The organism is Sphingomonas sp. AOB5 (genome assembly GCF_029433115.1).
In the GTDB taxonomy this organism is placed as follows: Bacteria; Pseudomonadota; Alphaproteobacteria; order Sphingomonadales; family Sphingomonadaceae; genus Sphingomonas.
Window position 1 is genome coordinate 1 of the sequence record NZ_JARNTV010000008.1, and the last position, 55000, is coordinate 55000.

The window sequence follows — 55000 nt, forward strand, 5'->3', positions numbered from 1 at the left end:
GGCACCCGCACGCCGATCCCGCGCGAAGGCCCGCGCGAGGTCCGCGAACTCGCCGGCGCGCTGGACGCGATGCAGAGCCGCATCCTCGAACAGGCCGAAGGGCGCACCACGATGCTGGCCGCCATTGCGCACGACATGGGCACGCCGATCACCCGCCTCGCCTTCTGGGTCGAGCAATTGCCCGACGCCGCGCGCGACCGCGCCAATGCCGATATCGACGAGATCCGCGCGATGCTCGCCACCGTGCTGCGCTTCGCCCGCGACGAGCGCGCCGACGCCCGCGACCGGATCGAGCTGGGCAGCCTGATCGAAAGCCTGGTCGACGACATGACCGCCGCCGGCACGCCGGTCGACATGGAGTCCGGCCCCCGCGTCGTGCTGCGCGGGGATTCGCAGTCGCTTCGCCGGCTGTTCGCGAACCTGATCGAGAATGCGGTGCGCTACGGGAAAGTGGCGAACATCGCCTACAGCGCAGCCGATCCGGGATGGGTAGAGGTGTCGGTCTCGGATCGCGGCCCCGGATTCCCGGCGAACCCCGAATCCCTGTTCACCCCGTTCGTACGCGGCGAATCCTCGCGCAACCGCGCGACCGGCGGCACCGGCCTGGGCCTCGCCATCGTCCGATCGATCGCGGAGGCGCATGGCGGCACCGTCAGCCTCGAGAACCGCACCGAGGGCGGCGGATGCGTGCGGGTGCGCTTGCCGGTGGAGCCTGCAAACAACTGAAATTTTTGTGCGATGCCGCGAAATTCGCGGATGCATTTGCGCGTGCAGTTCGGTGCCACACCACGAGGCACACCGAATGCACGATCTGCACGATCACGATCTGGGACTGGCGCACGACCTGAAGGCGCTGGCTGCGCTGACCAGCCGCCGCCGGGCGCTGCGCTGGTTCGCAGGCGCCGGCACCGCCGCGATGCTGACCAGCTGCGACAGCGGCGGCACGACGACCGGCACGAGCGGTACCACCGCGACGCCGACCCCGACCCCGACCCCGACCCCGACTCCCACCACCACGCCGACACCTACGCCAACGCCGACCACCACCGGCTGCATCGCCGATCCGTCCGAGACCGGCGGCCCCTATCCGGCCGACGGGACCAACACGTCGAGCGGCACCACCTCGAACGTGCTGACCGCCGCGAACGTCGTGCGCAGCGATATCCGCTCGAGCTTCGTCGGATCGTCCACCGCCACCGCGGCGGGCGTGCAGCTGACCATCACGCTGACGGTGGTGAACGTGAACGCCGCCTGCGCGCCGCTGGCGGGCTATGCCATTTATCTGTGGCACTGCACCCGCGACGGGAAATACTCGCTCTACGACCTGCCCGCCGAAAGCTATCTGCGCGGCGTGCTGGTGACCGATGCCAATGGGCAGGTGACCTTCACCACCATCTTCCCCGGCTGCTATTCCGGGCGCTGGCCGCACATGCACTTCGAGGTGTTCTCGAGCCTCGCGACCGCGACCGGCGGCCGCTATGCGGTGCTCACCTCGCAGCTCGCCATGCCCAGCGCGACCTGCACCCAGGTTTACAATAACGCCACCGGCTATTCGGCCAGCATCAGCGCCTTCGCGGGCGTCACGCTCAACGGCGACAATGTGTTCGGCGACAATAGTTCGGCACAGATCGCCCAGCAGACCCCGACGATGAGCGGATCGGTCGCGGCCGGCTACACCGCCAGCGCGGTGATCGGAATCGCACGGTGATGCCGTGCGGGTGGCGGCCCTTCCGCTTTCCGGCCTTGCAGCACGGGAGGGCCGCCGCCGCTGAATGAACTCGACTAGCCTCTCCTGCCGTTGCGCAGAGAGGAGCGTGATCGCGGCCCGTTCTCCCCTGTAGGGGCCGCGCCACGCTGGAGGGAGCCTTTCTCGCCCTTCTGTGCCCCCTGGGCGAAGAAAGGCTTCCTCCCTGAATTGTCGCTCCGGGGGGAGCGACGGCGCCCTGCTCGCGGGACCCGGCAGCCTCCTGACGGGCTATCCGGCGGGCGGGGCGCTGATATAGGTGGCGCGATGGCGCCCACACCGGACAATCCCAGCCCCGAATTCCGCTTCGTCTGCGCCGCCTGCCGCTGGCCGCGCGCGGCACGCGACGGGGCGGTGTGCGAAGCCGCCGCGGTGCCAGGGATCGACTGGAGCCGGGTGGCGCAGATCACCAAGCGCCATCGCGTCTGGGGCCTGGTCGCCGATGCGGTCCGCGCGTCGAAGATCCCCGTCCCGCTCGAACTCGACAAGGCGCTGTCCGAACAGGCCGGGCGGATCGCGCGGCAGAATCTGGGTGCGGCGGCAGAGACCAAGCGGCTCGGCGCGATGCTCGATGCGGCGGGGATCGACTGGATCACCTTCAAGGGGCTGCCCGTCGCGATCCAGGGCTATGGCAATCTGTCGGTGAAGACCGCGAACGATATCGATATCCTGATCCCCGTCGCGGGCGCCGAACGCACCGCAGCGCTGTTCCGCGAGGCCGGCTATGTCCGCTTCTCGCCCGGCCCGGAGATCGCCGACGATCAGGTCGCGGCTTGGATGCAGGTCTCGAAGGAAACCGGCTGGCGGCATCCGGGCAACGGTTTGATCGTAGAACTGCACAGCCGCTTGCTGCAGAACCCCGCGCTGCTGCCACAGGCCGCGCTGGACGCCCCGCGCAAGCGCATCGCGATCGCGCCCGGCCTCGACGTGCCGACCATGGGCGATGCCCTGCTCTTCCCCTATCTCTTCGCGCACGGCGCCCATCATGGCTGGTTCCGCCTGAAATGGCTGGCCGACGTCAACGCGCTGCTCGCGGCCGATCCGCTCGGGCCCGAGACACGCTATCGTGAAGCAAAGGCGATGGGCGTCGGGCGTTGCGCGGCGCAGGGGCTGTTGCTGTTGCACGAGATGCTCGGCCTCGACCTGTCGCCGGCCTTCGCGAAGGAACTGCGCGCCGATGCGGCGCATCGAAGGCTGGTGCGCATCGCCAAGGCGTGTCTCGGCGGCGAATTCGAAGCGAAGGACCATGCCAGCCCGATGGCGCGATCGATGCTGCCGGTGCTTGCCGCCGGCCTGCTGCTGCGTCCCGGCATCGGCTACAAGCTGAGCGAACTGGGCGCGTTGGCGGCCAACCCTGCGGACCGGGCCACGGGGCGTCTGCCCAAATCCCTGTCTTTCCTCTATCCCGTGCTGGGCGGCGTGCGATGGACGCGCCGGATGCTGGGGAGGAAGCCATGAGCGAAGCGAAGCGGATCAAGTCGATCCTCGGCGGTTCGGCGGGCAATCTGGTCGAATGGTATGACTGGTATGCCTATGCGGCCTTCACCGCCTATCTCGCCCCGCATTATTTCCCCAAGGGCGATCCGGTCGCGACCCAGCTCAACGCCTGGGCGATCTTCGCGGTAGGCTTCTTCATGCGCCCGATCGGCGGCTGGCTGATGGGCGTCTATGGCGACCGGCATGGGCGCAAGGCGGGGCTGACGCTGTCGGTGACGCTGATGTGCCTCGGCTCGCTGATGATCGCGATCACGCCGGGGTACGAGACCATCGGCGCATGGGCGACGATCTCGCTGGTCGTGGCACGCCTGATCCAGGGCCTGTCGCTGGGCGGCGAGTATGGCGCCAGCGCCACCTATCTCTCCGAAATGGCGGGCAAGCAGCGCCGCGGTTTCTTCTCCAGCTTCCAATATGTCACGCTGATCTCGGGTCAGCTGATCGCGCTGTGCGTGCTGATCCTGCTCCAGAGCGTGATGGCGAAGGAGGATCTGTCCGACTGGGGCTGGCGCATTCCCTTCCTGGTCGGCGCGATGCTGGCGGTGATCGTCTTCTGGCTGCGCCGCAAGCTGCCCGAGACCGAGAGCTTCGCGAAGCGCGAGGCGGGTCAGCAATCGGGCATGTTCGCGCTGATCAAGCATCATCCGCGCGAGGCGATGGTGGTCGTCCTGCTCACCGCGGGCGGCACGCTCGCCTTCTATGCCTATTCGATCTACCTGCTGACGTTCCTGAGCAATACCAGCGGCTTCAGCAAGGAAGTCTCGACCCAGATCAACGCCGCGGCCCTGTTCGTCTTCATGTGCCTGCAGCCACTGGCGGGCGCACTGTCCGACCGGATCGGGCGCAAGCCGCTGATGATCGGCTTCGGCGTGCTGGGCGTGATCTTCACCTGGCCGATCTTCACCACGCTGGAGACGGTCAGCACCCCCGTCGGCGCCTTCCTGCTGATGACCGCCGCGCTGGTGATCGTCACCGGCTACACCTCGATCAACGCGGTGGTGAAAGCCGAACTGTTTCCCGCGCATATCCGCACGCTGGGCGTCGCCCTGCCCTATGCGCTGGCGAACGCGATCTTCGGCGGGACCGCACCTGCGATGGCGCTGAAGTTCAAGGAATGGGGCTGGGAACGCGGCTTCTATCTCTACGTCACCGCGATGATAGCCATCTCGCTGGTGACCTACCTGACGATGCGCGACACGCAGAAGCATTCGAAGATATTGGAGGATTAAATCCTCCCCGGAGGGGGAGGTGGCAGCGTAGCTGACGGAGGGGGCGCCGCGGGCGATATCGCTTGGGGCAAGCCCCCTCCACCGCTTCGCGGTCCCCCTCCCCCTCCCCCTCCGGGGGAGGATTTCTCGGCCTTGAAATGTTGGATTTCGCCTGCTTTGGCTCAGCGCGCTCCGCCGGCCGGGGCCGCTCTTTGAAACCGCCAGACCCCATTGCCGCAGATATGCGCGATAGGGCCGGACCAGTATGAAGCTAGTGTGAAGTTCCGCGCGGCCAGAACGTCAGAGGATCATGCCGCCGCCGCCGCGGATCGCCAGCACGCGGCCGATCGAATCAAACAGCGCGTCCATCGCCACCGGCTTGAACAGCACATCGTCCGCGCCCGCATCCAGGCAGCGCTCGCGCAGGTCGGCACCGGTGTCAGCCGTGACCACGATAACCGGCAGGTTCGCCTTCTCGTCGGTGCGTGCGCGGATGTGACGAATCGCTTCGATGCCGTCCATGCCGGGCATGCGCAGGTCCATCAGCACGACATCGAATTCCTCATATTCGATGCGCGCAAGACCTTCCTCGGCGAGACCGGCTTCCGCCATGGTCGCACCTGCCACGTCGAGCATGTCTTTCACGACCCGACGGTTCATCGGATCGTCCTCGATGAAGAGGATATTCATTCGTTGCAGCCTCTTGCGGGCCAGTGAAATTGAGCGACCGTTTTCATTCCGTGTCCCGCTATCGTCTCAAGCCGCGCGCGAAACAAGCGGCCCGGAGCCAGGAGTGCCCGAATTTTCTTCCGTCTGCGGAATCAGCGCCTCGATCAAAGCGGCTCCGGCAACAGGTTTTTCAATGACTTGGCCCACGCCACTGCCTTTCAGAGAGGTCATGACCGCTTCGTCGGGTTTCATCCACAAAATTGCACTAGCTGCCCCGATTTCGCCCGCCGCGGCCGCCAGCCCCGCCAGAACCCCGAACGGATCGTCGCCCGCCGCCTTCAGCGTGGCTTCGTCGACCAGCAATTGCGTGACACCCCCGGCCTTCAGCGCTTCCAGCGCTTCGTCGGGCGTCGCCAGGAACTTCAGCGCACCCACCCGCGGCTCGAACAACGTCTTCAACATCGAACGCGCGATCGGATTGCGGTCCAGAATCAGCATCATGCCGCTCGCGCCGCTGGGTGCCTCCACTTCCGGAGCTTCGGCGGGGACCAAGGGCAGATCGACGGTGAACTTCGATCCGCTGCCCTCGGCGCCGTCCACCGCGATGTCGCCACCCATGGCGCGGGCAAGGTTGCGGCAGATGGTCAGGCCCAGGCCGGTGCCGCCGAACTTACGCGTGGTGCCCGAATCGGCCTGCTTGAACGATTCGAATATCTCGTCGCGCTTCTCCGCCGGGATGCCGATGCCGGTATCGGTGATCTCCAGCTTCAGGCGGCGCGCATCGCCTTCGCCCTCGGCCGTGGCGCGGACGCTGACGCCGCCCGCCTCGGTGAACTTGATCGCGTTGGACAGCAGGTTGAACACGATCTGGCGCAGGCGGCCGGCATCGCTGACGATCCAGTGCGGCGCGTGGCTCAGGTGCAGGTTGAACGCCAGCCCCTTGGCCCGCGCCTGTTCTTCCCAGATCCGCGTTACTTCCTTCAGCGTGGCGCACAGGTCCATCGGCGCGGCGTCGACGGTCAGATTGCCTGTCTCCATCTTCGCCACGTCGAGGATATCGTCGACCAGGCTGCGCATGGTCATCCCCGCGCCATGGACGATGCCGATCCGGTCGCGGATCGACGGGTCGAGCCGCTGGTCGTGCAGCATCACCTGCGTCATGCCCAAGATGCCGTTCAGCGGCGTGCGGATCTCGTGGCTGGTGGTCGCCAGGAACTCGGTCTTGGCCTTCAGCGCCTTTTCCAGCGCGACATTGGTCTCACCCAGCACGATGTTGGCGTCGCGCACCTTGTTGCGGCTGCGGCGGATGCTGATCAGGCCCCATGCCAGCGCCGCCATCACGATAAGGCTGGCAGCGCCGAGGCTGAGGAACAGATTGCGCTGATATTCGGCGGTGCGGCGCTCAGTCTCGGCCTTCATCTCGGCGATGCGAGCCTTCTGACCCTCGTCGTTGAACTCGGCCGAGCTCAGCGCGGTGCTGAAGGTCGTGGCGACCTTCGCGGCCTCGTCCGTCAGTCGGCGCACCGCCTCGAGATGCTGGAGCGCCAGGCTGGTCTCGCCGGTCTTCTGGAAAATCTCATAGGCAAAGCGATGCGCGTCGAGAAAATTCGAGCTGGTCGTGGCCAGATCGACACCCTCGAAGGCCTGAACGATCAGGCCGCGCGCCCGCGCATAATCGCCGCGGCCCATCGCGACGCGCGCGGCAGTCGCGAGCAATTGCTGGCGAAAATTGCGGCTGTTTTCGCCTTTGGCGAGTGCGAAGCCACGCGCGAGGGTCGCTTCGGCTTCGTCGAGCCGCCCGTCTTCGACCTGAGCCCGGGCGATATTGCCGAGGATTCGCGCTTCGAGCAGCGGCTTTTCCATCTCGCGCGCGATCTTCAGCGCCTTGTTATACTCCGCTTCGGCCTCGCGATATTTGTTCAGCTCGAGCAGCATGTTGCCGCGGCTGTTGTACAGCGTCAGCGAAAGCGACGGATCCTTGTCATAGGCCTCGGCCGCCTGACGATAATAATCCTCGGCGCGGTCATAGCCGTTGGCGGCGGAATAGAGGCTGCCGAGATAATGGAAGGCCAGCGCCTGGCTGCGCGCCTCGCCCAGCTGCTTGAAGATCTTGTACGCTTCCTGATAGCTGCCGAGCGCAAGCGCGGCCTTGCCGTCGTCCATCTGCAGCGATCCGAGCGACAGCAAAAGGTCGCCACGCAGCTTGATCGTCATGCCGCGCGTATCGGCCAGCGTCTGGGCGATGATCGGGCGCGCCTTGTCGACCTGGTTCAGCCGCAGATAGGCTTCGCTGGTCAGCCAGCGGGCCGTGGCAATGGCAACGGTGCGTTCCTGCCCCGGCGGCAGGCGGCTGGCGAGTTGCTCCGCGACCCCGGCGAGCCGCAGCCCTTCCTCGGGATCGGCGACCATCGTGGTGCGGGCGCGTTCCAGTGCGGCGTCGACCGGCGACTTGCCCTGCGGCGCAGGCGCAGCGGCGGTCTGCGCGACCGCTTGTGCCGCCGGGAGGCAGCACAGCAGCGCGAGACACGCGGTCAGAAGGCGAATGGATGCACGCATTTCAGCGTCAGTCTTGCATACAGGGAATTAAGGCACCCCTAAAGCGCGGCTAGGGATCAGGCGCGCTTCCAGAAACTTTCGGGGCGGATGAACGAATTCGCGCCGCCGGCGCCCGAGAAATAGCTGTCGTCGGCAAGGAACTGCCGGAACGCGTCGAAACCGAGCGGGCGCGAGATCAGATAACCCTGCACCATGTCGCATCCCATCACGCTGAGCAGCGCCAGCGCCGACGGCGTCTCGACGCCTTCCGCGACGACTTCCATCTCCAGCGCATGCGCCAGATCTATGGTCGAACGGACGATCAGCGGATCGCGATTGCTGCTGGTGAGCTGCATCACGAACATCTTGTCGATCTTCAGTTCCTTGGCCGGAAGCTGCTTGAGATAGGCCAGCGACGAAAGGCCCGCGCCATAATCGTCGATCGCCAGCGTCACGCCGATCTCGGCAAAGCGGTTGAGGTGGCGGATCGCGCTTTCGGGATCGCGGATCACCGCGGTCTCGGTGATCTCGAAACCGATCTTGGCATCGGTGCTGCTCACGATCTCGCAGGCTTCCTCGACGAACGCCTTGTCCGCCAGCAGCACGCCGGAGATGTTGATGAACAGCGTCAGGTCCTGCCCGTCGCTCACCAGCGTCTGCTGGTCCTGGATCACCTGACGCAGCGTCCACAAGGTCAGCGCCGAAATCTCGCCCGCCTGTTCGGCCACCGAAATAAAGTCGCTCGGCAGGATCAGCCCGCGCACCGGATGTTCCCAGCGCACCAGCGCCTCGGCCGAGCTGATCTCCTGCCGGCGGACATGCACCTTGGGCTGATATTGCAGGAACATCTCGCCCGCGGCCATCGCCCGGGGCAGTTCGCGCATCAGGGTCAGCTTGTCGAACGCCAGATCGGCGCGCGACAGATCGAGCATCACCACCCGATTCTCGGCATGAGCCTGCTCCAGCGCCGATTCGGCAGCCTCGGCCAGCCGGACCTCGTCGCTTTCGGTCGACGGGGCGGCGGCGATACCGAACTGCAGGTTCAGCTGATAGCCTTCGCCGTCCAGGTCGATCGGGCGCTGGAACGCCTGACGGACGCGATCGATATCGGCAGCGGCCGCTTCGCAGCTGTCACGCTCGAACGCGATCTCGACGATCGCGCGGCCGGCGATGCTGATTCGCACATCGTGACACAGCTCGGCGATGCGATCCGAAACGTCATGGACCAGCGCATCGGCGCGCGGGCGGCCCAGATGGCGGCGCAGCGTGGTGAAATTGTCGATCTGGCAAAGCACCAGAATCCGCCAGAAACGGCCCTCCGGACGGCGGTCGCCGCGGCCGGATCGCGCGGTCGTCGGACGGCGCGGGATATGGTGCATGAAGCGGGCTTCGGTCCTGCGCGGCGAGCCGTCGCCGGTGGATACGGTGCTGCGTTCCCCGCTCACGCCGGGACCCGCCGTGGCGGGGAGAGGCACGCCCTTATCTGGCGCGGGAGGCTCTATCCTTGCCGACATCTGTACCGTGACTAGCCCTTCACCCTTGAAAGAAGGGTTAAGCGAACGCTGTCCTTGACCCGCCCAAATCCCTGACAACGCGCTCAATCCGCAGAAACCCGTATTGATTCATCGTTAAATTCCCATTAACCACCGAATCGCGCACTAGTGCGTACCGATGGGAGACTGAAATGACTTTGTTCGCGCTTCTTTTCCGCGACGGCGTTGGCGGCGACGAAATTCGCCCCTTGTAAGCTGATCGCTACTTCCGGACCGGCGGTGGAGTGTCTTTCTGACTAAGACATGCTGACCGGTCCGGACGGTTTCAAAAGCCGCGGGGTTCCCCTGCGGCTTTTTTGATTCATGCTCGATTCGAATGCTTTGATCGTTACTTTTACGACATAATCGCCTCACGATGGTGCAGGTGACCGCTGTCATTCGAACGCCATGATCTTGCCCTAGCCGACAGGGGCGCTAAGGCGTTTCCAAACCAATCAAAACGTCAGGGGATTTGCATTGCGTATCGCGATGATCGGCACCGGCTACGTTGGACTCGTCTCCGGGGCGTGTTTTTCGGATTTTGGCCATGACGTGGTTTGCGTCGACAAGGACGCTCGCAAGATCGAGCTGCTGCATCAGAATGTGATGCCGATCTACGAGCCGGGCCTTGCCGAGCTGGTCGCCAGCAACGTGAAGGCGGGCCGCCTGTCGTTCACCACCGATCTGGCCGAGGGCATCAAGGATGCCGACGCGATCTTCATCGGCGTGGGCACGCCCAGCCGCCGCGGCGATGGCCATGCCGATCTGACCTATGTCTTCGCGGCCGCGCAGGAGATCGCGGAGAACCTGACGAAGGATTCGGTGATCGTCACCAAATCGACCGTCCCGGTCGGTACCGGCGACGAGGTCGAGCGGATCATGAACGAATTCGCACCGGGCAAGGGCGCGATGGTCGTCTCCAACCCCGAATTCCTGCGCGAAGGCGCGGCGATCGAGGACTTCAAGCGCCCTGACCGCGTCGTGATCGGCACCGAGGACGAGAAGGCCCGCGACGTGATGCGCGCCATATATCGCCCGCTTTCGCTCAACCAGAACGCCCCGCTGCTGTTCGTCGGCCGCCGCACCTCGGAGCTGATCAAATACGCCGCCAACGCGTTCCTGGCGGTCAAGATCACCTTCATCAACGAGATTGCGGACCTGTGCGAACAGGTCGGCGCGAACGTGCAGGAAGTGTCGCGCGGCATCGGCATGGACAACCGCATCGGCGCCAAGTTCCTCCATGCCGGCCCCGGCTATGGCGGATCGTGCTTCCCCAAGGACACGCTGGCGCTGATGAAGACCGCCGACGACAACGATACGCCGCTGCGCATCGTCGAGGCGACCGTGCAGGTGAACGACGCCCGCAAGCGCGCGATGGGCCGCAAGGTCATCAAGGCGATGGGCGGCGACGTGCGCGGCAAGTCCGTCGCGATCCTGGGCCTCACCTTCAAGCCCAACACCGACGATATGCGCGATGCGCCGTCGATCGCGGTGATCCAGGCGCTGCAGGACGCCGGCGCCACGGTGAAGGCCTATGACCCCGAGGGTGTCGAGCAGGCCAGCAAGATGCTGACCGATGTCGAATTCTCCGAAAGCCCCTATGCCGCGGCCGACGGCGCCGACGCGCTGGTGATCGTGACCGAATGGGACGAATTCCGCGCGCTCGACCTGGGCCGGATGAAGGGGCTGCTGAAGACCCCCCTGCTGGTCGACCTGCGCAACATCTATCCGCCCGAGGAAGCCGCGAAGGCCGGCTTCACGCTGGTGGGCGTTGGCCGCGGCGCGTAGTAGGATCGCCCTCGATCAACCTGGTTTGGAACGAGGGTCGCGCTGAAACCCGTCTATGTCCTCGGCACGGGGCTGTCGCATGACGGCTCGGCCGTCCTGCTGAAGGACGGCCGTGTCTGCGTTGCCATCGAAAAGGAACGCGTCACCCGCCGCAAGCATGACGGCGGAAACGATACAGCGGCCATCCGCTATTGCCTCGACGCGGAGGGCATTGCGCTGTCCGACGTCGATCTGGTCGTCCAGTGCGCGAATTTCGAAATTCCCCGACGCGACGGCTTCATGGGCCAGCGGATCTTCGCCGGCAGCGACCACCCGCCCATCGTCAGCATCTCGCATCACCTCGCCCATGCCTGGAGCGCCGCCGGCACGACCCCGTTCGAGGATGGCGCCATCCTCATCATCGATGGTTGCGGCAGCCCGTTCGGACAATGCACCGATCTAGATCCCGCGATCCCCGCGCCATCCGAACCCGGTTATGCCGGTGAATGGTACGAGAAGGACAGCTTCTATCACTTCGACGGGCGCGACGTGGTGCCGCTGCTGAAGGATTTCAGCCCGTGCCTGCAACGCACCACGGGACATGAGCGGCAGCCGCGAAGGGGGACCACGCGCCACTCGATCGGCGGCTTCTATGCCGATGTCAGCAACTATGTGTTCGGCAATCTCGACGATGTCGGCAAGCTGATGGGCCTGGCGCCCTATGGCCGGCCGGGCGCCGTACCGCACGCCGCCTTTGTGGTGCGCGACGGCAGGCTGTTCGTGCAGGACGAATGGGCAGCGGCGCTGGACCGTCCCGCTTCGGACTACGACGCGTTTCGTGCCGATTTCCAATATTATGCCGACATCGCGTGCTGGGCGCAGAGCGAAGTCGAAGGTGCGATCGCCGCGCTATTCCGCGAAAGGCTGGCGCGTTTCCCGGCCGATCGCGTCGCCTATGCCGGCGGCGTGGCGCTGAACGCCGTGGCGAATGCCCGCCTGCTCGACGAGAAGCTGGTCCAGCAACTCTATATCGAACCGGCGGCAGCCGATAACGGCCTCGCGCTGGGCTGTGCGTTTCACGGCTGGATGAAGGTGCTTGGCCGCGACCGGGTGCCGCATGACGGCAATACCTGTTTCGGCCGCAGCTACGCCTCTGCCGAAGTCCGGCAGGCGCTGGCAGACGCCCCGGCCGATTGGCGCATCGCCGATCTTGCTGCGCCGGAACTGACCGCGAGGGTCGCCGCGCTGCTGGCCGAAGGGAAGACCGTGGGCTGGTTCCGCGACGGCAGCGAGTTCGGCCCCCGCGCGCTGGGGCATCGCAGCATCCTCGCCCATCCTGGCTGGCCGGGCATGGGCGACCATATCAATGCCAACATCAAGTTCCGTGAGGATTTCCGCCCCTTTGCCCCGGCGGTGCTGCCCGATCACGCGGCCGCCTGTTTCGAGTCCGGGCGTGACAGCCCGTACATGATCCTGGTCGATCGCACGAAGCCCGGCCTTGCCGATGCGCTGGCCAACGTCACCCATGTCAACGGCACTGCGAGGGTCCAGACAGTCGACCGCGGGTGGAACGCCGCCTTCCATGATCTGATCGAAGCCTTCCACGGCATCACGGGCATTCCGGTGCTGCTCAACACCAGCTTCAACCGCCGCGGCATGCCGATCGTCGAGACGCCATCCGAAGCGGTATCGCTGTTCGCCGAGACTGCGCTCGACGTGCTGGTGCTTCAGGATACGCTGATCCTGAAAGCCTAGAGTCGTTTTCAGCGATGCTGAAACGGCACCAGCCCGCTCCCCCACCCGGCCTCCCACAGAATATGCTGGATGGGAGGCCGGGTGGGGGAGCGGGCTGGTGCCGTCTAATTGAAAACGACTCTAGCGAACCCCCAGCCGCTCGCCCGAATAGGCGCCGGCGCGGATCGCCTGCCACCAGTCGCAGTTGGCCAGATACCAGTCGACCGTCGCGGCCAGACCGGTCTCGAACGTCTCGTCGGGCGACCAGCCCAGTTCGGTTGCGGTCTTGCTTGGGTCGATCGCGTAGCGGCGATCGTGGCCGGGGCGGTCGGTGACGAACGCGATCAGGTCGCGATGGCCGCCCTCGCCCGTCCGTGCGTCGATCAGATCGCAAATCGCTTCGACCACCTGCAAATTGGTCCGCTCGGCGCGACCGCCGATCAGGTAGGTTTCTCCGGTCTTCCCGGCTTCCAGCACCCTCGACAGCGCGCGTGCATGATCCTCGACGTGCAGCCAGTCCCGGACATTCGCGCCGCGGCCATAGACCGGCAGCGGGCGCCCCTCGAGCGCGTTGAGGATCGTCAGCGGGATCAGCTTTTCCGGGAATTGCCACGGCCCGTAATTGTTCGAGCAGTTCGAAAGCAACACCGGCAAGCCATAGGTATGCCCCCAGGCGCGGACGAAATGGTCGCTCGCGGCTTTGGACGCCGAATAGGGCGAGGACGGGTCGTAGGCGGTGTCCTCAGTGAAGACGCCATGATCGAACGGCAGGTCACCGAACACCTCGTCGGTCGAGATATGGTGGAAGCGGAAGCCGTCGCCGGTCTCGCGCCAATAGTCGAGCGCCGCATCGAGCAGGCGGACGGTGCCGACCACATTGGTCTCGACGAACGCGGCGGGGCTGTCGATCGATCGGTCGACATGGGTTTCGGCCGCCAGATGCATGATCGCGCCGATCCGCTCCTCGCGCAGCAGCTCGCCGACCAGTGCCGTGTCGCCTATATCGCCATGAACGAAGCGATAGTGCGGCGATCCTTCCAGCATCGCCACCGCCGCGGGATTACCGGCATAGGTCAGGCTGTCGAGATTGACGACGCGCCGCCCCTGCCCGGCCAGCAGCCGGCACACCGCCGAGCCGATGAAGCCGGCGCCTCCGGTGACGAGGACGCTACTCAATGATGCGCTTCGACGCAGCGGCGGAGGTAGCGGGCATAATCGGTCTTCCCCAGCATATCCGCGCGCCGCAGCAGCGCGGGCGCGTCGAGATAGCCGAGATCATAGGCGATTTCCTCGGGACAGGCGATCTTGATCCCCTGTCGATGCTCGATGGTGCGCACGAAGCTGCCCGCATCGTGCAGGCTGTCATGCGTGCCGGTATCGAGCCAGGCATAGCCGCGGCCGAGGCGGTTCACCTGCAAATCGCCCTTCTTCAGATACGCCCCGATCACGTCGGTGATCTCCAGTTCGCCGCGCGGCGATGGCTTCAGCTTGCGGGCGATGTCGGTCACACCCTTGTCGAAGAAATACAGGCCGGTCACTGCCCAACTCGACTTGGGCTTCTTCGGCTTCTCGACGATGGACTTGGCGATACCGTCCTCGTCGAAGCTCACCACGCCGTAGCGCTCGGGATCCTCGACCTGATAGGCGAACACGGTCGCGCCACCCTCCACCGCCGCTTCGGCCGCCGCCCGGCCCTTCGCGCCGATGCCGTCGCCATGGAAGATATTGTCGCCAAGGATCAGCGCCGCGGGTCCGCCGTCGAGGAACTCCTCGCCGATCAGGAAGGCCTGGGCGAGGCCATCAGGGCTCGGCTGTTCGGCATAGCTGAGATTGATCCCGAACTCCGATCCGTCGCCCAGCAGTGCGCGGAAGGCAGGCAGGTCGCGCGGGGACGAGATGATCAATATGTCGCGGATGCCCGACAGCATCAGCACCGACAGTGGGTAATAGATCATCGGCTTGTCGAACACCGGCAGCAGCTGCTTCGAGATCGACAGCGTCGCGGGATACAGGCGCGTGCCCGATCCCCCGGCGAGGATGATCCCCTTCACGCCATGGGCGGGGGCTGGACTGGCTTTTGCGAGCATGGCGCCACCTTGCCCGCACAATGGTTCAGAAACCCTTTTCGGGGCCGCCACCACTCGATTCTGCGGCCGCGATTCCAGCCGACCCACTAGCCGTTGATTCGCCGCGACTCGTGGAGTCACCACGAGTCGCGGATAGACGGATTCTTCCGAACATGGTAAACAGGTCGTTCGGGAGTGGGGTTTTTGGGCTTCGACTTGTGGTTCCTGCTGGCGGTCGGATTCAGCTTTTCCGGCTATGCTGTCTACCTGATGGGCCTGCGCCGGCAGACCGTCCGGCCGAACCGTGCGTCTTGGCTGATCTGGGCCGCTTCGACCGGGCTTGAGGCGCTCACCTATGCCGCGGTGAACCCCGGCGCGCCGCAGGGTTGGGTGTTCGCGGTCTCCTCGGTCGCCTGTCTCGCCGTCACCCTCGGCATCTGGCGCCGCTCGTCCTGGGCGCCGCCCAGCAACACCGAAACCTTCTGTATCGCCGCCTGCATGACATCGCTGGTCGTATGGCTGGTGTTCCGCGAAACCTTCTGGGCGCACATGCTGGTGGTCGCCGCGGTGCCGGTCAGCTTCTGGCCGACCTGGGTCAGCGCGATGCAGGACCGCAGCCGCGAACGCTCGCCCGCATGGGGCCTGTGGACCTTCGGCGATCTCGCCACCCTGCTGGTCGCGGTCCGCGCGGGCCAACCGGGCGTGGCGGAACTCAGCTATGTGCTGATCGAGTTCCTGTGCCACGCCAGCGTCTGGTTCATGATCGGCCTCGCCACGATCAACCCGCTCCGCTCGTTCGGCGTGCGCCGTGGCGGGCTGTTCTTCCTCGACCGGTTCAAGCCGCAATCGGGCATGTTCCGGGTCGACGAGACCCATCTGGGCAAGGCCGTATTCGCCGCCGCCAACTTCAACGAAGGCGATACGCTGATCGAATTCACCGGCCGCCGCTTCCGCGCCGATCAGGTGCCCAGCCTGATGAGCGGCGAAGGCGACCGTTTCGTCCAGGTCACGCCCGATCACTATATGGGGCCCAGCGGCCGGATCGACGATCTGGTCAACCATAGCTGCGCGCCCAATGCCGGGCTGCGCTTCACCGACGAGGGCGTGTTCCTGGTCGCGATCCGCGCGATTCTGAAGGGCGAGGAGATCGCCTGGGACTATTCGACGACGCTGCGGGAATCGAACTGGCACATGATCTGCCAGTGCCGCTCGCCCGAATGCCGCCGCGTCATCGGCAATTTCGATTCACTCGATCCCGCCGCGCAGGAATTCTTCCGCGCCCGCAATCTGGTCGCCCCCTATCTGCGGCGGACCGACGATGTGGTGCGCAAACGCCGCGCGAGCTAGACGGCCCGTTCCATATAGGCGGCGTCCGCGCCGTAGCCTGTCAGCTTCGTCCGCAAGGCATTGGTCGTCGCATCGACGAAACCCAGCCGCGCCCAATAGCTCGCCGCCCCGCCGACCGCGACCAGCGCGAGCAAGGCGATCCCCCTGCCCTTCGCCAGCACGGCCACCGCGTCGACTGCCTGCGCCACCGCGCCCGCGCCGCGGAAGTTTTCGTCCACCGCGACATCGTGGAGATACCAGCAATCGTGATCGTCCGGGATCGCGCCGAGCAAGATGTTGAGCGCCGGCGGGCTGGCCCGCCGCCACGGATGGCTGACCAGATAGCCGCCAATCTTCGATCCGTCGGCCAGCGTCCGGCACCCCTCCCCGCACAGCGCCAGCCGCTCCGAGAACACGAAGTCATCCTCGGCATAGGGACCGAGCAACCGGCGCGAGAGCGCGCCGATCGCCGGGATGTCTTCGGGTGCCATCGCTCTCCAGATCATGCCCGGTCCCTAGCATGGTTGCAGGCCCTTGCGACCGCGCCTAAAGCCGCCCCGCAAGCCGAGGGGAAGTCATGAAGAATTTCGCGTTGATCGGGGCCGCCGGCTATATCGCGCCGCGCCACATGTCCGCCGTGCGCGATACGGGCAACCGCATCACCGTTGCCTATGACGTCAACGACAGCGTCGGCATCATCGACAGCTATTTCCCGGATGCCGACTTCTTCACCGAGTTCGAGCGGTTCGACCGGCACATCTACAACCTGACCCGCGGCACGCACGAGAACGCGATCGACTATATGGCGATCTGTTCGCCCAATTATCTCCACGACGCGCATTGCCGCTTCGCCATGCGCAGCGGCGCGGATGCGATCTGCGAGAAGCCGATCGTGCTCAATCCGTGGAATCTCGACGGCCTGCTCGAGATGGAGCAGGCGACCGGCCGCCACGTCCACACTATCCTCCAGCTCCGCCTCCACCCCGCCATCGTCGCGCTGCGCGAGAAGGTGCAGGGCGAGGCGCGCAACACCAAGCATGAGGTCGATCTGACCTACATCACCTCGCGCGGCCATTGGTACATGCAGTCGTGGAAGGCCGATGTGCCCAAGTCGGGCGGCATCGCCACCAATATCGGCGTCCATTTCTTCGACATGCTGCATTACATTTTCGGCGCGTTGCAGGCGAACGAGGTGCACTGGCACGACGACCGCCACGCCGCCGGCTATCTCGAATATGAGCATGCCCGCGTCCGCTGGTTCATGTCGATCGACATCGACGACGTGCCCGCCGAAGCGCGCGCCAAGGGCCAGCGCACCTGGCGTTCGATCACCGTCGATGGCGAGGAGATCGAGTTCTCGGGCGGGTTCACCGACCTGCACACGCGGTCTTACGAGGAGATCCTCGCCGGTCGCAGCTTCGGGCTGGAGACGAACCGAACCGCGGTGGAAGCGGTCTCGCATATCCGCAGCGCGGCGGTGACGCCGGGTTCGTCGATGGAGCATCCGTTCGTGGCGCGGCTGCGCTGAGATTCTGAAGGCGGGGCCAACCTTGCCGGGGCAAGAATAGGTTCGGACCTAATTCCTCCCCCGGAGGGGGAGGGGGACCGCGAAGCGGTGGAGGGGTAGTCTCCACAGGCACTATCGCTCGCGGATAGTACCCCTCCGTCAGCCTCCGGCTACCACCTCCCCCTCCGGGGGAGGATTTTGAATGGCCTAGGCCGCCTTCTCCACCGGCACTACCTGCGCCGCCTTCAGCGTGATCACCGCGCGGGCGCCGTGGCCCTTGCCTTCGCTCTTCAGCTCCAGCGTGCCTTCCATCGCCAGCATCGAATTGGCGCACCAGTGCAACCCCAGCCCGCCCGACTTGTGCTCGCGGGTCGAGAAGCCGCGCTGGAACAGGGTCGGCGTCTTTTCGGGATCGAAGCCCTCGCCATCGTCGCGGATCACGATCTCGACGCGGTCGCCGCGATCATGGATCGAAACCGCGATGCTGCCGCTGTTGCGGCCGGTCGCGGCAATCGCCTCGGCCGAGTTGGAGAAGAGATTGCCGACCACCTGGCTCAGGATCACGCGGTTCGCCATCACCAGATGCGGCTTGGACGGGAAGCTGAACGCGATCGAGCTGCCGCCCGAGTAGCGCGCGATGGTCGCGTTCTGGGCGACGATGTCTGACATGTCGCACGCGGCAAGCTGGGGCCGCTCATGCGCAGCTTCCTGCTGCTGGCCGATGATCTCGAGCACATGGTGCAGCGCCTCGCGGCCGATCTGGATCTGCTGCTTGCGGTTCTCGCGCTCTTCCTCGACCGCGTGGACCGCCGCCGCGAGGAACGCGACCAGCTTCTGCCGCCGCGCCTCGGGAATGTCGCCGCGCACCAGTTCGCCCAGCGCACGATCGAGAATGTCCTTGTCGATCGGCTGCTGCCGCGATGCGCCCTGGCTCAATACGGTGCTGATCGGGTTCAGCGCGTTGCGCACATTGTGCATCACCGCCACGGCGCTTTCGCTGCGGCCAAGGGTGAAGCTCTGTACCTCGAGCTGTTCGCGCAGGTCCTTGAGCTGCTTCAGCATCGCGTTGAAGCTGGTGATCAGGCTGCCGATCTCGTCGCCGCGCGGCTCCTCGATCAGCAGGCCGAGCGAGCCGGATTCCTGCACCACGCCCATATGCTGCTCGACCCGGTTGAGCGGGCGCAGCACCATGCGGACGATCATCCGCCGCAGCACCCACAGCACCACCGCCAACAGCACGCTCGATCCCACCACCGCCAGCAACAGCATGCGCTGGCCCAGCGTGGAGAGGTCGCGCGGCACGTCATAGGCGGCGGTTGCCACCGCGCGGCCATCCGCGCCGGGGATCGGCACGGCGATGTTGATGCTGCCGTCATGCGGCGTGACGATGACGTCGTTGGCGGTGCGGCCCAGATCGAGCCGGGCAGTGAGCTGAAGCAAGGTACTGAGCTGTGCCGAGCCGAGCGTACGCGCCATCATCACATAGCCGCGCGGTTCGCCCGAACCGTCCGACTTGCGCACGCGGGCGATGCCCACCGCGGCCAGCCGGTCGCCGAATTTCAGGAAGAAGCTGGCCGAACTCTTGCCCTTCAGCGCCTTTTCGGGATCGATCGCGGCGACGGTGCGGGTCAGCACCGCGCGCATCGCGGGCACGTCCTGCTCGGTCTTGGGATCGAGCCAGCGCGCGATCACGATTTGGCGGTCGTTGCCGATATAGGCCATGCCGTCTACGCCGAGATTGACCATCGCCAGCGGCGAGAAGCTGTCGCGTTCGAACGCCTCGTTGCGCTCGCCCATGTAATTATAGCTGTCGGTCCAGTCGCCATAGTCCTTGACCGTATTCTCCACCTTGGAGGCGAATTCGGTCAGCGTCGCGCGGGTGCGCTGGACATGGCCGTCCACTGCCCCATCCTCAAGCTGGTTGAAGCTGGGGGTGATGACGGTGGCGAGCAGCAGGGTCAGCGCGACCGCGCCGAGAAGCCCGACGCCGGTCAGGATGAGCACCAATTTGGCGCCGAGCGATGCCGGGACGGCGAAGCGCCTGCCCCCTCGCTCGACCGAGCGAGCAGACATCAGCCGTGGGTCCCGTTACCTGCCTGGATTTCCGGTTCGATCGCTTCTTCCACGTCCTCCTCGACGGCCATGAAGCGTTGCGTGGCGAGCCACAGCGCGTCTTCCTCGGGCATCGGGCGGGCGAGGTAATAGCCCTGCAGATGGCTGCACCCCGCGACGCGCAGCGCCTGGAGCTGGGCTTCGGTCTCGACGCCCTCGGCCACGACTTCCAGCCCCAGCGCGCGGCCGAGATGGATGATCGAATGGACGATCGCGGCGCTTTCGCGCTCACGGCCCATGCCGTCGATGAAGCTGCGGTCGATCTTCAGGCAATCCAGCGCGAACTTGCGGATATTGTAGAGCGACGAATAGCCGGTGCCGAAATCGTCCAGCGCGATGCGGAAGCCCATCTGGCGCAGGCGGAACAGCGTCTCCGACGCGCGCTCTACATCGTCGAAGATCGCGGTTTCGGTGATCTCGATCTGGAAGCGCATCGGGCTGACGCCGCGATGCTGTACCCGTTCGATGATGTGCCCGACAAAGTTCGGACGGCGGAACTGGCGGGGCGAGAAGTTCACCGACACATACTGACCCGGCCATTGCTGAAGCACGCGGACCGACTCGTCGATCACCCAGTCGCCCAGCTCGTGGATCAGGTTCGATTCCTCGGCGATGGGAATGAACATGCCCGGCGAGATCATGCCATATTCGGGGCTGCACCAACGCAGCAAAGCTTCGAAGCCGACGACTTCGAGGCCCTTGCCGCCGACGATCGGCTGGAACACCAGCTTCAGCTCGCCATTGGCGATGGCGCCGGACAGGCCGGCCTCGATCAGGCGGCGGAAGCGGATCGATTCGTCCATGCTCTCGTCGAACACGCGGACGATGCCGCGGCCGCCGCGCTTGGCTTCGTTCAGCGCCAGATCGGCGCGGCGCATCACGTCGATCGGATCATTGTCCTCGCCGGCATTGGCGATCACCAGACCGATCGAGCAACCGCCCTGCACCGAATGGCCGAACACCTTGAAGCTGGTCGAGCAGGCCTTGATCAGCTGTTCGCTGGTCATCACCGCCTCGTCCTCGCTGCCGCACTTCTTGAGCAGCGCGAATTCGTCACCACCCAGGCGCGCGACGAAGCCGTCCTCACCGATATTCTCCTGAAGGATGGCATAGACCATGCGGATCAGCTCATCGCCGGCCAGATGGCCGAACGTGTCGTTGACCAGCTTGAACCGGTCGAGATCCATCATCGCCATGGCGAAGCATTCGCGCTCGCGGACATAGTCGGTCAGCACGCGCAGGAAGGCGAGCCGGTTCGGCGCGTCGGTCAGCGAATCGTGATTGGCCATGTGGGTGGCCTTGGATTCGTTCGCGGCCAGTTCGAGCTTCTGCTCTTCCAGCACGACGACCTGCTCGGCCAGCGCGGTGCGGGCGGCCTTCAGCTCCAGATCGACCTGCCAGCGGCTGCCCAGCGCGGTCGCGGTCTGGATCACTTCCTCGGCCTGGAACGGCTTGGCGATGTAGAAGATCTTGTCGGCGGGACCGGCGGCTCGGCTGATGTCGAGCGGAGAGAAATCCGAATAGCCGGTGACGATGACCAGGTTGATGTCGGGATCGAGCGCGCGGATGCGGCGTGCGGTTTCCTTGCCGTCGATGCCCGGGGGCATGCGCACGTCGATGAACGCCACCGAGAAGCGGTCGCCGCTGGCGATCGCCTGCTCCACGGCTTCCACCGCGTCGAGACCCTGCATGAAATGCGCGCAGTCGAATTCGGCATCGTTTGCCGCGACCGGCGCCGCTGCCGTGTCGTCATCGTCGCCGAACAGTTCGGCGGCCATCGCCGACAGTGCGGACGAGTCCGCGCCGCCCCCGGCCTTGCTGCCGAAGCATTGGCGATACGACTCGTGCATCGCCGGTTCGTCATCCACGATCAGAATGCGCACCTGTGTCACCCCCATAGAGTATTTCCACGGAGTAACCGTGCAGCGTTAATCGGGAGTAAAGGGCGTAGCGAGCCGTTCGCCTCCCGGGCGGTTTGCGCGTGAGCGTGATCGTCGCTTCTCCCCGCCCGGAGGAGTGGCGCTACGGGAGCAAGCCGGAGCCGCAACCGATCCCTGCGGCTCCGGTTTGACCCCGCCGAAAATCCATCCGGAATGAAATTGATTCGGCTTTGGCCGTGACTATCGTCCGGCCTGCGGCGGCGTTTCTCGCCTGTTCTTCATGAAATCACCGGCCCTTTGCCATCGCCTGCGCGCGAGCGCGTCGGTGCCGGACCGCAATATCCTTGGGGGGAGAAACTACATGGTCGATCGCAAGAACTGGATGTCGGCGATTCCGGATACGCAATCCGTCGGCAGGATCGCGCTTCCGGGAACGCACGATGCTGCGACGCATACCGCATGGGCGAGCAACTGGAACTATGCCGCGCTGGGCTGGGGCATCGCGCGGGTGCGGCTCTACAAGAAGTTCGTCCAGTGCCAGGCGATCGACGTCGCCGCACAACTCGATCACGGCGTGCGCTTCCTCGACCTGCGGGTGAAGCATGAGAATGGCGAATTGCCGCTCTATCATGGCAGCGCCTATCTCGACTGGAAGCTGCCCGAGGCGCTCGACATGGTCGAGAAGTTCCTGAAGGCAAATCCGACCGAGACCGTGCTGGTCAGCATCAAGGACGAGGACGGCGGAGACCGCAGCGGCACATCGGACGCGATCAAGAAGCTGCTGGAGGCCCGCGCCAAGGCATCGCCGAAGACGCCCGCTCCCTACACCAAATCCATCGTTCCCGTCCTGAAGGACGTGCGCGGCAAATGGGTCCTGATCAATCGCACCTATGAGACCAAGGGCTTCGGCATCTTCGCCAACCTGAAGGACAATGCGGTCTATAATGAAGAGCAGGTGCAGGGCGACGGCACCAAGGTCCGCTTTGCGATCCAGGACGTGTATGCGCCGCTGACGATCGAGGGGAACTGGGCCGGCAAGGCGTGGGATGTCTTCACCAATGTGTTCAAATCGAGCCTGAGCCGGAAGATCGAGGCGATCCGCAAGGGCTATGCCGAGACGGCCACGGATCAGGACGATCTGCGCATCGCGTTCATTTCCGCGAACGACTGGCCCTCGCGCACGCCGGGCGAGTTCGCCGACGATCTCAACCCGCAGGTCCGCAAGTTCCTGCGCGAATGGGCGGGCGGCAAGCCATGGATCACCGTGCTCGATTATGCCGGGCATTTCGGCAAGGATTCGGAGGATCCCGTCGCGGCGATCATCGCCAGCAACAGCTTCGTCGACGCCTCCGGCACAAAGCATCGCGACAGCCTGGGCACCGAAGAGGAACTCAAGCCGGGCGAGCGGCTGGTCTCGCAGAACAACGCGTTCGAAGCGGTGATGCAGAAGGACGGCAATTTCGTCGTCTATCGCGATGTCGATCGCTGCCCGATGGCGTCGACTTCCACCCATGGGGAGGCGTCCACCCGCGCCGTGCTCCAATATGATGGAAACTTCGTCATCTATGCCGGCACGAAGCCGCTGTCGCACACCGATACGGCCAATAACCGGGCGAAGCGGCTGACCCTGCAGGGCGACGGCAATCTCGTCCTCTACGATGGCGCCGGCAAGGCGGTCTGGTCGATCCTCAGCAATTCCTTCGTGCGGCGCTGACCGCATGCTGGCCGCGCCGCCTTGTCCGCGGCGCGGCCAGCGCCTAATCCGCTATCGTCCATTCGCGGAAGGTCAGGCCGATGTTTCTCCCGCTGCTGCTCGCCATATCCGCGCCCGCGGCGCCGACAGTCTGCGAGGCCGTCTGGCATGACAGCCAGCGCAACCGCGACATCCCCGTCCGCATCCGCATGCCCGGCGGCAATCAGCCCAAGGCGCCGGTGATCCTGTTCAGCCACGGCCTTGGCGGATCGATCGAGGCGGGCAAGGCATGGGGCATCGCCTGGGCCGAGGCCGGCTTCATGGTGATCCATATCCAGCACCCCGGTAGCGACGGCCCCGCGGTGCGCGCCAACGGCCCACAGGCGGCGATGGCGCCGCAACAGCTGATCGCGCGCGCAGGCGATGTCCGCTTCGTGATCGACGAGATCGGCAAACATCCCAAGGCCGGCGCCTGCGATCTGGCCAAGGCCGACACCGCGCATATCGGCATGTCCGGCCACAGCTTCGGCGCGCATACGACACAGGCGGTGGCGGGCCAGCGCTTCGCGCGCGGCTCCACCGTCGCCGATACCCGTATCGCCTCGGCCATCGCTTTCAGCCCCGCCCCGCCGATGCGCGGGCCGGGCACCGACGAGGATGCGTTCGGCGCGATCACCATCCCCTTCTTCTCGATCACCGGCAGCGAGGACGAAGTGCCGATCACCCCGGTCAAGGCCGCCGATCGCCAGCGCCCCTATCGCGCGATGCCCGCGGGTGGGAAATATCTGCTGGTGTTCGAGGGCGCGAACCATGCCGCGTTCGGCGGGCAGGATTTCAGCAGCCACGGCTCGGCGCCGGACGGCCATGTCCGCCCGATCCTGATCCGGCTGACCACCCTGTTCTGGCGCTGGACGCTGATGCAGGACGACCGGGCAAAAGCCGTACTGGACCAGGGCGATTCCGCGCTCGGCCCGAAGGACAAGTTCGAGCGCCACTAGGGCGTTGATTCACCGCGATAAAGGGCTAGGTTCGCCGCGAATGGAGTCCCCCTCGCCCCCGATCGAGACGCTGCCGACAGGCGAGGATGAGTTCCGCCTGATCGCCGATAGCGCGCCCGTGGCGGTGTGGGTCACCCGGCTCAATCGCCAGCGCAGCTTCGTCAACCGCGCCTATGTCGAGTTTCTGGGCGTGCCCTATGACGAGGCCTTGGTGTTCGACTGGCGCCAGATCATCCATCCCGGCGACGCGATGCGGCTGTTGCAGGAATCGATCGCGGGCGAGGCCAGCCTGCAGACCTTCGCGCTGGAAGGCCGCTATCGCCGCCATGACGGCGCGTGGCGCTGGCTCAACTCCACCTCGTCCCCGCGCTGGGATGCCGAGGGGCGGCATATCGGCTTTATCGGCGTCGCCCACGACATCACCGAAGCCAAGGAAGCCGAACTCGCCCTGCGCGACCGCGAGGCGCAGCTTTCGGCCTATATCAGCCAGTCGACCGCGGGCTTCGCGCAGGTCGATCTGGAGGGCTGCTTCACGCTGATCAACGACCGTTTCTGCGAGATCGCCGGGTGGAGCCGCGACGAACTGATGGGGCAGACGATGCTGTCGATCACTCATCCCGACGATCTGAAGCGCAATGTCGGCCTGTTCGAACGCGCGGTCGCAGTGGGCGAACCCTATACCCATGAGAAGCGCTATATCCGCAAGGATGGCGGGATCGTGTGGGTCAACAATTCGGTCTCGGTGATCCGCCGCCCCGATGGCGAGCCGTTCGGCGTGCTCGCGGTGACGCTCGATGTGACGCAGCGACGCGAGGACGAGGCGGCGCTGCGCAAGGGCGAAGAGACGCTGCGCCTCGCCATCGAGGGCGCCGGGATGGCGACCTGGGAGCTGGACCTGCCGACGATGGAAGGCGCCTGGTCGCCCAATCGCTTCGACCTGCTCGGCCTGCCCCGCACGCCCGATATGCGCGGCACGGTCGAGGACTGGCTGGGCCGCGTGGTCGCCGAGGATCGCGACGTCGCTCGCGCGGCATTCCAGCGCTGCATCGACAAGGGAGAATCCTACCGGATCGAATATCGTATCCGCCGCGCCGACAATGGCGAGGAACGCTGGCTGCAAAGCCATGGCAGCCGGGTGATCTATGGTGACGAGCGCGCCACCCGCTTCGTCGGCGTCTCGTTCGACGTGACCGAACGCAAGCATGCCGAAGAGGAATTGCGCGAGAGCGAGATCCGCTATCGCACCATGTTCGAACAGGCCAACGACTTCATCATCACTTTGTCGCTCGATCAGACCATCACCTCGGTGAACCCCGCGGTGCTGGCGACATTGGGCTATGCCGAGGACGAGGTGATCGGCCGCTCGATCGCCGATTTCATGGATCCCGATCAGGTCGAACTCAGCCTTGCCGCGCTCAATCGCAAGCTGAGCGAAGGCGGCACCACCCGCCTGACGATCAAGGTCCGCGCGAAGGACGGGCGCGAGCTGATCTGGGAAACCAATTCGCGGCTGAGCACCGACGATCAGGGCCGCCCGGTCTCACTGCAGGCGATCGGCCGCGACATGACCGAGGCCAAGCGTGCCGAGGCGCACCAGAAGCTGCTGATCGACGAGCTGAACCACCGGGTGAAGAACACGCTCGCCATCGTTCAGGGCATCGCCCAGCAGACCTTCAAAAGCGGCACCGATCCGGTCGCGGCGCGGCATGCATTCGAGGGGCGGCTGGCCGCGCTGTCCGAAGCGCATAATTTGCTGACCCGCGAATATTGGGGGCCGGTTTCGATGATGCGGATCATCGAAGCGGTCGCCGCCCCGCATGGCGGCGACAATGGCCGGTTCGATCTCGACGGGCCGGACATCGCCATCGCGCCCAAGACCGCGATCAGTCTGGCGTTGGCGATCCACGAGCTTGCGACCAATGCGGTGAAGCATGGCGCGTTGTCGCAGCCCGAAGGCCGCGTCGCGATCCGCTGGGACCGTTCGGGTGGCGCCAAACAGCGCCTCAAGCTGGTCTGGACCGAAAGCGGCGGCCCCCCGGTGGTGGCGCCCACACGCCGCGGCTTCGGCACCCGGATGATCGAACGCGGTCTCGCCGCCGAGCTGGGCGGCACGGTGAAGATCGATTTCGCCGCGTCGGGCCTGGTCTGCACCGTCGACGCGCCCCTGCCCGAGGTCACGGCATGACCCGCTTCGAAGGGCTTCGCGTCCTCGTCGTCGAGGACGAGCCGGTGGTCGCGATGTGCCTCGAGGATATTCTCGAGGGGCTGGGCTGCATCACCATCGGCCCGGCCAGCCGCCTATCCGAAGGCCTCGCGCTGGCGGAAGCCGGTGGCCTCGACGCTGCGATCCTCGACATCAACCTTGGCGGCGAACGCAGCACCGGCATCGCCGAGGCGCTGAACGGCCAAGGCATCCCCTTCGCCTTCGCCAGCGGCTATGGCGCCGCGCCGGACGGGTTCGAGGACCGGCCGTTGATCGAGAAGCCCTATCGCGAGGCGGCGATCCTTTCCGCCCTGGCCCGGCTGCTCCCCTGACTATTCGACCGTAACCGACTTCGCCAAATTGCGCGGCTGGTCCACGTCCGTGCCCTTGGCCACCGCGACATGGTACGCCAGCAGCTGCACCGGCACCGCATAGACCAAAGGCGCGATCAGCGGGTGGACGCTGGGCATCTCGATCACCGCTTCGGCATCGTCGCCCGCCGCGGCCAGCCCTTCCTTGTCGGAGATCAGCACCACGCGCGCGCCGCGGGCCTTGGCTTCCTGCATGTTCGACACGGTCTTGTCGAACAGCGGGCCGGAGGGCGCCAGCACGATCAGCGGCACGGAGTCGTCGATCAGCGCGATCGGGCCATGCTTCATCTCGCCCGAGGCATAGCCTTCGGCATGGATATAGCTGATTTCCTTGAGCTTCAGCGCGCCTTCCAGCGCCAGCGGATAATCCGGACCGCGGCCGAGATAGAGCACGTCGCGCGCCTCGGCGATCCTGGGCGCCATCGCCGCGATCTGCTCGTCGCGGGCCAGCGCGGCGTTGATGCAGGCCGGCGCTTCGATCAAATGGCGGACGATCTGCCGCTCCTCGCTCGGCGGCATCAGCCCCTTGGCGCGGGCGAGGTTGACCGCCAGCGCGGCCATCACCGCCAGCTGACAGGTGAAGGCCTTGGTCGAGGCCACGCCGATCTCCGGCCCAGCATGGGTGGAGAGCAGCAGGTCGACTTCGCGCGCCATCGAGCTGGTCGGCACATTGATGATGCCCGCGGTGGTGACGCCGTTCGCCTTCATGTGGCGCAGCGCCGCCAGCGTGTCCGCCGTCTCGCCCGACTGGCTGACGACCACGCCCAGCGTGTGCGGCAGCAGGACAGGATCGCGATAGCGGAACTCGGACGCCACATCGACTTCCACCGGCACGCGCGCGAACCGCTCGATCCAGTATTTGCCGATCATGCCGACATAGGACGCCGTGCCGCAGGCGACGATCGCGACGCGCTCGATCCGGCTCAGGTCGAAATCCATGTTGGGCATGGCGACCATCTGCTCGACCGGGCGGATATACGACTGCAGCGTCTGCGCCACGACCACCGGCTGCTCGTAGATTTCCTTGAGCATGAAATGGGCGTGGTTGCCCTTGTCGATCGCTTCGGCGGTGGCGCCCGACTGGACGATAGGCCGGGTGACGGGATTATTGTCGCGGTCGAAGATCTCGATCTTCTCGCGGGTCAGCACCGCCCAGTCGCCTTCGTCGAGATAGGCGATGCGCTGGGTCAGCGTGGCGAGCGCGTGCGCGTCCGATCCGAGGTAATTCTCGCCATCGCCATAGCCCACGGTCAGCGGCGCGCCGAGGCGGGCGGCGATCAGCAGGTCGGGCTGGTTGCGGAACAGGAAGGCGATGGCGAACGCGCCGTGCAGCTTGGGCAGGACATTGGCCACCGCATCGCGCGGCGCCTTGCCCGCCTTCAGCTCGCGATCGACCAGATGGGCGACGACTTCAGTGTCGGTCTGGCTCTTGAACTCCCGGCCCTCGGCGATCAGCTCGTCGCGCAGCGGCTTGAAATTCTCGATGATGCCGTTGTGGACGATGGTGACGTCGCCCACGATGTGCGGGTGGGCATTGTCCTCGGTCGGCGCGCCATGCGTCGCCCAGCGCGTATGGGCGATGCCGATCAGGCCGGGCAGCGGGCTTTCGGCAAGGCGGTTGCCCAGATTGGCCAGCTTGCCCTCGGCACGCCGCCTGTCGATCTCGCCGCCATGCAGCGTGGCAATGCCGGCCGAGTCATAGCCGCGATATTCGAGCCGCTTGAGGCCATCGAACAGCCGCTGCGCGACGTCGCTGGTGCCCAGGATTCCGACAATTCCGCACATTATTTCGCTGCTTTCTTGGCTTGCATGATCTCGCGGAATTTCCGCGCCCAGCCCGGCTTCACTTCCTGTTTCGCGCGGGTGATCCCCAACGCGTTCGCCTCGACATCGCGGGTCACCACCGATCCAGCCGCGACGATCGCGCCGTCGCCGATCTTCACCGGCGCCACCAGCGCGCTGTTCGATCCGACGAATGCGCCGTGACCGATCTCGGTGCCGTATTTGAGGAAGCCGTCATAATTGCAGGTGATCGTGCCTGCGCCGATATTGGCGCCCGCGCCGACCTTCGCATCGCCCAGATAGGTCAGGTGGTTGGCCTTCGCGCCCGGCCCCAGCACCGCCTTCTTGGTCTCGACGAAATTGCCGACCTTCGATCCCTGCTCCAGCACCGTGCCGGGCCGCAGCCGGGCATAGGGCCCGACCTGCGCGCCGCTTAGGATCCGTGCGCCCTCGATATGGCAGAAGCCATGGATGGTGACGCGATCCGCGACCTCGACACCGGCGCCGAAGAACACGTTCGGCTCGATCACAACATCGCGGCCGATCTTCGTGTCATAGGCGAACCACACCGTTTCCGGCGCAATCAGGCTGGCGCCATCGGCCATCGCCTGTACCCGCCGGGCGCGCTGCCACACCAGCTCGGCGCCGGCCAGTTCGGCGCGGCTATTGATGCCCATCACCTCGGCTTCGCTGGCCTCGATCACGACCGATCGGTCGCCATCCTTCATCGCCAGCATCACCACGTCGGGCAGATAATATTCGCCCGCGGCATTGTTGTTCTCGACCCGCTCGAGCAGCGCCCACAGGTCCGCCGCGCGCGCCGCGAGCACGCCCGAATTGCACAGCTTCTCGGCCCGCTGGCGCTCGTTCGCGTCCTTGTATTCGACCATCGCCAGCACGCGCCCGTCGCCCTCGGCGATGATCCGGCCATAGGCGGCGGCGTCTTCGGGCCGGAAGCCCAGCACCGCGACGCGCGGCTTGTCCTCGGCCTCCAGCCGCTCGACCAGCCGGGTGATCGTTCCGGTCGTGAGAAACGGCACGTCCCCGAAGCAGACCACCGCCACGCCATCGAACCCGGCCAGCGCGTCCTTCGCCTGAAGCGTGGCATGCGCGGTGCCGAGCTGATCCTCCTGCACCGCGATCTTGGCGCCCAACGGCGTCACCGCCGCCTCGACCTGTTCGCGCAGCGATCCCACGACCACCACGCGCTCGGTCACGCCCGCGGCGTCGAGGCTGTCGATCAGATGGAGCAGCATCGCGCGGCCTGCGATCGGATGCAGTACCTTGTGCAGGTCTGACTTCATCCGCGTGCCCTTGCCCGCAGCGAGGATGATCGCGGCAATCGGTGCTGTCATTTGCCCTCCACTGCCCTCAGCCCCTGCCACGAACATGTTGCCAATTCCATAGCGCCACCGGCTTCCGGCGCGCGGATGGCAAATTTTCCGTTCGGCATCGCCGGTTTCGGCCCGCTCTGCACCGAAACCTCACATCGCGCCCATCCGGGCTGCAAGCCGCACGGGTAGAGCAGCTAGGGTAAGCAAGGGAGATGCGACATGACCAAGGTACGCTGGAATTATCGCGCGGGCGCGGCATTGGCAGCGGTCACCGCGCTGCTGATCTGCTGGATGAACCTGGCCGTGGGCATTGCCGGGGCGGAGGACAATCCGGTCAATCTCAGTTTCTTCGGGCTGGCCGCGGTCGCCGCGGTAGGGTCCTTCGCCGCCGAGTTCCGCGCGAAGGGCATGGCGCGCACCATGTACTGCACCGCCGCGATCCAGCTAATGCTGGGCCTGATCGTCGCCACCGGCCCGGTCGCGCTGGACGAACCTGCGGGGCCGACCGGCCTGTTCGCGCTCAACGCGGTCTTCGCGCTGTCGTGGATCGTCTCCGGCGCCTTGCTCGCCCAGGCGGCGCGGTGGGACGACATGGCTATCGCCTATTGAGCGCTTCCCCTTGCCAACGCCCCGGCCCGGCTGGCAATCGGGCCGGCGATGGCAGACTTCCCTTTCGATATCGTCGGCTTCGACCTGGACGGCACGCTGTTCGACACCAGCGCCGATCTGGCCGCGGCGACCAATCACGCGTTGGCGCTGGCCGGGCGCCCGTTGCTCGATCTGGCGGCAGTGAAGACGATGATCGGCCGCGGCGCCAAGGCGATGCTGGAAATGAGCCTCGAAGCCTCGGGCGGCTATGACCAGCCGCTGATGGATCGCGTCTATCCCGAGCTGCTGGCCTATTACGAAGCCAATCTGTCGGGCGGTACAATCCCCTTTCCCGGCATGCTCGACGCGCTGGACGCGCTGGATGCGCGCGGCGTGAAGATCGCGATCGTCACCAACAAGTTCGAACGCTTTGCGACGAAACTGATCGAGGAACTGGGGCTAAGCCACAGATTCGCGGCGCTGATCGGCGGCGACACGATGGGCCGCGGCAATGCCAAGCCCTCCGCCTTGCCGATCCACGAGATGATCCGGCGCTGCGGCGGCGGCACCGCGGCGTTCGTCGGCGATTCGATCTACGACACGCTGGCCGCGAAGAATGCCGGCATCCCCAGCATCGCGGTCAGCTTCGGCTTCCTGATGCAGCCGGTCGAGGAACTGAACGCCGACGCGGTGATCGACGGGTATGACGAATTGATCCCGACGCTGGAGCGGTTGGGGGCCCGCTAATCCTCCCCCGCCAGGGAGGATTGCGACGGTTCAATCCGCCCGGTTCTTCAACTGATGCAGCAGGATCGCATTGCCTTCGCTGTCGCCGATCACGCGCATCCGGCACACCGGACTGTGGATCAGGTCGCTGTGGAAGGTCACGCCCTTGCCCTCTAGTTCGGTGCACAGCGCGTCGAGATCCTCGACCTCGAACGCGATCGTGCCGCCCGAATTGGCCGAGGGCGTATCGCCGGTCACGGTGGTGATCGCGAAACAGCCGCCGCCCGGCATGTCATATTCCACCCATGGCACGCTTTCCGGCGCACTGCTCTGGGTGAAGCCCAGCACGCCTTCGTAAAAGGTGCGGGCGCGGGCCATGTCGGTGACCGGGTACATGGTGAAGGCGACCTTGCGGAACATGCGGCTATCCTCTCCTGAAGCGCCGCTAGTCTAGCAGATCGGCGGGACCGGGCCAAGGAAATGTTCTCATTATGTTCCAATGGGTTCAACCGACCGGGCGATAGCCCTTGCGATATTTGGTCCACAGATGCCGCGCCAGCATTGCGGGCGGCATGCGGATCGCGTGGCTGCGGACATAGAAGCCAAGTCGGGTGAGCTTGCGCGTCTGCCGCCCCCAGCCATCGCGGGCGAGCAGGCGACGGGCATAAAGCGGATCGAGGCTGTCCCACACCCGCCAGCTCTCCGGGATTTCGGTGCCGTAATGATGGTTCGCCTGCCGTCCTGCCCGAGCCACAGCCGATGACAGCCCATGATGCGCGGCGCGAGCCTCCAGCCCGCTCGTCCCGAACTCCTCGATCAGGCAATGGATATCCCACAGGTTGCGCAGCCCGCCAGCCAGATCGCCATCGGCGAACAGATGCGCCGCGGCGTGGCACAGCATGTCGTTGGGGTTGAGGATGCGCAGGTCCCCGGGCGCATTACCGGCGCCGAGCGCCACGCTGTCCGCCAGCATTCCCTCGGCATCGGGCCTGATCTTCGCGGTCAGCGGCAGGATCGTATGGTGCACGTCGATCATCCGGTCGCGCTCGCGGTGGATCAGCGGGGGCAGCTCGTGCATCCATTGCCGGTAATAGGCGTCGTCATAGGGATCGGGCTTCACCCATTCCCAGCCCGCCGCGAGGATCGCCGCTTCGGCTTCCTCGATCCGGTCGCGCGGCACGAGAATGTCGAGATCGCCGATCTGCCGTCCCGGCGAGGGCGACAGGCCCGCCGCGGCAAAGGCTGTACCCTTCAGCAACACCACCGGGATACCCGTCGGCGCCAGCGCCCGCCGCGCCATCTCGGCTTCCCACAAGGCGACGATCCGGCCCTGTTCGTGCGACGCGCGGGCATCCGACAACACCCGCCGCGCGGCTTCCGGCATGGGCAGTCCGTCGAGCCGGTGCGCCAGCGTGCCGATCAGCTGCTCGGCGCGAGCGATGGCGAGCAGCGCGGTCCAGCCTTTGCTGTCGAGCGTCCCGGTCGACTGAGGGTCGCGCAGGGCCCGGGTGAGGATCGCACCGTTCACAGTTCACCCCACAGCCGATCGACCTGCGCGATGGCGGTGTCGGTATCGGGATAGTCGATCGCGTGCGCCGGGACCTCGCGCACCAGCCGGGTCAGCGCATCGAAGCCGCGCTCGGCCAGCTGGGTATAGTTGGTCGAGGCTTGCGTGAGGCGCACGAAGGTCTCGCTCGGCATCATCATCCGGTCGGCGGCTTCGAAGCCGAAGCGCGGGAAGATCATCAGCGCGGGCTTCGCCGGCTCGCGCATCGCGGCGATGGCGCGGGCATCGGGCACCAGATGGCGCAGCGTCCCCTTGGGCGTTCCCGTCATCACTGCGCCGAAGCGCGCACCGGGCAGCGCATCCGCCACCACCGGCAGCGCCTCATTCTTCAGGCTCACCAGCCGGGGAAAGCCGTGGACCAGCCCGGTGGCCGGATCGACCAGCGCGAATTCGTCGCCCATCAGCCGCCATCCGCGCGCCATCAGCAGCGCGGCCAGCGTCGATTTGCCGGCGCCGGAAATGCCGCTCATCAGCAGCGCCCGCCCGTCGCGCTCGGCGGCGGAGGCGTGGAGCAGCAGATAGCGGCGCTGGCCCAGCGCCATCTGCAGGTTCATCCCCATCTCGGCCGCGAGCAGCCCCATCGACAGCGGCAGCGGCGCCGCATCGGGGATCACGAAATCGCCGCCGATATGCACCGATGGCCGGAACACCCGGCGCCACGGCCGCGCGGCGAACAGATGGACGTTGAAATCGGGGATGCCATCGTCGGGCTTCGGATAATCGCGATAGAGGTGCTCGATCTCGGCGATCGGCGCGCGCCAGTCGCATCCGATGCGGAACCCCACCGGCCCGATCCGCAGGCTGGTCGAATGCCTCATGCGCGCTCCACGAGTCCCGCCGCGACCAGTTCGTCCAGCCGCACCGCCAGCGTCAGCGGATCGGCATCGGCCAGGTCATATTGTTCGGAGAGCCGCGCCAGCAGCGCGTCCACGCTCATCGCTTCGCTGCCCAACGTCTCCAGAATCTCCGGTACCGGCGCGTCGACCACATGGGTGATGCATGAGGACCGGTGATAGATCAGCGTCAGCGCGTCGAGCGGAACGATGCGCAGCGTAGCCGGATCGGCGGCGCGGTAGACGGTCATCGGCCAGCCCCTTTCGTCATCGCCGCGCCCTGACATGGAAAGCGTAAAAATATGATCCACGGATCATGCGGTTACGCCCTGTCCTTGGCGGTGATGCCAAGGCTTGCCCCATGCGTCCAATCAAACCGGTCACCCCTCCCCTTCCCCCCACCCCCATCTGGCGCTAAGGCGCACGCGACTCTTCGCAATCGCAGCACCGGCAGGCTGCGCCCGCATGGCTCCCCTCAGGGTTCCACGCATTCCCCGAGCGCCCCGCCGGCCGCAAACACAGGGAAAGGGACCCGCCCACAATGACCGCGATCGGCAACGACACCCTCGGCATCCGCGACACGCTCGACGTGAACGGCAAGTCGTACGACTTCTACTCGCTGCCCAAGGCCGCGAAGAAGCTGGGCGATATCAGCCGCCTGCCCTTCTCGATGAAGGTGCTGCTCGAGAATATGCTCCGCTTCGAGGATGGCGTTACCGTCACGCGCGAAGACGCGCAGGCGATCGTCGACTGGCAGAAGGATGCCCGTTCGAACCGCGAGATCCAGTATCGCCCGGCCCGCGTGCTGATGCAGGATTTCACCGGCGTGCCCTGCGTGGTCGATCTGGCCGCGATGCGCGATGCGATCACCGGCCTTGGCGGCGACGCGGGCAAGATCAATCCGCAGGTTCCCGTCCACCTCGTCATCGATCACTCGGTGATGGTCGACGAATTCGGCTCGCCCAAGGCGTTCGAACAGAATGTGGAACTGGAATATGACCGCAATCTGGAGCGTTATGAGTTCCTGAAATGGGGTTCGAAGGCGCTCGACAATTTCCAGGTCGTTCCTCCCGGCACCGGCATCTGCCATCAGGTGAACCTGGAATATATCGGCCGCGCAGTCTGGTCGTCCAAGGCGACCGACGGCGCCGAGATCGCCTATCCCGACACGCTGGTCGGCACCGACAGCCACACCACCATGGTCAACGGCCTGGGCATCCTCGGCTGGGGCGTGGGCGGCATCGAAGCTGAAGCCGCGATGCTCGGCCAGCCGGTGTCGATGCTGATCCCCGAAGTCGTCGGCTTCAAGCTGACCGGCAAGCTCAGCGAAGGCATCACCGCCACCGATCTGGTGCTGACCGTCACCCAGATGCTGCGCGCCAAGGGCGTGGTCGGCCGCTTCGTCGAATTCTATGGCCCGGGTCTGTCGGCGATGACGCTGGCGGATCGCGCGACCATCGCCAACATGGCGCCCGAATATGGCGCGACCTGCGGCTTCTTCCCGATCGACGACCGCAGCCTCGACTATCTCCGCCTCACCGGCCGTCCGGACGAGGAAATCGCGCTGGTCGAGGCCTATTGCCGCGCCAACGGCTTCTGGCGTGAGGAAGATGCGGCCGATCCGATCTTCACCGACACGCTCGAGCTCGACATGTCGAGCGTCTGCGCCAGCCTCGCCGGTCCGAAGCGCCCGCAGGACCGCGTCAGCCTCGACGCCGTGGACGAAGTGTTCAACGGCGATCTGACCAAGGTCTATCACAAGGACGGCCCGGCCCGCGTCGCGGTCGAGGGCGCGGACCATGACATCGGCGACGGCGACGTCGTCATCGCCGCGATCACCTCGTGCACCAACACCTCGAACCCCTCGGTGCTGGTCGCCGCCGGCCTCGTCGCCCGCAAGGCGCGTGCGCTGGGCCTGACCCGCAAGCCCTGGGTGAAGACTTCGCTGGCGCCGGGATCGCAGGTCGTGACCGACTATCTCGACAAGGCGGGTCTCTCCGAAGACCTCAACGCGGTCGGCTTCAACCTGGTCGGCTATGGCTGCACCACCTGCATCGGCAATTCGGGTCCGCTGGCGGAGCCGATCTCGGCTGCGATCAACGGCAACGACATCGTCGCCGCCTCGGTCCTGTCGGGCAACCGCAACTTCGAAGGCCGCGTCTCGCCGGACGTGCGCGCCAACTTCCTCGCCTCGCCGCCGCTGGTCGTCGCCTATGCGCTCAAGGGCACGGTGACCGAGGACATGCACGAAACCCCGATCGGCGAAGGCACCGATGGCCCGGTGTTCCTCAAGGACATCTGGCCGACCAATGACGAGATCGCCTCGGTCATGGCCGCCAATATCGACGACGGCATGTTCCGCGCCCGCTACGGCAACGTCTATCAGGGCGACAAGCACTGGTCGGGCATCGTGGTCGAGGGTTCGGACACCTATAACTGGCCGCCCGCATCGACCTATATCCACAACCCGCCCTATTTCGCGGGCATGACGATGACCCCGGCACCGGTGAACGACATCCTCGATGCCAAGCTGCTTGCGGTGCTCGGCGATTCGATCACCACCGATCACATCTCGCCCGCGGGTTCGATCAAGGCGGACAGCCCGGCCGGTACCTTCCTGCAGGAGCGTCAGGTCTCGAAGAAGGACTTCAACAGCTACGGCGCACGCCGCGGCAACGACGAAGTCATGGTGCGCGGCACCTTTGCCAATATCCGCATCAAGAACGAGATGGTCCCGGGCATCGAAGGCGGCATGACCAAGTATCACGATCAGGTGATGCCGATCTATGATGCCGCCATGCGCCACAAGGCCGACGGCACCCCGCTGGTGATCGTCGCGGGCAAGGAATATGGCACCGGCTCGTCGCGCGACTGGGCGGCGAAGGGCACCAACCTGCTCGGCGTCCGCGCCGTCATCACCGAAAGCTTCGAGCGTATCCACCGCTCGAACCTGGTCGGCATGGGCGTGCTGCCGCTGCAGTTCGCCGATGGCGTGACCCGCGAGACGCTGAAGCTGAACGGCACCGAGAGCTTCACCATCACCGGCGTCGCCGGTCTGCGTCCGCGTCAGGACGTCGAGGTGACCCTCACCCGCGCCGACGGCAAGCAGGAAACCTTCCTCACCCGCTGCCGGATCGATACCGTCAACGAGCTGGAATATTTCCTCAACGGCGGCATCCTTCAGTACGTGCTGCGCAAGCTGGCGGCCTGATCGCCGATGGCCTCGAAGCCGTTCGAGGCCGGGGTGCGGAAGATCTTCGCACCCCGGCTCGCCGAACTGGGCTTCGCGCGCCATGGCGTCCGTTATTTCCGGCCCTGTCCACCATGGGGTGTGCAGGGCCTTTTGCTGCAACAGGACAAGTGGAACGGCACCGGCTTCTGCCGCTTTTCCATCATCGCGGCCCGCTCGCTGATGCCCGGTAGCGATCCGGCCAGGCTGATCGCACGCGCCAAGGCCGACGAGCATTTCTTCGATACCGTCCCCGGCCTCATCCGTGGCGGCGTCTGGCTCGGCGAAGTGACCGAAGTCCGCCGGGACTTTCAGTATAATTATCCGCCCGACGATGCCGCCGGCATCGAAGCCGCATTGCGCGAGGCGCTGGCGGATATCGAACGATACGGCCTGTTCTGGCTGCGCTGGGGCTTCCGGCGCCGTGGCGTCCGCCACGACACCGCTCGCCGCGACGCCAGCGAAGCCCAGCAACAGGCCTATTTCGACGAAATGCGCGCGCGGTATCCCGAACCGTCGGAACCCGCCTGAGCCGCACATCCCGTTGCGGCAGTCGCACGCGGGTCCTAGGCTGGCCGCAATCGACCCGAAGGGACCGCGCCATGATCCATTTCCTCCCGCTTCTCGCTCTCCTCACCGGCGCGGCCCCGCCGGCCGAGAATTGGGTGAAGGTCGCCGATGAGAATGGCGCGGTGCTCTATGTCGACACGAACAGCATCAAGACCGATGGCGATACGCGCAGCTTCCGCCTGAAGATGACGCAGCCCAATGGCGGCATCGGCCTTGCCGACACGGTTGCCGACTGCAAGGCGCAGACGCTCGAGCCGCGCCGCACCGAGCAGCATCTGGACGGCAAGCTGGTCAATGCCCGGGACTACAAGCCCGGCGAGGCCAGCATCAAGCCGGAGGACTCGATCGGCAAGGCGCTGTTGAAGGCGGTCTGCGGCTGAGCCTCAGCCCAACGCCCGCCCCGCCACCGCGTCCAGCTTCGCCAGCAGTTCCGGATCGCGCGCATCGGGAGCCGTGATCAACGCCATGTCGAGGCAGGTGTCGATCGGCGATGCCGGGCGTTCCTCGGGCAGGTTCCGGAGCAGGTCCATCACCATCACGCGTGCCTTTTCCGCGTTCGCACCGAGCTGGGCGATCACCTGCGCCACGTCCACCGCTTCCTCGCCTTCGCGCCAGCAGTCATAGTCGGTGACCATGCCGACCAGCGCATAGGGCAGTTCGGCTTCGCGGGCGAGCTTCGCCTCGGGCATGCCGGTCATGCCGATGATGTGACAGCCCCAGCTGCGATAGAGATGGCTTTCGGCGCGGGTCGAGAATTGGGGACCCTCCATCGCCAGATAAGTGCCGCCATGATCGACCTGCGCACCCGCGCGGATCGCCGAGTCGCGGGCCAGCGCGGACAGGCGCGGACAGACCGGATCGGCCATCGAGACATGGGCGACCATGCCGGTGCCGAAGAAGCTGGACGGGCGGCCCTTGGTCCGGTCGATGAACTGGTCGGCGATGGTGAAGCTGCCCGGCGGGCGATCCTCGACCAGGCTGCCGACCGACGACACCGCCAGCACATCGGTGACGCCCAGCCGCTTGAGCACATCGATATTGGCGCGGGCATTCAGCTCCGAAGGGCTGATACGATGCCCGCGGCCATGGCGCGGCAGGAACACCACTTTCGCGTGGCCGACACGGCCGGTGAAGCAGGCGTCCGACGGCGCGCCCCAGGGGCTGGCGACCGACACCCATTCGCCATCCTCGATCCCGCCAACGTCATAGAGGCCCGAACCGCCGATGATTCCGATCGTCCAACCGCCCATCCTGTCCTCCATGCAAGCAAAAGGCCCGCGCCTTTCGACGCGGGCCTATAGCTGTCTGCCGGCGAAGCGCCAGCGCTGCGATCAGCTGAATGCGGCGTAAAGCGTCGGCTTGCCCGACTGGCTCTTGCCCGGCTGCATGTACAGCTCGGCATAGCCCAGTTCGGCATTGGCGACCGAGAAGGTGCCGTCCGAAGGCGCGGCGCGGTCCAGCTCGAACACGGCCGAGAACTGGCCACGTCCGAAAGCGCCCGGCTGGCGGCCGCCCTTGTGGACCGCGACCAGCTTCATCGACGCGGTACCGTCGAGCACGAACTGCTTGCCGATATGCGCCTGCCACTCGTCATGGCCCTTCAGTGCGATCGGCGTACCGGCCATCGCCGACACCATCGACGAGGCCCCCGGCAGCGCGGCGGCCGCAACGGCACCGGCCGCGAAAAACTGACGGCGCGACGGAGCGAAACCCTCGGACATGGAAATTCTCCCTCTGTTGCCGGACGAACCCCTACCGGCCTTTCCACCATGCTGAACCCTGTCGCGGCCCGCGTCAATAAACTCCATTACGTCTTTGATAAGCATTCAGCTTCCGTGCAGCCGGCGGCGGGCAACCTTCACGAATCGGGAGGTAAAATCGTCCATGAAAATCGCTCTGCTGATCGCGTCGTCCGCGCTGATCGCCGCCGCTCTGCCCGCTCAGGCCCAGACCCGGATCGCCTATAACAATCCGCAGGTCGATTATCCCGGATTCGAACGGCTTACGTCCGAAACCCGGACGCTGCGCCGCGACCGGCTGATCGATTTCGCCAGCTTCCGCGCCCGCGCCGCACAGGGCGCGCTGATCCTCGACGCCCGTTCGCGCGACGCGTTCGCCCGCGGTCACCTGAAAGGCGCGGTCAACCTGCCCTTCACCGATTTCACCGCGGAAAGCCTGGCCGAAGTGATCGGGCCGAACCGCAACCGGCCGATCCTGATCTATTGCAACAACAATTTCTCGAATCACCGCAACCCGGTGCCGCTCAAATCGGCGCCGGTGGCGCTCAATATCCAGACCTTCATCAACCTGGTCGGCTATGGCTATCGCAACGTCTGGGAATTGAACGACGTGCTGGATTTCGACGATCCGGCGGTGGGCTGGGTGAAGGGTTGAGGGCGCTCGATATGATAGCGGATAAGCACTCCACCAATCCTCCCCCGGAGGGGGAGGTGGCAGCCGCAGGCTGACGGAGGGGTATTATCCGCGAGCGATGTCGCCGGTTGAGACTACCCCTCCACCGCTTCGCGGTCCCCCTCCCCCTCCGGGGGAGGATTTTTCACGGCAAGATTGAACGTCGATGCCCTACGACTTCGGGCAAAGCGCTCCGTTCGCGATCCACGCGCGGGTCAGCGCCCCGAACTCGGCCTGCGTGCCCGGCACCGGCGTGCGGCCCGGACCTGGGTTCCAGCCCCAGCCGACCAGCCCGTCATGCGCATTATGCTCGGCGATCTGGGCCAACGTCTTGCCGCCGTTGCGGGTGCGATCCTTGAGCTGCTGGCAGATCGCGCCCAGCGACGCGCCCTCCCAGGCCATCGATTTCGGCGCCAGATGCCAGTCGGGATGCCCCGGAATGCTGCCCTTGCCGTTGGAGAAGGCCACGTTGGTCGGGCCGTGGCAGGTCGAGCATTCCAGCCCCGGCGCGCCATGACCGTCCGGCCCGCGCGTCACCGGCGTGACGTGCGGCACGGACTGGTCGCCCGAATTGGGCCGGTCGGTCCGCGGATGGCAGTTCACGCAGCGCGGATGCTGCAGCACCTTGCCCATTTCCTCGAACAGCGCGACCGAACGCGCGCCCTTGTCCGCGATCGAATCGAAGGCCGAGACCGGCTTCAGTCCCGGCGCCTGTTGTGCGGAGGCCGCAATGGCCAGCGGCAGCGCGAGAAGCGACGCGCCCAGCGCGATGACGCCGCGGTTCATGCCTTGCCTCCTATCGTGAAGGGCAGTCTTCGCACCGCCTTGCCGGTCAGCTTGCGCCACGCATTCGCCACCGCAGGCGCGGTCGGGGGAAGCCCCGGTTCGCCCACGCCGGTCGGGTCCTTGTCGGAAACGATGATCGCGGTTTCGACGTCCGGCATTTCGCCGATGCGCAGCGAGCGATAGCTGTCGAAATTGCCCTGCTGCACTTCCCCGCCCGGCCCCAGCACGACTTCGGCATAGAGCGCATGGCCAAGGCCGTATCCGATGCAGCTTTCCATCTGCGCGCGGATCACATTGGGGTTCACGGCGATGCCGCAATCGATCGCGCACCACACCTTGTGCACCTTGGGCAGCCCGTCAGGCCCTTTCGAGACTTCGGCGATCTGCGCGCAATAGGAGCCGAAGCTCTTCCACGCCGCCACGCCGCGCGCGCGGCCCGCGGGAACCTTCTTCCCCCAGCCCGCAATCTCGGCGACCTTGGCGACCACCGCCTTCATCCGATCGTCCGCGATCAGCGCGAGGCGGCCGGCGACGGCATCCTTGCCGCTCATCTCGAGCAGCTGGTCGAGGAAGGTCTCCACCGCATAGGCGGTGTGGGTGTTGCCGACCGACCGCCACCACAGGGTCGGCACGCCGCCCGGCATGATGTGCTGGCCGACATATTGGTTCGGGAATTTATAGCTGTCGGCGATGCCCTCGGTCAGCGAATCGTCGATGCCGTCCTTGATCCCCATCGGCTCCATCGGCGTGCCCTGGAAGAAGCTCTGCGACGCGACCACCTGGTCCCACGCCACGATGCTGCCCTTCGCATCCAGTCCGCCGCGCACCGTGTGCACCGTCAGCGGACGATAGCGCCCGCCGCGAATGTCGTTCTCGCGGGTCCAGACATGTTTGACCGCACCCTTGCCCCACGCCTTGAACACCGTGGCGGCTTCGACCGCGAACTCCATGAACGGCGTCGCGCGCCGCCCGAAGCTGCCACCGGCGAACTGCTCGTGCAGATGCGCCTTGTTCATCGGCACGCCGAGCGTCTGGCAGATCGCACCCAGCTCGCCGACCTGAAACTGGCTGCCCATCCACACATGGAGCTGGTCGCCCTGCATCTCGATCACCGCGTCCAGCGGCTCCATCGGCGCATGGGCGAGGAACGGGAACTGGTACACCGCCTCCAGCCGGAGGGTCGCGGCCTTGAACGCCGCTTTGGCATCGCCGGTCTTCTCGACCTGCTTGCCCGGTTCCTCGCTCTTTTCGGCGAACGTGGCGTACAGATCGTCGCTCGATCGTTTCTCGGCCTTGGACAGGTCCCAGCTCACGTCGAGCAGCGAGGCGCCCTTGCGCGCCGCATAGCCGTTGACGCCATAGACCACGACGCCCTGCGGGATCGTCTTCACCCCCAGCACGCCCGGCACCGCCAGCGCGGCGGCGTCCTTCACGTCCTTCACCGTCCCGCCGAATGCGGGCGGATGGACGATGGCGCTGTGCACCATGTCCGGCCGCTGGATATCCATGGTGAAGATCGCAGTGCCGTCGGTCTTGGCGACGCTGTCGACCTTCGGCGTATCTTTGCCGATCAGCACGAACTGGTCGGCAGTCTTCAGCACCGGCTTTTCGGGCGGCTTCAGCATGGCGGCATCAGACGCCAGATCGCCGAAGCTCGCTTTCTTCGTGCCATGGCTGACGACGCCCTTTGCGACCTTCACCTCGGCAGCGGGCACGCTCCAGCGCTTGGCCGCGGCCTCGACCAGCATCGCCTTGGCCGAAGCGCCCGCGCTACGCATCTGCATCCAGCTGTTGGCGATCGCGGAGGAACCGCCGGTACCCATCGTCCCGAAGAACAAATTCTTGTAGAGCGGGTCGTTGGCGGGGGCCATTTCGACGCGGATCTGGCCCCAGTCGGCATCCATCTCCTCGGCCACCAAAGTGGCGAGGCCGGTCGCGGGACCCTGACCGAACTCGACATGCTTGATGATCACGGTGACCAGATTGTCGGGCGAGACGCGCACGAACGCGTTCGGCGCGAACGGCGCGGCGGCCTGTGCCGGGGCAGCCTTCGCGGCCTTGCCCATCGGCAGCGCCATGCCGAGCACGAGTCCGGTGGAAGCGATGAAGCCGCGGCGGGTTGGCGTGATGGCGTTCATGGGATCAGGCCTCCACGCTCTTGGCGGCGTCGCGGATCGCCTGCTTGATGCGGACATAGGTGGCGCAGCGGCAGATATTGCCGGCCATCGCATTGTCGATATCACTGTCGCTCGGCCGCTTCTTGGCCTTGAGCAGCCCGATCGCCGACATCACCTGCCCCGACTGGCAGAAGCCGCATTGCGGCACGTCGATCGCCACCCAAGCCTTGTGGATCGCCTCGGCTTCCTTGCCTTCGACGCCCTCGATGGTGGTGACCTTCTTGCCCGCCACGGTGCTGACCGGCGTGATGCAGGATCGCCGGTTCTTGCCGTCCAGATGCACGGTGCATGCGCCGCACTGGGCGACGCCGCAGCCATATTTGGTGCCGGTCAGGTGAAGATGGTCGCGCAGCACATAGAGCAAGGGCGTCTCGGGATCGCCGTCAAAGCTCGCAGGCTTGCCGTTCAGCGTGAATGTCGTGGCCATGGGGGTCCCTTCCGTTGGCACAGCGTAACCAACGTGTAACGAGCGGATCGGTTCTGGCGAAGGGGATTTTTTGCCCGCCGCCGCCGCCCGCGCAGCTAAGCTGGCTTTGCGCTCGCCACATCTTTTCTACACTTCAATTCCTATTAAAATGATGGATTATATGCCGCATGACGCAGACGGCACATAGCCCCCACAAGCTGGATGCCGAGATCGCCGATGCGGTCTCCGGCCTCAACATCGCCCGCTCGAACTGGCGCCAGCGTCAGGCGGGGCGCCATCTCGTCACCAGCTTCCCCTCCCCGGCCGAGCTGGCCAAAGCCATCGAACATCTGTCCGCCGCCCTCTATCCGGTGCGCCTCGGCGGTTTCCGCGGCGGCGAAGCGCGCGAGGATGATTTCGTCGCCGAACAGCTTGGCCGCGGCCTCGCCATCCTGCAGGTCCAGATCGCCAACGAGCTCGATTACTGGCAGGCGGAATGCCGTGACCCGTTCGATCCCGATCAGGCCGACACCATCGTCCGCCATTTCGCCGCCCAGTTGCCCGAGATCCGCACCCTGATCGACAGCGACGTCGCCGCCGCATTCGTCGGCGATCCCGCAGCGCGCAGCATCGACGAAATCCTGATCAGCTATCCCGGCGCGCTCGCGGTGCTGCATCACCGCCTGGCCCATCCGCTGCACACGCTGGGCGCGGCCATCGTCGCGCGGATCGTATCCGAACTCGCCAATGCGCGCACCGGCGTCGATATCCATCCCGGCGCCACCATCGGCCCCAGCTTCTTCATCGATCACGGCACCGGCGTGGTGATCGGCGAGACCGCCATCGTTGGCGCCAATGTCCGGCTCTACCAGCATGTCACGCTCGGCGCGCGCAGCCCGCTGGGCCTCAGCCGCATCACCCCGCGCGACCGCTTCGCCCGCCATCCGATCGTCGAGGACGATGTGGTGATCTATGCCGGCGCGACGATCCTCGGCCCGGTCACCATCGGGCGGGGCAGCATCATCGGCGGCAATGTGTGGCTGCTCGAGGATGTCGCCCCCGGCAGCGTCCTCGTCCAGCCCGAGGCGGTCCGGCTCGACCCGGACGGCGCCGCCAGCCTCTCCGCCCGCCTGACCGGGGCCGCGGCATGACCGCCCCCTTCTTCCGCCGCCGCCCCAGCATCCCGTCAAAGCCGGTGATCGGCGTGCTATGCTGCAACGAGACGCTCGACCGCCCGATCCAGTCGGTCGCCAGCCGCTTCATCGATCCGCTCAGCCGTATCTCGGGCGCGACCGTCCTGCTGGTCCCCGCGCTGCCCGAGGTGCTGGACATGCTGGCGCTGGTCGAGCGGCTCGACGGCCTGCTGCTCACCGGATCGCGCTCGAACGTCTCGCCCGCGCGCTATGGCGGCAAGTTCCTGGCCGAAGACCCGCTGGACGAGCGCCGCGACGCCGTCGCTCTGCTGCTCGCCGAGCGGATGATCGAGGCCGGCCGTTCGGTATTCGGCATCTGCCGCGGCTTGCAGGAACTCAACGTCCTGTTCGGCGGCACGCTGGCCCGCGACCTGCCCGGCGGCGCCCATCACCGCGACGATGCCAGCCTGCCCTTCGAGGCTCTGTTCGAGCACCAGCACGAAGTGACGCTGGCCGAGGCAGGCGAACTCGCCACCGCTTCCGGCATCCGCCAGGTGACCGTCAACTCGGTCCACCGCCAGGGGATCGACCGGCTGGGCAGCGGCCTGACCATCGAAGCCGTGGCCGATGACGACGGCCTGATCGAAGCCTTTTCCGCCTCGCCCTGCGGCGGTCAGGTGCTGGCGGTGCAATGGCATCCGGAGTGGAACGGCAGCACGAGCGCAGTGGATCGCGGCTTCTTCCGCCTGATCGGGCAGGCGTTACGGGGGCGTGTCGAGGCGGAGATCGTGCCGCTGGCTCGCGGGCACTGAGCGCCGCCGCCTATCCCGCCATCTCACGCACGTTCCGCGCAATCTGGTCGAGATGCGTCGCCCGGGTGCCGCAACAGCCGCCGAACATATCCATATGCGGATAGCGCCGCGCGAGCGCGCCGATGCGCTGACCCAGATCGACCGGATCGCCCTCCTCGAGGTGACCGATGGTGCACAGCTCGATCTTGTCCTTCGCGCTGGCATTGGGCCGCAGGCTGCGCACCCGCGCGATCCAGTCGCCCGGCTCCAGCGCCGGTTCGAACTCGATCGGATGCGAGCAGTTGATGCCGTAGAAATCGGGCCGGGCATCGCCCGCCTGCGCGTCGACCGCTTCGATCGCTTCCTTCAGGCTGGGGCCGGATTTCAGCCGGTGATCGCCATCCAGCATGAACGATATGCCCAGCGGCAAGCCCGTTCGCGCCGCCGCCCGCGCCACACCCAGCGCCTCGGGAATATTGTTGAACGTCGCCGCCCACACGAAATCCACGCCCGCACGCTTGTGCACTTCCAGCTGGAAGCTGTGATACTCCTCCGCTTCGTCCGCGGTGATCGTGCGATTGAGCGAATAGGCGTCGCCGCGCGGCCCCACCTGCCCGCCGATCAGGATATCGGAAATCTGCCCCCGATACGGTGCCGCAACGTCACGCAGAAAGCCGATGCCGCGCGCGACCGCGTCCGCCAGTCCCTCGCGCGAATAACCTAGCTTGTCGCCCCAATCCGGGCTGCCGCGATAGTCGAGGCCCGACAGCATCGGCACGAAGCCATGCTCCGCCGCGACATCCAGCACCCGGCTGTACATCGCCTTCAGGTCCGCCATGGCCGCGGGATTGTCGAGCAGCGGGTACATGGCGAACTCGGGCAGATCATGCCCGTGCCGATACTGGATCTCGGTCTCCTGCCCGCCCTCGGTAAGATAGAAGACGCCGGGCTGTTGCGGTGCGAATCCTGCCATCGCGATCACCTCCACGGGGGACTGTGGGGCGGATGCTATATTATCGGCGGGCCGGGTTGAACCGGGGAGCCGCGCTTATTCCGAACGGCGCCACAGATGAAGCCGCCGGAACAGGCCACGCTCGTCCAGCGATTCGAACATCTCGTCCGGCCCCTCGGGATCGAGGATCTGGTTGTCCGCCAGCCATGCCTCGACCGCAGAGAGATCGGGCACCTCATAGGGAAGCAGGGTGCGGCGGCGATCCTTGGCGTTCTTGCGGCCGGTGAAACGCAGCCCCTCGATCGTTTCGATCAGCGACCCGGTTTTCGCGATTCTCCGCGCCACCGTCCCGGCATCGCAGCCCAGATGCTCTGCGATCAGCCCGTCGCGGACCGCCGCGATCGCGTCGCCGCAATCCGCATTGCCCTCGCCCCCGCAATCGATCGCGATGTCGCATTCGGTATCGAGCCGCATCGAACGATTGTTGAGGTTCGACGATCCGACCCGCAGGATCGCATCGTCGACGATCAGGACCTTCGCATGGACATAGATCGGCGTGCGATTGCGCGTGTAGGGGTGATAGACGCGCAAGCGCCCATGCGTGTCGCGGGCACGCAGTGCCTCGACCAGCTGGGCGCGTGCGGTATCCATCGCGACCGGCTCGAGCCAGCCCTGCGCGGCCTCCGGATTGATGATGACGATCTCGGGCCCGTCCGCCTCGTCCAGTCGGCGCGCAATGGCCTCGGCAATCCGGCGTGACGCGAAATACTGGCTCTCGGCATAGATCCAGCGCTTCGCCCGGGCGATCTGCTCCAGATAAAGCTGCTCGATCTCGGTCACTTCGCGCTGGTCGTCCATGCGCGGCGCGGTGCGCGCGATCATGACCTCCACCTCGGCGAACTGCACCGGCAGCGTGTCCGGCCAGCAATCATGCTTGGTGCGGATGCCGTTCAGCTTCTCGCCACAGGCGCGTTCCCAGCGATCGCGCGCGTGCTGGCCCAGCGCCGCGGCGGCGGGACCTTGCAGTGCGGTGCTGGCATCGTGCCAGGGTTCGGACGGCGTGCCGTCGGGCCGCTTGCGATCCGGATCGTCATCTTCATGGTCGCGCGTGTCCCAGCGGTCCGCGGTCATGTCGATCCCGCCGCAAAAGGCGAAGCTGTCGTCGATCACCACGATCTTCTGGTGATGCGAGGCGGCAGGCGGGTGATGGCCATCGAGCCGCACATGGATCCGCGGATGCATCGCCCATTTCGCGACGGTCAGGATCGTCTTGCCGCGGAACAGCGATTTCAGCGCGCCCAGATCCCAGCGCAGCAGATAGACGTCCAGCTCGGGATTCTGTTCGACCAGCCAGTAGATCAGGTCGCCGACGGTGATCGGCGCCGGGCCTGCGTCCGCAGCGTCGTCGCCGCGAACCAGCTCGATCCGCGCATCGAAATCCCATCCGATCAGCATGATCCGCTTGCGAGCCTTCAGCATCGCATCGCGGGCAAAGCGGAAATAATCCTCCGCATCGACGATGACGCTGGCCCGGTCGGCCCGCCCCTTGCGCCAATAGGATTTGCTCAAGATCGCTTCCCCGGGGAAGCCGCGTCGCGATGCTCTGCTGACTGGATCACGGCATGGCGTTACCGCCTGCCCCGGCCAATCGCCAGCGCGAAGATCGGCCTATCGCAGAACCACGCCCGAATAGCCCGGCAGTCGCGCCGGGTTCGCGCCATTCACGGTGGCGACGATCTCACCCGCGCCGTGCCATTCGATCGGATCGGGGCCGAGATTGAACGCGCACACCAGTCCCCCGCGTTCGAACACCAGCAGCGCTTCGTCCGCCCGCACCACCCGCATGCCGCCGGTCACCAGATCGGGCGTCGCCTTGCGGATCGCGATCAGGCGACGGGTCAGGTTCAGCAGCGAATGCGGGTCTCCATCCTGCCGGTCCACCGCCAGTGCCGGGTGATCGGGGCCGATCGGCAGCCACGGCTTGCCGGTGCTGAAGCCCGTAAGCGGCGCATCCGCCCGCCACGGCATCGGCGTCCGCGCGCCATCGCGGCCAAGGGTCAGCGGCCAGGTGGCGATGGCCTCGGGATCCTGAAGGTCCTCGAACGCAATCTCGACCTGGGTCAGCCCCAGTTCCTCGCCCTGATACAAAAACGGATTGCCGCGCAGGGTGAGCAGCAACAGCATCTTCATCCGCGCGAATGCGGCGCGATGCTCCGGGCCGATCCAGCGGGAGACGGCGCGCGGCGCATCATGGTTCTCGAACGCCCAGCTCGGCCATCCCTCGCCCGGCTCGCCCGGCCATTTGGCAGCGGCATCGCGCACCAGCGCCGGGGTCAGGCGGTCGGCATAGAGGAAGTTGAAGCCGTATGCGCTGCTCAGCCGGGTGTTGCCGCGGGTATATTCATGCATCTCGCGCTCAGGCGCGCGGCCAACCACTTCGGCCACTGTGAAGCGCTCGCCATAGCTGTCGATCAGCGCACGGAGCTTCTCGAAGAAGGCGGGCAGTTCGGGCTGGTTGCGGGTATAGGTCGGCAGTTGATAGTCTGAAGGCCGGGTGCGGATACGGCCGGTGTCGGGCGCCGGCGGATTGTCGCGCAGCGCCGCATCATGCACCGCGAAGTTGATCGCATCGAGGCGGAAGCCGTCCACGCCGCGATCCAGCCAGAAACGCGCCGTCTCCAGCGACGCCTCGATAACCTCCGGGTTGTGGAAGTTCAGATCGGGCTGTTCGACCAGGAAATTGTGGAGATAATATTGGCCGCGGCGCCCGTCCCATTGCCAAGCCGGGCCGCCGAACACCGATTGCCAGTTGTTGGGCGGGCTGCCGTCCTGCTTGGGATCGGCCCACACATACCAGTCGGCCCTGGCATTGGTCCGGCTCGCCCGGCTGGCGCGGAACCAGTCATGCTGGTCGCTGGTGTGCGAATAGACCTGATCGATGATGATCTTCAGGCCCAACTCGTGCGCACGGGCGATCAGCGCGTCGAAATCGGCGAGGCTGCCGAACAGCGGATCGACGTCGCGATAATCGCTCACGTCATAGCCGAAATCCTTCATCGGCGAGGTGAAGAAAGGCGATAGCCACACCGCATCCACGCCCAGCGACGCGACATGATCCAGATGCGCGGTGATGCCCGTCAGGTCGCCGATCCCGTCGCCGTTCGAGTCCGCGAAGCTGCGCGGATAGATCTGATAGACGACGGCGCCCCGCCACCATTCATGCTCGCTCATGGGGTCGAGGATAGGAGGGAATGGCGCGGCGGCCTAGCCACATGCGCAATCTGGTTGACTAGGAAACTTTCCGCCTATAGTTTCCTAGTCAACATGAGCGATCGCCCGCCTTTGCCGCCACTCACTGCGCATCTCGGATACTGGCTGCGCCATGTATCGAACCATGTCTCGCACGGCTTTGCCCGCAAACTTGAGGGACGGGGCGTCACCGTCGCGGAATGGGTCTTTCTTCGCACGCTATACGATGCCGATTCGATCGGCCCCAGTCGCCTCGCCGAGCGATTGGGCATGACGCGCGGAGCGATCAGCAAGCTGGCGGTGCGGCTGATCGACAAGAAGCTGGTTGCGCGGGCGGAGAGCGAGGAGGACGAGCGGGCGCATCTCCTCTCGCTTACCGATGCCGGGTTGGCGCTGGTTCCCGCGCTCGCCGCGCTTGCCGATGCGAATGATGCCGAGTGGTTCAGCGCGCTATCCGCCGAGGATCGCGCCACGATCGAGCGGCTCATGCGCCAACTCGTGGGCACGCACGGCCTGTCGGCGACGCCCGTCAACTGAACCGGGGATATTGCATGAATGCCGCAAACCAGGCGCTGGCGCGCCGCTGCCTTGCGGGCGCGGAGACCGACACGATCAGCTTTCCGGAGGCAGTCGGCTTGCTCGCCGCTGCCGGGTTCGACGGCTATCTGATCGACTATCGCCGCGGCACCGCGACCTATTATCACGGGAGCGGCGAGACGCTGGACCTGCCAGCCCATGTCAGCCCGGTGGCGATCGCGGCGGCCTTCGACGTCGAGACGATCCGGGCCGCAATCCGCGACGCGCAGATGCTGGTCGCGGGCTATACGTATCCGGGCTTCTGCGACCGGGTGCGGGCAGCCGGGTGCGCCGGATACCTGGTTTCGATCCCGGGCCGCCGTGCCATGTATTTCGGACGCACCGCCGAAACCCATGTCGAGCTGTTCCCGGGCAGCTAGAGGATCGCGAAGTCTATCGGCCCATCCTTGTCGAGCGTCTTCGACTGATCGGGCATCGGGTATTTCAGCCCTGTCGCGCAGTTGAACAGCAGCGCGCGGTCATCCGGCGAGATCAGCCCCTTGCTCAACGCCTCCCGCCACGCGGCTAGCGTCGCCCCGCCCTCGGGGCAGAGCAGCAGGCCGTCCTTGCGCGCGGCATCGTCGACGGCCTGCGTGATCGCTTCGTCGCTCACCGCCATGGCGAAACCGTTCGAGGCGCGGACGGCGTCGAGGATCAGGAAATCGCCAACCGCCTGCGGCACGCGGATGCCCATCGCGATGGTATGCGCACCTTCCCAACGGGTCGCGTGCCGCTCGCCGGCCTCCCAGGCGCGGACCATCGGCGCGCAGCCCTCGGCCTGCACCGCGACCATCTTCGGCCGCTTGGCCCCGATCCAGCCCAGCGCCTCCATCTCGTCGAACGCCTTCCACATGCCGATCAGCCCGGTGCCGCCGCCGGTGGGATAGAAGATCACGTCGGGCAATTCCCAGCCGAACTGTTCGGCCAGTTCGAGCCCCATCGTCTTCTTGCCTTCGATCCTATATGGTTCCTTCAAGGTAGACAGATCAAACCATCCGCGTTCCCTGGCACCCTGCCCGACCAGCTTGCCGCAATCGTCGATGAAGCCGTTGACACGGTAAACCCGCGCCCCCTGCGCCGCGATCTCGCGGACGTTGATCTCGGGCGTATCGGCCGGACAGAAGATGACGGATTCGATCCCCACCCGGCTGGCATAGGCCGCCGCGGCGGCCCCGGCATTGCCGTTGGTCGGCATCGCGATGGTGGTGACACCCAGCTCCTTCGCCATCGCAATCGCCATGACGAGGCCCCGCGCCTTGAACGATCCGGTGGGCAGCCGCCCCTCGTCCTTGACCCACAGATTGCTCGCCCCCGCCTCGCGAGCGACAGCGGGAAGCTCGATGATCGGGGTGGAGATCTCACCAAGGCTGACGATATTCTCCGTCCGCCGTACCGGCAGCAGCTCACGATACCGCCACAGATCCGCGGGCCGGCCGGCCAGATCCGTCTTGGTGAGTGCTGCACCGGCTCCGTCGAGATCATAGCGAACCAGCAATGGCCGCCCGACCTTCGAAAGCCCGTGCAGCCGGTCGGCCTCATAGCGCTCCCCGGTCATCGAGCATTCGAGATGGGTGACGAAGGTCGGCCGCTCGGCGGTCAGATTGTCATTGTGAAGCATGTTGAAGGGCTTAGTCCGGCAGCGCGCCGGGTACCAGCTTCCCGCTCTCGTCCAGGGTATAGACGATGTCGCCGACGGCGATGCTGAAGCCTTCGTTGGTGGCGGTCAGCATCACGTCTGTCACGACTGCCGGCCCGGTCACGCTGAACGTGAACCCGCCCTCGACCGGCGCATCGCTCAGCCGGAGTTCGCAGGCGTCGGTGCGGATCATCCGGTTCTCGGGCAGTTCGGCGCCGGCCGGCCGCTCGCCTTCCCGCCAATAGCAGCCCGCCCATATCGGATAGTCGAGATCGCCACCCTCGAACTCCACCCACACACCCGCGCCGATCGGCGGCGTCATGCAGAAACCGACCTGATATCCGGCATAAGGCACGCACGGCATCGCCCAACTGCTCATCACCTCGCCCAGCACCTGCGGGACCGACACCTGCAACCGGCCGAGCATCATCGGATCGAGATTGTCGACGACGATACCGCGATACTTGCCCAAGAACTGCTTCATCGCGTGACCACATCGCCCGATACGGTCACCCGTTCGAGCACGCGATCCTGCGGCCAATAATCGCCAACCGCGTAATGCTGGGTGGAGCGATTGTCCCAGATGCCGATCGCGTTGGGCGTCCAGCGGAAGCGGACCTGATATTCGGGCACCTTGATCCGGTCGAACAGCAAGCGGAGCAGCTGGTCGCTCTCCGCCTCGGGAATGTCGAGGATGCGACTGGTGAAGGTGTGATTGACGTAGAGGATCTTCTCGCCGGTCTCGGGGTGGGTACGGACGACGGGATGGCGGACCGCCGGGAAGTCGCGCGCCAGTTGCGCGCGGCGCTCCTCGGTAACCCGCCCGCCAAAGCTGCGGACGATATCATGCTCGGCGTCTAGATCGGCGATGCGGTCCTTCACTGCCTGGGGCAGCCCGCGATACGCCGCGGCGGTATCCGCCCACATCGTATCGCCGCCCTGGGCCGGCATCAGCCGCATCCGCAGGATCGATGCGATCGACGGCCGTTCGCGAAAGGTCACGTCGGTGTGCCATTTGTTGAATGCCTTGAACGGCTCGATCGTCTCCGCGGTCGGCGTCACGCCCTCGACCCCGCGGATGATCAGGATGTGCGGATGCCCGTCGACGTGCGGGATGACCGGATGCCCCTCCAGCTCGCCGAACATGCGGCCGAGGCGGAGATGGCTCTCATGGCTGATGTCCTGATCGCGGAAGAAGATCACCTTCCGGCTCAGCCAGGCATCGCGGATGATCTCGGCCTCGCTGTCGCTGAGCGGTGCATCGAGATCCACGCCGGAAATCTCCGCACCGATCGTCGGCGTCGACGGCGTGATGGTGATCCCGCGCCTCGCGGCGCGATCGGACAGGTCGGATTCGGGAAACAGCGCAGTCGCCATGTCAGCTCTCCTTGCTCCCGCGGCCCGGTCAGGCCGGGGATGGTGCGCCCGCGTGCGGAGAGTGTCGGACAGCGGGGCCCAAAACGCAAGAAGGCCGCCAACCCGAGGGTCGACGGCCTATTTGTCTTGGTTGCGGGAGTAGGATTTGAACCTACGACCTTCAGGTTATGAGCCTGACGAGCTACCGGGCTGCTCCATCCCGCGGCAATTTCGTTGCCCTCAGGCGGCCGATCGGCCTTTCGCAGACTACCGGCTTTCGGAGGTGTCTCTGACGTTGTGAATGGGTTCTTCCGAGGAAACTTCATCTCTCAGCGCACACCGGCTGCAATGCCTGGCGACGACCTACTCTTCCATCGCTTGAGCGATAGTACCATCGGCGCAGTCTGGTTTCACGGCCGAGTTCGGGATGGGATCGGGTGGGGCACAGACGCTATAGCCACCAAGCAATGAAGCCGGTGTAGCTGAGAAATTGGGTTTCAAATCGATACCGTGCACTTTGGTATTCGTAATACGGGCTGCGATGATCATCCATCATCAGATGACAGCTGGTTTTACCCAGGGCTGACATTGATGGTGGGACTCTCAAGCGCGAATAGGACAATTAGTATCGGTTAGCTCCACGCGTTACCGCGCTTCCACATCCGATCTATCAAGGTGATGGTCTTTCACCGTCCTAAGAAATCTTATCTCGAGGGAGGCTTCCCGCTTAGATGCTTTCAGCGGTTATCCCGTCCATACATAGCTACCCTGCTGCGCCGTTGGCACGACGACAGGTACACCAGAGGTATGTTCAACCCGGTCCTCTCGTACTAGGGTCAACTCCTCTCAAATTTCGACGCCCACGGCAGATAGGGACCAAACTGTCTCGCGACGTTCTGAACCCAGCTCACGTACCACTTTAATTGGCGAACAGCCAAACCCTTGGGACCTGCTCCAGCCCCAGGATGTGATGAGCCGACATCGAGGTGCCAAACAACCCCGTCGATATGAGCTCTTGGGGGTTATCAGCCTGTTATCCCCGGCGTACCTTTTATCCGTTGAGCGATGGCCCTTCCACGAGGGACCACCGGATCACTATGACCGACTTTCGTCTCTGCTCGACTTGTCAGTCTCGCAGTCAGGCTGGCTTATGCCATTGCACTCTAACAGCCGGTTTCCAACCGGCCTGAGCCAACCTTCGCGCGCCTCCGTTACTCTTTAGGAGGCGACCGCCCCAGTCAAACTACCCGCCACAGAGGGTCCCTGAACCAGTTTCATGGTTCGAGGTTAGACATCAGAAAACAACAGGGTGGTATTTCACATTGTGGCTCCACATCGGCTGGCGCCAATGCTTCAAAGCCTCCCACCTATTCTACACAGTTCCTTCCTAATGCCACTCTGAAGCTGCAGTAAAGGTGCACGGGGTCTTTCCGTCTAACCGCGGGTACTCCGCATCTTCACGGAGAATTCAATTTCGCTGAGCATGTCCTGGAGACAGTGGGGAAGTCGTTACGCCATTCGTGCAGGTCGGAACTTACCCGACAAGGAATTTCGCTACCTTAGGACCGTTATAGTTACGGCCGCCGTTTACCTGGGCTTCATTTCGGAGCTTGCACCCCTCCACTTAACCTTCAGGCACCGGGCAGGCGTCAGGCCCTATACGTCGTCTTGAAGCCGACTTAGCAGAGCCCTGTGTTTTTGCTAAACAGTCGCTACCCCCTGGCCTGTGCCCCCAACAAGAGCTTGCGCTTATGCTGGGCCTCCTTCTTCCGAAGGTACGGAGGCAATTTGCCGAGTTCCTTCAGGACACTTCTCTCAAGCGCCTTGGTATACTCTACCTGACCACCTGTGTCGGTTTCGGGTACGGTCTATACGGTGGGGCTATTTCCTGGGACTTCTTCGAAGCACGTCCAATCCGTTAAGGACGTACAACACACGAAATCCGTCACACACCACCAGGCCCACGAATATTAACGTGGTTCCCATCGACTACCCCCTTCGGGCTCGTCTTAGGGGCCGGCTCACCCTGCGCGGATTAGCCTTGCGCAGGAACCCTTG

The 55000-nt window shown here is 65.6% G+C and carries 47 protein-coding genes, 1 tRNA gene and 2 rRNA genes (1 of these 50 cut by a window edge); 22 read left to right on the forward strand and 28 right to left on the reverse strand.

The window, feature by feature from the left end:
• The 4 genes from P1X14_RS05535 to P1X14_RS05550 form a co-directional block, all read left to right on the forward strand.
• Positions 1 to 726, forward strand: a 726-nt coding sequence (locus P1X14_RS05535; RefSeq protein ID WP_277314320.1) for an ATP-binding protein, incomplete at its 5' end; no start/stop codon positions are given.
• 76 nt (positions 727 to 802) lie between these two features.
• Positions 803 to 1708, forward strand: coding sequence for an intradiol ring-cleavage dioxygenase (locus P1X14_RS05540; protein WP_277314321.1), 906 nt, complete (start codon positions 803 to 805; stop codon positions 1706 to 1708).
• Positions 1709 to 2011: 303 nt separating this feature from the next.
• A complete protein-coding gene (locus tag P1X14_RS05545) occupies positions 2012 to 3202 on the forward strand; it encodes a nucleotidyltransferase family protein (RefSeq protein ID WP_277314322.1) in 1191 nt (396 codons plus the stop codon).
• The gene (locus P1X14_RS05550) at positions 3169 to 4467 is read left to right on the forward strand and encodes an MFS transporter (RefSeq protein ID WP_277314323.1); all 1299 of its coding nucleotides are present in this window, start codon (positions 3169 to 3171) and stop codon (positions 4465 to 4467) included. Before P1X14_RS05545 ends, P1X14_RS05550 begins: the two co-directional genes overlap by 34 nt.
• Positions 4468 to 4746: 279 nt before the next feature.
• Here P1X14_RS05550 and P1X14_RS05555 read toward each other — a convergent pair whose 3' ends face one another.
• From P1X14_RS05555 to P1X14_RS05565, 3 genes are all read right to left on the reverse strand, one after another.
• On the reverse strand, positions 4747 to 5136 hold the full coding sequence (locus P1X14_RS05555) for a response regulator (RefSeq protein WP_277314324.1): 390 nt from the start codon (positions 5134 to 5136) through the stop codon (positions 4747 to 4749).
• A 66-nt stretch (positions 5137 to 5202) separates the two neighbouring features.
• Positions 5203 to 7671 (reverse strand): ATP-binding protein, encoded by a 2469-nt coding sequence (locus tag P1X14_RS05560; RefSeq protein WP_277314325.1) that lies wholly within the window; start codon positions 7669 to 7671, stop codon positions 5203 to 5205.
• Positions 7672 to 7727: 56 nt separating this feature from the next.
• A complete protein-coding gene (locus P1X14_RS05565) occupies positions 7728 to 9095 on the reverse strand; it encodes a GGDEF domain-containing phosphodiesterase (protein ID WP_277314326.1) in 1368 nt (455 codons plus the stop codon).
• A 564-nt stretch (positions 9096 to 9659) separates the two neighbouring features.
• Between P1X14_RS05565 and P1X14_RS05570 the strand changes: the two genes are divergently transcribed.
• Together P1X14_RS05570 and P1X14_RS05575 are read left to right on the forward strand one after the other, a co-directional pair.
• Entirely contained in the window at positions 9660 to 10970 is a 1311-nt protein-coding gene (locus P1X14_RS05570; RefSeq protein WP_277314327.1) for a UDP-glucose/GDP-mannose dehydrogenase family protein, read from the forward strand.
• Between the two features lie 279 nt (positions 10971 to 11249).
• Positions 11250 to 12704: a carbamoyltransferase C-terminal domain-containing protein gene (locus tag P1X14_RS05575; protein ID WP_277314328.1), complete on the forward strand. Its 1455-nt coding sequence runs from the start codon at positions 11250 to 11252 to the stop codon at positions 12702 to 12704.
• A gap of 120 nt (positions 12705 to 12824) precedes the next feature.
• On the opposite strand, the gene rfbB is transcribed toward P1X14_RS05575, so the two are convergent.
• Positions 12825 to 13859 carry a dTDP-glucose 4,6-dehydratase gene (rfbB, locus tag P1X14_RS05580; protein WP_277314329.1) on the reverse strand — a complete coding sequence of 345 codons (1035 nt, stop codon included), beginning with the start codon at positions 13857 to 13859 and terminating at the stop codon, positions 12825 to 12827.
• Positions 13856 to 14734 carry a glucose-1-phosphate thymidylyltransferase RfbA gene (gene rfbA / locus P1X14_RS05585; RefSeq protein ID WP_277314330.1) on the reverse strand — a complete coding sequence of 293 codons (879 nt, stop codon included), beginning with the start codon at positions 14732 to 14734 and terminating at the stop codon, positions 13856 to 13858. The genes rfbB and rfbA overlap by 4 nt, the downstream gene beginning before the upstream one ends.
• 219 nt (positions 14735 to 14953) lie before the next feature.
• Between rfbA and P1X14_RS05590 the strand changes: the two genes are divergently transcribed.
• On the forward strand, positions 14954 to 16096 hold the full coding sequence (locus P1X14_RS05590; RefSeq protein WP_277314331.1) for an SET domain-containing protein: 1143 nt from the start codon (positions 14954 to 14956) through the stop codon (positions 16094 to 16096).
• Here the strand turns inward: P1X14_RS05590 and P1X14_RS05595 are convergent.
• The gene (locus P1X14_RS05595; protein WP_277314332.1) at positions 16093 to 16566 is read right to left on the reverse strand and encodes a GNAT family N-acetyltransferase; all 474 of its coding nucleotides are present in this window, start codon (positions 16564 to 16566) and stop codon (positions 16093 to 16095) included. The two genes, P1X14_RS05590 and P1X14_RS05595, sit on opposite strands and share 4 nt — an antisense overlap.
• 86 nt (positions 16567 to 16652) lie before the next feature.
• Between P1X14_RS05595 and P1X14_RS05600 the strand changes: the two genes are divergently transcribed.
• Complete coding sequence (locus tag P1X14_RS05600) at positions 16653 to 17603, forward strand: Gfo/Idh/MocA family oxidoreductase (protein ID WP_277314333.1); 951 nt, start codon at positions 16653 to 16655, stop codon at positions 17601 to 17603.
• Between the two features lie 186 nt (positions 17604 to 17789).
• Here the strand turns inward: P1X14_RS05600 and P1X14_RS05605 are convergent, their stop codons facing one another.
• Positions 17790 to 19655 (reverse strand): CHASE4 domain-containing protein, encoded by a 1866-nt coding sequence (locus P1X14_RS05605; RefSeq protein ID WP_277314334.1) that lies wholly within the window; start codon positions 19653 to 19655, stop codon positions 17790 to 17792.
• The gene (locus P1X14_RS05610; protein ID WP_277314335.1) at positions 19655 to 21577 is read right to left on the reverse strand and encodes an EAL domain-containing protein; all 1923 of its coding nucleotides are present in this window, start codon (positions 21575 to 21577) and stop codon (positions 19655 to 19657) included. Before P1X14_RS05610 ends, P1X14_RS05605 begins: the two co-directional genes overlap by 1 nt.
• A 358-nt stretch (positions 21578 to 21935) precedes the next feature.
• Here P1X14_RS05610 and P1X14_RS05615 point away from each other — a divergent pair, with 358 nt between their 5' ends.
• From P1X14_RS05615 to P1X14_RS05630, 4 genes are all read left to right on the forward strand, one after another.
• Positions 21936 to 23288: a phosphatidylinositol-specific phospholipase C domain-containing protein gene (locus tag P1X14_RS05615; RefSeq protein WP_277314337.1), complete on the forward strand. Its 1353-nt coding sequence runs from the start codon at positions 21936 to 21938 to the stop codon at positions 23286 to 23288.
• 80 nt (positions 23289 to 23368) lie between these two features.
• Complete coding sequence (locus P1X14_RS05620; RefSeq protein ID WP_277314338.1) at positions 23369 to 24265, forward strand: dienelactone hydrolase; 897 nt, start codon at positions 23369 to 23371, stop codon at positions 24263 to 24265.
• Positions 24266 to 24305: 40 nt separating this feature from the next.
• Positions 24306 to 26450, forward strand: a complete 2145-nt coding sequence (locus P1X14_RS05625) for a PAS domain S-box protein (protein ID WP_277314339.1) — start codon at positions 24306 to 24308, stop codon at positions 26448 to 26450.
• A complete protein-coding gene (locus tag P1X14_RS05630; RefSeq protein ID WP_277314340.1) occupies positions 26447 to 26800 on the forward strand; it encodes a response regulator in 354 nt (117 codons plus the stop codon). The genes P1X14_RS05625 and P1X14_RS05630 overlap by 4 nt, the downstream gene beginning before the upstream one ends.
• Here the strand turns inward: P1X14_RS05630 and glmS are convergent, their stop codons facing one another.
• Positions 26801 to 28624: a glutamine--fructose-6-phosphate transaminase (isomerizing) gene (gene glmS / locus P1X14_RS05635; RefSeq protein ID WP_277314341.1), complete on the reverse strand. Its 1824-nt coding sequence runs from the start codon at positions 28622 to 28624 to the stop codon at positions 26801 to 26803.
• A complete protein-coding gene (glmU, locus tag P1X14_RS05640) occupies positions 28624 to 29976 on the reverse strand; it encodes a bifunctional UDP-N-acetylglucosamine diphosphorylase/glucosamine-1-phosphate N-acetyltransferase GlmU (protein ID WP_277314342.1) in 1353 nt (450 codons plus the stop codon). The genes glmS and glmU overlap by 1 nt, the downstream gene beginning before the upstream one ends.
• A 198-nt stretch (positions 29977 to 30174) precedes the next feature.
• Here glmU and P1X14_RS05645 point away from each other — a divergent pair, with 198 nt between their 5' ends.
• Positions 30175 to 30564: a hypothetical protein gene (locus tag P1X14_RS05645; RefSeq protein WP_277314343.1), complete on the forward strand. Its 390-nt coding sequence runs from the start codon at positions 30175 to 30177 to the stop codon at positions 30562 to 30564.
• A 48-nt stretch (positions 30565 to 30612) separates the two neighbouring features.
• Positions 30613 to 31290, forward strand: coding sequence for an HAD-IA family hydrolase (locus tag P1X14_RS05650; protein ID WP_277314344.1), 678 nt, complete (start codon positions 30613 to 30615; stop codon positions 31288 to 31290).
• A 30-nt stretch (positions 31291 to 31320) separates the two neighbouring features.
• On the opposite strand, the gene P1X14_RS05655 is transcribed toward P1X14_RS05650, so the two are convergent.
• The 4 genes from P1X14_RS05655 to P1X14_RS05670 form a co-directional block, all read right to left on the reverse strand.
• Complete coding sequence (locus tag P1X14_RS05655; protein ID WP_277314345.1) at positions 31321 to 31689, reverse strand: VOC family protein; 369 nt, start codon at positions 31687 to 31689, stop codon at positions 31321 to 31323.
• A gap of 85 nt (positions 31690 to 31774) precedes the next feature.
• On the reverse strand, positions 31775 to 32797 hold the full coding sequence (locus tag P1X14_RS05660) for a nucleotidyltransferase family protein (RefSeq protein ID WP_277314346.1): 1023 nt from the start codon (positions 32795 to 32797) through the stop codon (positions 31775 to 31777).
• Complete coding sequence (locus P1X14_RS05665) at positions 32794 to 33654, reverse strand: HprK-related kinase A (RefSeq protein WP_277314347.1); 861 nt, start codon at positions 33652 to 33654, stop codon at positions 32794 to 32796. Before P1X14_RS05665 ends, P1X14_RS05660 begins: the two co-directional genes overlap by 4 nt.
• Positions 33651 to 33920 (reverse strand): HPr-rel-A system PqqD family peptide chaperone, encoded by a 270-nt coding sequence (locus P1X14_RS05670; protein WP_277314349.1) that lies wholly within the window; start codon positions 33918 to 33920, stop codon positions 33651 to 33653. Before P1X14_RS05670 ends, P1X14_RS05665 begins: the two co-directional genes overlap by 4 nt.
• Before the next feature lie 290 nt (positions 33921 to 34210).
• Here P1X14_RS05670 and acnA point away from each other — a divergent pair, with 290 nt between their 5' ends.
• From acnA to P1X14_RS05685, 3 genes are all read left to right on the forward strand, one after another.
• Entirely contained in the window at positions 34211 to 36880 is a 2670-nt protein-coding gene (acnA, locus tag P1X14_RS05675) for an aconitate hydratase AcnA (RefSeq protein ID WP_277314350.1), read from the forward strand.
• A 6-nt stretch (positions 36881 to 36886) separates the two neighbouring features.
• Entirely contained in the window at positions 36887 to 37429 is a 543-nt protein-coding gene (locus P1X14_RS05680) for a hypothetical protein (RefSeq protein WP_277314351.1), read from the forward strand.
• A gap of 71 nt (positions 37430 to 37500) precedes the next feature.
• Positions 37501 to 37848 carry a surface-adhesin E family protein gene (locus tag P1X14_RS05685; RefSeq protein WP_277314352.1) on the forward strand — a complete coding sequence of 116 codons (348 nt, stop codon included), beginning with the start codon at positions 37501 to 37503 and terminating at the stop codon, positions 37846 to 37848.
• Between the two features lie 3 nt (positions 37849 to 37851).
• Here the strand turns inward: P1X14_RS05685 and mtnP are convergent, their stop codons facing one another.
• Both mtnP and P1X14_RS05695 read right to left on the reverse strand, forming a co-directional pair.
• Positions 37852 to 38718, reverse strand: a complete 867-nt coding sequence (mtnP, locus tag P1X14_RS05690) for an S-methyl-5'-thioadenosine phosphorylase (protein WP_277314353.1) — start codon at positions 38716 to 38718, stop codon at positions 37852 to 37854.
• An 81-nt stretch (positions 38719 to 38799) separates the two neighbouring features.
• Complete coding sequence (locus P1X14_RS05695) at positions 38800 to 39189, reverse strand: hypothetical protein (protein WP_277314354.1); 390 nt, start codon at positions 39187 to 39189, stop codon at positions 38800 to 38802.
• Between the two features lie 163 nt (positions 39190 to 39352).
• On the opposite strand from P1X14_RS05695, the gene P1X14_RS05700 reads away from it, so the two are divergent.
• A complete protein-coding gene (locus P1X14_RS05700) occupies positions 39353 to 39862 on the forward strand; it encodes a rhodanese-like domain-containing protein (RefSeq protein WP_277314355.1) in 510 nt (169 codons plus the stop codon).
• Between the two features lie 189 nt (positions 39863 to 40051).
• Here P1X14_RS05700 and P1X14_RS05705 read toward each other — a convergent pair whose 3' ends face one another.
• The 3 genes from P1X14_RS05705 to P1X14_RS05715 are packed head-to-tail and all read right to left on the reverse strand — an operon-like array spanning position 40052 to position 43270.
• Positions 40052 to 40666 carry an Isoquinoline 1-oxidoreductase subunit gene (locus P1X14_RS05705; RefSeq protein ID WP_277314356.1) on the reverse strand — a complete coding sequence of 205 codons (615 nt, stop codon included), beginning with the start codon at positions 40664 to 40666 and terminating at the stop codon, positions 40052 to 40054.
• The gene (locus tag P1X14_RS05710) at positions 40663 to 42804 is read right to left on the reverse strand and encodes a molybdopterin cofactor-binding domain-containing protein (protein WP_277314357.1); all 2142 of its coding nucleotides are present in this window, start codon (positions 42802 to 42804) and stop codon (positions 40663 to 40665) included. Before P1X14_RS05710 ends, P1X14_RS05705 begins: the two co-directional genes overlap by 4 nt.
• Positions 42805 to 42808: 4 nt before the next feature.
• Positions 42809 to 43270: a (2Fe-2S)-binding protein gene (locus tag P1X14_RS05715; protein WP_277314358.1), complete on the reverse strand. Its 462-nt coding sequence runs from the start codon at positions 43268 to 43270 to the stop codon at positions 42809 to 42811.
• Between the two features lie 167 nt (positions 43271 to 43437).
• Here P1X14_RS05715 and epsC point away from each other — a divergent pair, with 167 nt between their 5' ends.
• Together epsC and P1X14_RS05725 are read left to right on the forward strand one after the other, a co-directional pair.
• Complete coding sequence (gene epsC, locus P1X14_RS05720) at positions 43438 to 44400, forward strand: serine O-acetyltransferase EpsC (RefSeq protein ID WP_277314359.1); 963 nt, start codon at positions 43438 to 43440, stop codon at positions 44398 to 44400.
• The gene (locus tag P1X14_RS05725; RefSeq protein ID WP_277314360.1) at positions 44397 to 45194 is read left to right on the forward strand and encodes a gamma-glutamyl-gamma-aminobutyrate hydrolase family protein; all 798 of its coding nucleotides are present in this window, start codon (positions 44397 to 44399) and stop codon (positions 45192 to 45194) included. Before epsC ends, P1X14_RS05725 begins: the two co-directional genes overlap by 4 nt.
• 10 nt (positions 45195 to 45204) lie before the next feature.
• Here the strand turns inward: P1X14_RS05725 and P1X14_RS05730 are convergent, their stop codons facing one another.
• The 3 genes from P1X14_RS05730 to P1X14_RS05740 all read right to left on the reverse strand — a co-directional run bounded on the left by P1X14_RS05730 (position 45205) and on the right by P1X14_RS05740 (position 49356).
• Positions 45205 to 46146: a homocysteine S-methyltransferase family protein gene (locus P1X14_RS05730; RefSeq protein ID WP_277314361.1), complete on the reverse strand. Its 942-nt coding sequence runs from the start codon at positions 46144 to 46146 to the stop codon at positions 45205 to 45207.
• A gap of 75 nt (positions 46147 to 46221) precedes the next feature.
• Positions 46222 to 47694, reverse strand: coding sequence for a phospholipase D-like domain-containing protein (locus tag P1X14_RS05735; protein ID WP_277314362.1), 1473 nt, complete (start codon positions 47692 to 47694; stop codon positions 46222 to 46224).
• Positions 47695 to 47793: 99 nt separating this feature from the next.
• Positions 47794 to 49356, reverse strand: a complete 1563-nt coding sequence (locus P1X14_RS05740) for an alpha-amylase family glycosyl hydrolase (RefSeq protein WP_277314363.1) — start codon at positions 49354 to 49356, stop codon at positions 47794 to 47796.
• 93 nt (positions 49357 to 49449) lie between these two features.
• On the opposite strand from P1X14_RS05740, the gene P1X14_RS05745 reads away from it, so the two are divergent.
• Both P1X14_RS05745 and P1X14_RS05750 read left to right on the forward strand, forming a co-directional pair.
• Positions 49450 to 49911 carry a MarR family transcriptional regulator gene (locus P1X14_RS05745; RefSeq protein ID WP_277314364.1) on the forward strand — a complete coding sequence of 154 codons (462 nt, stop codon included), beginning with the start codon at positions 49450 to 49452 and terminating at the stop codon, positions 49909 to 49911.
• A gap of 14 nt (positions 49912 to 49925) precedes the next feature.
• Complete coding sequence (locus P1X14_RS05750; protein WP_277314365.1) at positions 49926 to 50330, forward strand: hypothetical protein; 405 nt, start codon at positions 49926 to 49928, stop codon at positions 50328 to 50330.
• On the opposite strand, the gene P1X14_RS05755 is transcribed toward P1X14_RS05750, so the two are convergent.
• The 6 genes from P1X14_RS05755 to P1X14_RS05780 form a co-directional block, all read right to left on the reverse strand.
• Positions 50327 to 51568 (reverse strand): threonine synthase, encoded by a 1242-nt coding sequence (locus tag P1X14_RS05755; protein ID WP_277314366.1) that lies wholly within the window; start codon positions 51566 to 51568, stop codon positions 50327 to 50329. The two genes, P1X14_RS05750 and P1X14_RS05755, sit on opposite strands and share 4 nt — an antisense overlap.
• A 10-nt stretch (positions 51569 to 51578) precedes the next feature.
• Complete coding sequence (locus P1X14_RS05760; protein ID WP_277314367.1) at positions 51579 to 52070, reverse strand: phage baseplate assembly protein V; 492 nt, start codon at positions 52068 to 52070, stop codon at positions 51579 to 51581.
• Complete coding sequence (locus tag P1X14_RS05765) at positions 52067 to 52963, reverse strand: TauD/TfdA family dioxygenase (protein ID WP_277314368.1); 897 nt, start codon at positions 52961 to 52963, stop codon at positions 52067 to 52069. The genes P1X14_RS05760 and P1X14_RS05765 overlap by 4 nt, the downstream gene beginning before the upstream one ends.
• A 127-nt stretch (positions 52964 to 53090) precedes the next feature.
• A tRNA-Met gene (locus P1X14_RS05770) sits at positions 53091 to 53167 on the reverse strand.
• Positions 53168 to 53292: 125 nt separating this feature from the next.
• Positions 53293 to 53407 (reverse strand): 5S ribosomal RNA (rrf, locus tag P1X14_RS05775).
• Positions 53408 to 53544: 137 nt separating this feature from the next.
• Positions 53545 to 55000, reverse strand: a 23S ribosomal RNA gene (locus P1X14_RS05780); it runs 1339 nt beyond the window's last position.

Coding starts and splice junctions, on each gene's coding strand:
- P1X14_RS05540 (WP_277314321.1), top strand. CDS start 803: ATGCACGATCTGCACGATCACGATCTGGGACTGGCGCACGACCTGAAG.
- P1X14_RS05545 (WP_277314322.1), top strand. CDS start 2,012: ATGGCGCCCACACCGGACAATCCCAGCCCCGAATTCCGCTTCGTCTGC.
- P1X14_RS05550 (WP_277314323.1), top strand. CDS start 3,169: ATGGACGCGCCGGATGCTGGGGAGGAAGCCATGAGCGAAGCGAAGCGG.
- P1X14_RS05555 (WP_277314324.1), bottom strand. CDS start 5,136: ATGAATATCCTCTTCATCGAGGACGATCCGATGAACCGTCGGGTCGTG.
- P1X14_RS05560 (WP_277314325.1), bottom strand. CDS start 7,671: ATGCGTGCATCCATTCGCCTTCTGACCGCGTGTCTCGCGCTGCTGTGC.
- P1X14_RS05575 (WP_277314328.1), top strand. CDS start 11,250: ATGGGCCAGCGGATCTTCGCCGGCAGCGACCACCCGCCCATCGTCAGC.
- P1X14_RS05595 (WP_277314332.1), bottom strand. CDS start 16,566: ATGGCACCCGAAGACATCCCGGCGATCGGCGCGCTCTCGCGCCGGTTG.
- P1X14_RS05600 (WP_277314333.1), top strand. CDS start 16,653: ATGAAGAATTTCGCGTTGATCGGGGCCGCCGGCTATATCGCGCCGCGC.
- P1X14_RS05605 (WP_277314334.1), bottom strand. CDS start 19,655: ATGTCTGCTCGCTCGGTCGAGCGAGGGGGCAGGCGCTTCGCCGTCCCG.
- P1X14_RS05615 (WP_277314337.1), top strand. CDS start 21,936: ATGGTCGATCGCAAGAACTGGATGTCGGCGATTCCGGATACGCAATCC.
- P1X14_RS05620 (WP_277314338.1), top strand. CDS start 23,369: ATGTTTCTCCCGCTGCTGCTCGCCATATCCGCGCCCGCGGCGCCGACA.
- P1X14_RS05625 (WP_277314339.1), top strand. CDS start 24,306: ATGGAGTCCCCCTCGCCCCCGATCGAGACGCTGCCGACAGGCGAGGAT.
- P1X14_RS05630 (WP_277314340.1), top strand. CDS start 26,447: ATGACCCGCTTCGAAGGGCTTCGCGTCCTCGTCGTCGAGGACGAGCCG.
- glmS (WP_277314341.1), bottom strand. CDS start 28,624: ATGTGCGGAATTGTCGGAATCCTGGGCACCAGCGACGTCGCGCAGCGG.
- glmU (WP_277314342.1), bottom strand. CDS start 29,976: ATGACAGCACCGATTGCCGCGATCATCCTCGCTGCGGGCAAGGGCACG.
- P1X14_RS05645 (WP_277314343.1), top strand. CDS start 30,175: ATGACCAAGGTACGCTGGAATTATCGCGCGGGCGCGGCATTGGCAGCG.
- P1X14_RS05650 (WP_277314344.1), top strand. CDS start 30,613: ATGGCAGACTTCCCTTTCGATATCGTCGGCTTCGACCTGGACGGCACG.
- P1X14_RS05655 (WP_277314345.1), bottom strand. CDS start 31,689: ATGTTCCGCAAGGTCGCCTTCACCATGTACCCGGTCACCGACATGGCC.
- P1X14_RS05665 (WP_277314347.1), bottom strand. CDS start 33,654: ATGAGGCATTCGACCAGCCTGCGGATCGGGCCGGTGGGGTTCCGCATC.
- P1X14_RS05670 (WP_277314349.1), bottom strand. CDS start 33,920: ATGACCGTCTACCGCGCCGCCGATCCGGCTACGCTGCGCATCGTTCCG.
- acnA (WP_277314350.1), top strand. CDS start 34,211: ATGACCGCGATCGGCAACGACACCCTCGGCATCCGCGACACGCTCGAC.
- P1X14_RS05680 (WP_277314351.1), top strand. CDS start 36,887: ATGGCCTCGAAGCCGTTCGAGGCCGGGGTGCGGAAGATCTTCGCACCC.
- P1X14_RS05685 (WP_277314352.1), top strand. CDS start 37,501: ATGATCCATTTCCTCCCGCTTCTCGCTCTCCTCACCGGCGCGGCCCCG.
- mtnP (WP_277314353.1), bottom strand. CDS start 38,718: ATGGGCGGTTGGACGATCGGAATCATCGGCGGTTCGGGCCTCTATGAC.
- P1X14_RS05695 (WP_277314354.1), bottom strand. CDS start 39,189: ATGTCCGAGGGTTTCGCTCCGTCGCGCCGTCAGTTTTTCGCGGCCGGT.
- P1X14_RS05700 (WP_277314355.1), top strand. CDS start 39,353: ATGAAAATCGCTCTGCTGATCGCGTCGTCCGCGCTGATCGCCGCCGCT.
- P1X14_RS05705 (WP_277314356.1), bottom strand. CDS start 40,666: ATGAACCGCGGCGTCATCGCGCTGGGCGCGTCGCTTCTCGCGCTGCCG.
- P1X14_RS05710 (WP_277314357.1), bottom strand. CDS start 42,804: ATGAACGCCATCACGCCAACCCGCCGCGGCTTCATCGCTTCCACCGGA.
- P1X14_RS05715 (WP_277314358.1), bottom strand. CDS start 43,270: ATGGCCACGACATTCACGCTGAACGGCAAGCCTGCGAGCTTTGACGGC.
- epsC (WP_277314359.1), top strand. CDS start 43,438: ATGACGCAGACGGCACATAGCCCCCACAAGCTGGATGCCGAGATCGCC.
- P1X14_RS05725 (WP_277314360.1), top strand. CDS start 44,397: ATGACCGCCCCCTTCTTCCGCCGCCGCCCCAGCATCCCGTCAAAGCCG.
- P1X14_RS05730 (WP_277314361.1), bottom strand. CDS start 46,146: ATGGCAGGATTCGCACCGCAACAGCCCGGCGTCTTCTATCTTACCGAG.
- P1X14_RS05740 (WP_277314363.1), bottom strand. CDS start 49,356: ATGAGCGAGCATGAATGGTGGCGGGGCGCCGTCGTCTATCAGATCTAT.
- P1X14_RS05745 (WP_277314364.1), top strand. CDS start 49,450: ATGAGCGATCGCCCGCCTTTGCCGCCACTCACTGCGCATCTCGGATAC.
- P1X14_RS05750 (WP_277314365.1), top strand. CDS start 49,926: ATGAATGCCGCAAACCAGGCGCTGGCGCGCCGCTGCCTTGCGGGCGCG.
- P1X14_RS05755 (WP_277314366.1), bottom strand. CDS start 51,568: ATGCTTCACAATGACAATCTGACCGCCGAGCGGCCGACCTTCGTCACC.
- P1X14_RS05760 (WP_277314367.1), bottom strand. CDS start 52,070: ATGAAGCAGTTCTTGGGCAAGTATCGCGGTATCGTCGTCGACAATCTC.
- P1X14_RS05765 (WP_277314368.1), bottom strand. CDS start 52,963: ATGGCGACTGCGCTGTTTCCCGAATCCGACCTGTCCGATCGCGCCGCG.